The sequence below is a fragment of the Candidatus Pelagibacter sp. IMCC9063 genome (genome assembly GCF_000195085.1).
Taxonomy (GTDB): Bacteria; Pseudomonadota; Alphaproteobacteria; order Pelagibacterales; family Pelagibacteraceae; genus IMCC9063.
Window position 1 is genome coordinate 283,014 of the sequence record NC_015380.1, and the last position, 57,671, is coordinate 340,684.

Consider the following 57,671-nt stretch of genomic DNA (forward strand, 5'->3'; position numbering starts at 1 on the left):
CTAAGGACTGGACGTCAATTACTTTATCTGGATAAACTCCGAATTTTTCTTTGACCTCTTCTTTGCCAATGTACTTATCTTTCATTGTATCCATCATAAAAGTATTCTCATCAACCAACTGCATAAGATCTTTATCGGATGAAATAATTGTTACTTTTATATTCTTTTTTGATGCCTGTTCTTTATAGGTGGCTATCAAATCGTCTGCCTCATAATTTGCTAATTCAACTCCTAAAATGTTAAAGGCCTCTACGGCTTTTCTTATGTAGCTAAATTGTGGAATAAGATCTTCAGGTGTGTCTTGTCTATTGGCTTTATACTCTTTGTAAATATCGTTTCTAAAATTTTTTCTTGCAGTATCAAATATAACTGCAAAGTGTGTTGGTCGATCTACTTTATCTAAAGACCTAGATTCTTCTAAAAATTTATAAAGCATGTTACAAAAACCACTCACTGCACCAACTGGTAAGCCATCGCTTTTTCTTGTTAAAGGTGGAAGGGCATAATAAGCCCTAAAGATATAACCAGAGCCATCAATTAAATAAATATGTTTTTTGGAGTTATTGGCCATAAAAGTAATTTCTTTTATAGAAATTATTGAGTATTAATACAATTAATACTTCATGAATAATTCAATTGCCTTAGAAATAAAAAATGTAGGTAAGACTTACAAATTGCAAGATGGCAATTCCTTGAAAGCCTTAGATGACATTACGTTTAATGTTAAGCAGGGAGAAATCTTTGGATTACTGGGTCCTAACGGTGCTGGAAAATCCACCTTGATTAATATTCTAGGAGGAACAGTCATTAAGTCCAATGGCTTGGTTAATGTATGGGGTTTTGACTTGGACTTAAATCCTAGACAAGTAAGGGCTTCAATTGGAATAGTTCCTCAGGAGATTAACGTTGATCCATTTTTTACTCCTAAAAAATTATTAGATATTCAAGCGGGCATGTACGGCGTCGCTAAAAAAGACAGGATTACAGATAAAATATTAGAACTTACCAGCCTTACAGATAAAGCAGATTCATATATGAGGTCTCTATCCGGCGGAATGAAAAGGAGATTGTTGCTTGCAAAAGCAATGGTGCATCAGCCTCCAATCTTAATATTAGACGAGCCAACAGCTGGTGTTGATGTTGATTTAAGACAAAAACTTTTAGAAAATGTTAAAGAACTCAACAAGCAAGGAGTAACTATTATTTTGACCACTCACTACCTTCAAGAAGCAGAGGAGCTTTGTGATAGAATAGCTATTATTAATCATGGGAAGATTGTTGCATTGGACAAAACTGAAAATCTACTGGCAGAGATTCATTTAAAAAAAATAAAATTTAAAGTGAAAAACTTTAAAAACATTGGTGATAAATTAGATGATCATCTAAAAATAAAATACTTAAAAAATAACCAAATATCGGTAAAATACGATAAAACAATTAGTAATATTGAAAACATAATTTTTAAAATTAAAGAAAAAGGTCTTGAAATTGAAGACATAATGACTGAAGATGCTGATTTAGAGGATGTATTTATTAAACTAACAAAAAATTTATGATTACAAACAAATATACAAACTCCACAAAATCAATTCAAATTGTATCTTACTTTTTAATTTTGTTAATTGGATCTGCACTTCTTATTATATCTTCAAAAATAAAAGTCCCTTTTTATCCAGTTCCAATGACCATGCAAACTTTTATAATTATTTTTTTTGGATCTTTTTTTGGGTGGAAAAAAGCAAGCTTAATTGTTTTAACTTATTTAATGGAAGGCTTGTTTGGCTTTCCTGTTTTTGCAGGTACTCCTGAAAAAGGACTTGGGTTAAGCTATATGGTTGGCCCAACTGGTGGGTATTTGTTAGGATTCTTATTTACTGCTTTTTTGTCTGGATACTTTAATTTAAGAACTAATTTTATTTTACGTTTTTTCTATCTAGCTGTTTCGGTAGTTCCCATTTATCTTCTTGGATATTTGTGGCTAGGTTACCTTGTGGGATGGGGTAAGCCAATATTTGAAATTGGAGTACAACCTTTTATTCTTGCAGAATTTTTCAAAATATTATTACTTGCCCTAATAATTCCAAAAATTTTTAGTCTAAAAAAAAACTTAGAATGATTATCTAGGGGATCTTTTGGAGAGAATTCTCTGTAAGGTTCTACGATGCATTTTTAACCTTCTTGCTGTTTCAGAAACATTGCGATTGCAAAGTTCAAACACGCGCTGAATATGTTCCCATTTCACTCGATCGGCCGACATTGGATTCTCGGGTGGGGCTGCTTTTCTATCTGGGGCTGCTAATAAGGCTGCCTCAACAGCTTCCGCATCTGCAGGCTTTGAAATGTAATCTATAGCTCCGGCTTTAACAGCTGCAACTGCTGTTGGTAAATTTCCATATCCTGTAAGCATAACTATTCGGCTATCTTCTTTAATTCGGTGAATTTCGTCAACTACATCCAGTCCATTGCCGTCCAAAAGTCGAAGGTCGATAACAGCAAAAGCTGGGGGTTTTTTTTTAGCCATCAATTTTGCTTCTTCTACTCCCTTTGCAAGAGTTACTTCAAAGCCTTTGCTCGTCATGGCTCTTCCTAATCTTCCTCTAAACGGGTCGTCGTCATCCACTATAAGTAGCGTCTTATCTTCAAAATCATTTATTTTTAATGTGTTATTTGGAAATTTCATATTTACCTATATATGTCAAAGAAAGACAATCACAAGAGAAAACTGGGTATAAATATCATCAGAATAGATTGCTAAGCTAGTTCACATTCCAAAAAAATAATGAGTTTTTTTTCTTTACTTTAATACAGAAAAACCCTATTTGCGGAATTAAGATGGCTTTATATTTTAAATTTTATAAGTCGACTAGTAACTAACGAGAGGTTTTATGAGATGGCAAAATTTCAGTCTGTTGACGAGCTGGTCGAAGCTACAAGACCTGTAAATCCCGTTTACTGCATAAGAGAAGATAGTATAGAAACTTCTGCTGCTTGGTTTAAAAATAATTTTCCTGGAAACATATTGTATGCTGTTAAAGCAAATCCAAACGAAAAAGTTTTAAAAACTTTACTTAAAAATAATATTACAGATTTTGATACTGCCACTATTGAAGAAATTAGATTAATTAAAAAAATAGCACCGCAGGCTAAAACATACTTTATGCATACGATCAAAAGTAAAGAAAGCATCTCTGAAGCTTACTTTAAATACAATGTCAAAGATTTTTCATTAGATTCTAAAGATGAGCTAGACAAAATTCTTAAAGCTACTAATCAAGCAAAAGACTTAACTTTATATCTAAGAATACAGGCATCCAATGAACATGCAGAAATAGATCTTTCAAAAAAATTTGGAGCTACTGTTTACGAATCTTCTTCATTATTAAGACAGATAAAAGAAGTTGCGAATAAAATTGGAATTAGTTTTCACGTAGGGTCTCAATGCATGCACCCAATTTCTTATTCCAAGGCACTAAAGGATGTTAGCAGTCTAATTAAAAAAACAGGAATTGAACCTAATATTATAAATGTTGGAGGGGGATTTCCTACAACCTATCCTGATATGTATCCTCAACCACTAATTAACTATATCAATGAAATTAAAAAGAGTTTTGCTAAATTAAATTTAAAGTCAAAACCAGCGCTACTTTGTGAACCGGGACGGGCATTGGTTGCGGAGAGTGGTTCAACAGTAGTAAGAGTGGAACTTAGAAAAAAACAGAATTTATATATTAATGATGGAACTTACGGTTCATTGTTTGATGCTGGCACACCTCAATTTATTTTTCCTACTAAACCGATACAATTAAAAAAAACATTCACAAAAAGATTAGTTCCTTATAGTTTCTACGGTCCAACTTGCGATGGGATTGACTTTATGAAAGGTCCATTCATGCTACCCTCAAATATAAAACAAGGTGATTATATTGAGATTGGCCAATTAGGGGCATACGGTCTTAGCTTAAGAACAAAGTTTAATGGCTGTTACTCAGATGAGATTCACGATGTATGTGATAAACCATTAATGTCTATATATGATGCTGATGAAAACGAAAATATCAGACATTTATTCGGATAAAAAAATGAATTCTAAGAAGCCCTCTTTTTTATCAACTACTGTAGAACATATTGATATTACCTCTTTCGATGCAAGACCCATTATAGATTCAATGGGTAAGATGTCTTTTACATCTAGAGAAACAGGCAGCGCAGCTAAAATTTTTAACGAAATGATTAGTGACAAAGACTGTACAATTTTTTTAACACTGGCAGGTTCTACCTCTGCTGGAGGGTGTATGCAACTTTACTCCGATTTAATTAAATACAATATGGTTGATGCGATAGTAGCAACTGGTGCCTCTATCGTTGATATGGATTTTTTCGAAGCATTAGGATTCAAACATTACCAAGGATCCCAATTCCAAGATGACAATGTTTTAAGAGAAAATTATATTGATCGAATTTACGATACCTATATTGATGAAAATGAGTTGCAAGCCTGTGACAAGACTATATGTGAAATTGCAAACTCTTTAGATCCTAAACCGTACACTTCGAGAGAGTTTATTTGGGAGCTGGGAAAATATTTAAAGAAAAATTCCAAAAAAAAAGGTTCCCTAATTGAAACAGCTTATGACCATGGGGTTCCAATTTTTTGTCCTGCTTTTACCGACAGTTCTGCTGGCTTCGGTTTGGTCATCCATCAGGAGCAAAATCCGGATAAGCACATTACTATAGATTCTATTCGTGAATTTAGGGAGCTGACAGAAATAAAAATACAATCTAAAAATTCAGGACTGTTTATGGTCGGAGGAGGAGTTCCTAAAAATTTTATTCAAGATACTGTTATTTGTGCTGAGCTTTTAGGTGAAGAAGTTGAAATGCACAAATATGCAATTCAAATTACAGTTGCTGACTCTAGAGATGGAGCATGTAGCAGCTCTACTTTAAAAGAAGCTAGCTCATGGGGTAAAGTTGATACAACTAAAGAGCAGATGGTATTTGCTGAAGCTACTAGCGTAATTCCATTAATAGCGAGTGATGCTTACCATAGAATGAATTGGAAAGACCGACCAAGAAGAAGCTATTCAAATATTTTCAAAAAATGACATTTTTAAGTCCCGTGTCAGGTTTTTTAGGTCTTGCTAAAAAAAATAAATCCAAAAATTGTGTATGGGTAGTTCCTTTTGGACTGGAAAAGAGCGTTAGTTATGGGTCTGGCACTAAAAATGGTCCCAAGGCTATTCTCAAAGCATCTCATCAAGTGGAGTTATTTGACGAAGAGTTGTTGCAAGATTCATATAAGAACTTTCAAATAAAAACTTTAAAACCTTTTAAAATTAAAAAAAATTAACAGATGCTTTAAATCAGCTGACCATCATTACAAAAAATATTTTAAATAAAAAAGAATTTCCACTAATACTTGGTGGAGAGCATTCTATTACACCAGGTATTATTAAGGCATTTTCACAAAAATATAAAAAAATAACCATCTTACAAATAGATGCTCATGCAGATTTAAGGGATGGTTACGAAGGAGAAAAATTTTCCCATGCCTCTGCTATGAGAAGATGCTTAGATTACAAGAATATAGAAATTGTTTCTTTTGGAATAAGAAATTTATGTAGCGATGAATACAAATATTACAAATCTATACCCAAAAGAATGAAAATCTTTTGGGGAAAAGATATGGAAAACTGGAATCTTAGTATTCTTAAGAAAATGATTAAAAATAAAAATGTCTACATTACTTTCGACCTAGATGGATTTGACTCAAGCTTAATGTCGGCAACTGGTACTCCTGAACCGGGAGGTTTATTTTGGAATGATGCTATGAGAATATTGAAAATTACTTCTGAAAATTCAAATATAGTAGGTGCGGATATAAATGAGCTAGCCCCTAAGAAAAACCTACATGCATGTGACTTTATTGCGGCAAAATTAGCTTATAAAATACTATCTTACAAATTTAGAAAATAGTTTAAATATTTCTTAGATCAGATTCTTTCCATACAACACTCACAGAAGCTCCTCCCAATTCTGAGTTTTTTTTAAATAAAACTTTTGCATTCGTTCTTTCTAATAAAGTTTTAGATATAAAAACACCAAGGCCAAGTCCATTTTTATTTGTATTAACGAAGCTAGACCTTATGTAAGGGTCTCCTAATTTTTGTATCACATCCAGAGGAAAGCCAATACCATCATCATCGATATTCAAACAAATTGTTTTATTGTGGCTAAATACTTTGACAACTACTTTTTTTTTACAGAACTTAATAGCGTTATCGATAATGTTTTTTAAAGCATAAATAATTTCTATTTTTCTATTAACAAAAATATTACTTGTGAGTTTGCTATCCTCAATTTCAATATGTTTAGAAGGTAGTAGATCAAAAGAAAAAACAACTTCTTTAATTAAATTTTTAAACGATATATTTTCTATAAAACTGTCCTGTTTATTGGGATCCATAGACAAATCCTTTAAGATTGTTTTGCACCTTTCTATCTGTGAGCTCAAAAGATCAATATCACTTTTATATTTTTTGCTATTACCAAGTTCTTTTTGAAGGTCTTCTACTACCAGGTTGATTGTGCCTAATGGCGTACCCAACTCGTGTGCTGCAGCTGCAGCTAGGCCACCCAATGATTTAAGTTCTTTTTCTTTAGACAAGGACTTCTCTAATTTATTAAAAGCTGCGTTTCTTTTTTTAGCCTCTGCAGCAATAGAATAAGCGTAGTTGCCTAAAAAAATAACACAGACTGTTAAGGATGACCACAATCCAAATAAATAATAGTCTGGTATAATAATTCCTGGCCCTGGTAATGGCTTATGTTGAGTTGCAAGAATAGAGATTGATAAAATTGAAATTACTGCAAGAAAAATACTACTTCTTTTGGACAAAAATGTAACAGCAATAGTAGAGGGAACTACCACCAAAATAGAAAAAGGATTTGTTAGACCCCCCGTATAGTAGAGAAGAAGTGATAACTGCAATACATCATAAAGAACACTAAGAGTGACCCAAAAATTATTCAATCTTTGTGTATTTTTTAGAAAAAATCCTAAGTAAACATTTAACAAAATGGAAAATAGGATGACAGTGAAACATTCGAAGAATGCAAATGAAAATCTATAATAAAAATATATTAAACAAACAGCAAACAACTGTCCTATAATAGCTATCCACCTAATATTGATTAAAATTTCTAATTTAATATTTTCTTGGCTTAATCCAAAAATATTTCTTAGGTTCATTTTAAATGTCTAAATTATTTACATTGATTGCGTTGGTATTAATAAAATTTTTTCTTTTAGAAACGTCATCTCCCATGAGAATGTCAAATATTTCAATGTCTTCTGGAGAAGGAGATGTTTCTTCACTGCCCTCCATTGCCAATTTATCACAAGAGGAAGAATAATTTACTTTTAACAATGTGTTGTTTTTTGGATCTAAAGTAGTATTCCACAATTCTTCAGGGTTCATTTCTCCTAATCCCTTAAATCTCTGTAAAGTATATTTTGCTTTTTCCATTTCAAAACTATTTTTAAACTCTTCTGAGTTTTTTTTCATAGATTTTAAAACAGCAGAATTGGAAATAATAAAATCTTCTAAGGCCTCCTCATTTTTAATATAAGTAGATTTAGATCCTTTAGTCATTTTATAAAGTGGTGGTTGTGCAATAAAAATTCTCCCTGATCGAATCAATTGATTAAAGGGTTCATTGTTAAAAAAGGTTAACAGCAATGTTCTGATGTGGGAACCATCAACATCGGCATCGGTCATGATTACAATTTTTCCATATCTTAAGTTTTCGATTTGAAAAGGGTCAAATCCTGTTCCCAACGCATTAATTAAAGTAATGATTTCGTTGGAGGATAGCATTTTAGCAAAAACTTTTTTCTTTTCAGAAGAATCATTTTTTTGCTGAACATATGTATTTAAAATTTTACCTCTTAACGGAAGAACTGCTTGAAACTCTCTATTTCTAGCTTGTTTGGCGGATCCTCCTGCAGAATCTCCCTCAACTATAAAAAGCTCTGCCATTTCTTTATCATTTGTCTGACAATCGGCTAATTTTCCTGGCAAACTTGTAATATCTAAAGCGCTTTTTCTTCTAACGCTTTCTCTAGCCTTTCTTGCCACCTCTCTAGCAACTGCAGCCTGTATTATTTTTCCTATAATAATTTTTGTTTCTTTTTGGTGTTGATCAAACCACATTGATAGTTGTTCGCTTGCAATTGTTTCAACGACTGGACGCACTTCGGATGATACTAGTTTTTCTTTAGTTTGAGATGAAAATTTTGGATCAGGTACTTTTGCAGACAATACACAGATCAATCCTTCTCTAACATCATCTCCTGAAATCGCAACTTTCTCTTTTTTGGCTAAACCATTGTCCGTCACATACTTATTAATAAGTCTTGTGATGGCATTACGAAATCCAAGTAAATGTGTTCCACCATCTTTTTGAGGTATGTTATTTGTAAAGCACATAACTTGCTCGCTATAAGTAGCATTCCAAACCAAAGAACATTCCACTTCAATATTATTTTTAGTTCCAATAAAATATATAGGGTCATCCAATACCTGCTTACCTGTATCGTTTTTTATTTTTTCTTTATTTTTGTTCAGATCTATAACAAACTCTTTAATCCCACCTTCAAATTTAAATTGAAAAATTTGTGGTTTAGATTTTCTTTGATCAATTAAATTTATTTCCAAACCTTTGTTTAGATATGCTAATTCTTTTAACCTTTTTTCTAAAATACTTATTTGAAATTTTGTAGACGTAAAAATTTCTGTAGAAGGAGAAAATGTTAAAGTAGTTCCAGTTTCTTCCGAACTTCCTATCTCTACTAAAGGCTTAACAACAGCTCCATTTTCAAATTCAACAAAATATTTTTTCTTCTCTCTTGAAATAGTTAGTTTCAAATTTTTAGATAGAGCATTAACTACGGATACACCGACACCGTGCAATCCCCCTGAAACTTTGTAAGTGTTGTGGTCAAATTTACCTCCTGCATGAAGCTGAGTCATAATAACTTCTGCAGCAGAGATTCCTTCTGATTTGTGGATATCAACTGGTATGCCTCTACCATTGTCTGACACTGTTACTGTGTTGTCTGCATTTATAAAGACATCTATCTTTGAACAATGTCCTGCCAACGCCTCATCAATAGAGTTATCTACTACTTCAAAGATCATATGATGAAGACCAGTTCCATCATCCGTATCACCAATGTACATTCCTGGTCTTTTTCTGACTGCGTCTAATCCTTTTAAAACTCTGATAGAATCTGCACCGTAAGATTCAGGTTTTTCAATTTTTTTTAGATTTTTGCTCATTTTTTTGATTTTATAAGAAGATCTATTATAGCATTTTTATTGGTAAAAATGGAGGTCTCAATTAAGCTAAATCTATAAAAAAAGCTTTATTATCAATCACTTGAAAGATATTTTTCTTGGTTCCAGTGTACCATGCTTGGGTCTCAAATTTAGCAACTTCTGTAAAAAAATTCTCCATATTCTTTTCGTCTATATGTGAAGAAATTTCATCAAATAACAAAATAAACTGAATATTCCTTTGTTTATACATCCAGCCAAACGCCAAAATTATACTTAATAAAATTGATTTTTGTTCGCCTGTGGAACAAAGTTCCGAATTTAAATTTTTTGTACGGTTAAAAAAAGTTACCCTGTCTGTATTGGGACTGAAAGTATTTCTTTTAATTGAAGTATCTAAACTTCTATTGTTAAAGAAGATTTTTTCTATCTCAATAATACATTTTTTTTCATCAAATAGATATTTTTCTAATTCATTAGATATATTTATTTTAAACCTACTGAATAACTTTAATTTCTCTTCTGCCAATATATTTAAATCTTTAATTTTTTTTCTTCTCTCGATTAGAATTAAATAAAAAAGAATAGCCATTTTGCTTTCTACAATAGAGATCCATTTAATATCATGACTATTTGTTAAAAGGGCAATGCGTTCTTCTGATAGTTTTTTAAAATCTGATAAATACCTACTAAAGTCTTGGTTTAAATTTGAAATAATTTTATCGATAAATTTTTTTTTAATACTTCCTTCCTCATACATAATTTTGTCCATGTGAGGAGAAAGCCAAATAAAATTAACTAAATTAGCAATTTGCAAGTTAGAGCTTTTTTTACTATCAATAAAAAAGTTTTTGCTAATCTGATCAGCTTGTTTATAAATTTTATAGGATATGTTAGTAGAGTAATTGCTTTGCTTTAACTGGCACTCTGCTTGAGCAAATTCGCTTTGAATGTTATTTTGTTTTTGTAAAAAATTTTCCAGTTTATTGGCCCTCATTCCCTTGGAGTTAGAAAAGAAAGATAAGGATTCTAATAGATTAGTTTTTCCAATTCCATTATTCCCATGAATAACGATATTGTTGCTTGGAATATTTTTTTCGAAAAGAGTGTGTGACTTAAAATTTTGTAATTTAATTTTTTCAATAAAAGCCATTGAGCATTAGACAACTCTCATGGGCATAACAACGTATGTGCTATCAGGGTCTTTTTGGTCTTTGATAATAATGGGTGATGTTGCATCTTTTGGCTTTAAAGTAATATTTTCATCTTGTATGCAATTGGCAATGTCCATTAAGTATCCAGAGTTAAAACCTATTTCTAAGTTATCTCCTTCATACACAGCGCTGATTTCTTCTATTCCTTCTCCTGAAGAAGTATCATTTATAAAAAACCTAATCTTATGATTTTCAATATTAATTTTGATCACTCCTTTTCTGTCTGCTGATAAAGATTTTATTCGGTCAACAGCACTTATAAAGTCGGCTACATTAGCTAAAACTTCTTTCCTGGTATCGCTAGGTATTACCTTCTCATAGTCTGGAAATTTTCCGTCTATAACCTTGGAAATAAGGACAATATCTTTAATTATAAATTTAATTTTTGATCTGACAGACAAAATTTTTATTGGAGTATCCGGCTCGTCACTAATTATATTAATAATTTCAAATATAGTTTTTTTCGGAAGAATAACTGGATGAAATTTTTTATTTTCATCTACGGTAATTTGTGTTTTGCTCAAACGATGACCATCGGTAGCGACTGCAATTAATTTTGAGTTGTCCTCTTCTGGTTTGTGTAAATAAATTCCATTTAAATAATGCCTAGTCTCATCGTTAGAAATAGAGAATTTAGTTTTATTTAATAACTTTAACAAATATTTTGATTTAACTTCCAAGTAATCACTTTCAATTGAATCTTCTAGGATTGGAAATTCACTTGCAGGTAAGCATGTTAAATTAAAATCTGACTTTCCTGAAATTAACTTTAGTCTTTTATCGTTTTGCAAATTTAAATGAATGCCCGATCCAGCTGGAAGTTTTCTTATTAGATCATACAGTACTTGGGCCGTGGTGGTAGTTGATCCTTCCTTGATAACATCAGCATCAATTTTTTCTGTTATAATAATATCTAGATCGGTTGCAGAAATTTGTATTTTATTATCGAATGCTTCTATCAATACATTGGCAAGAATTGGAAGAGTATTTTTCTTCTCTACCACTCCCTGGATATGATTTAAACATTTTAAAATAATATCTCTATCTATTTTAATTTCCATTTAATTATTTTTTAAAATTTTATTACTAATATCCTGAACCTCATATTCAAATTTTTTATCAGCATTCATAAGTTCTTCAATTTTCTTAATCGCATGAATAACTGTTGTGTGGTCTCTTCCAGTAAACTTTCTTCCTATCTCAGGTAGTGACTTTGTGGTGAGTTTTTTTGCCAAATACATGGCAACTTGTCTGGGCCTGGCAATGTGTCTGGATCTTCTCGATGATAAGAAATCTGTCATTGGTAAATTATAGTAGTGCACGACTAATTTTTGAATGTCTTCCACTGTTACCACTGACTGCATATTACTTAGCAAGTCTTTTAATATAAGCCTAGCATCTTGAAGGGTTGGAACTTTGTTTTGGATTCTAGAAGATGCGATAATTCTATTTAGAACTCCCAACATATCTCTAATACTTGACTTGAATTCATTTGCTATAAAACTTAATATTTCATCACTAATTAGAACTTCTTTGCCAAAATAAGTTTCTTCAGTTTTGCATCTGTTTTTTAGAATTTGTAATCTCAGTGCTATATCAGGAGGCTGAATATCAACAACCAAGCCTCCGGAAAGTCTTGACTTAATTCTATCTTGAATCCTATCAAGATCATTTGGAGATCTGTCACACGAAACAATAACCTGTGACTGATTCTCCACTAAGCTATTAAAAGTATAGAAGAATTCTTCTTGGGTTACTTCTTTGCCACTAATAAATTGAATATCATCTAGGATCAAAACATCTGCATTTCTAAAAACATCTTTAAATTTCTGAGTATCTTTATTTTTAATAGACTTAACAAATTGATACATAAATCGCTCTGCTGACAAATAGATAATTTTTTTATCTGTTTTCTTAAGTTCATTGCCTATGGCATTCAGTATGTGTGTTTTGCCTAGTCCAACCGATCCATAGATGAACAGAGGGTTGTAATGGCCCAATGATTCAGAAACCCTTTTTGCAGCTGAAAAGACCAATTGATTACTTTCACCAACCACATAGTTGGAGAAGGTTAGTCTATGATCTATTCTATTGGATGCATAACTTGAATCTTTATTGTCTATTACTTGCGTTCCAGTTTCAAAATCTACTACATTTGTCGATATCTTTTTGTCCACATAAAAGCTTTCGTGAATTTCAAACTGAATTCTAGTAACAGAACTATCTAATTTTTGGAAAAAGTCTAAAATTTTGTCTGCATAATGAGAGACAATCCAATCTCTAATAAATCTTGTTTTAACTATTAGTGTAAGTGAATTGAGCTTTACTTCTTTTGCCTCAACATTCTGGATCCAACTTTTAAAAACATCCAAACCATAAATTTCTTTTAATTTATTTTGAACATCAGACCAGTTTTTTTTAAGGTCGTTGTTGTCTTGTAGTGCTGAGGTGTTTTCCATATTTTTTAAAGATCGTTGTTGTATATGAAGGTGATAATACTGCAAGAATTTTTTTAATTAAATAAAAAAAATAATTTTCTCTCATAAAGTGAAGTCCAAAAAACAATTTTTAAATCAACCAAGACTTGTTTAAAAAAAAATTAAAATAACTTTTGCTCGTTATAAGGGTGGTCTGTTTTTCTATTGAAAAAATACATAGGTCTGCTTTTTTTCTCAGCACAACTAGTAGATAAGGTAAAATTTTTAATACTACTTTTTAATCGTAGAAATTTTTTTAGATATTCTTGATATTTTTCTTGACGCAGTTTTTCTTTTTATAGATCCTTTTTTAGAAACCTTCATCAACTGAGATTGGAAGGTAGAAAAAAATTTATCAATTTTGGCTTTATCTCCGCTTTTAATTAGTTCTTCCATCTGAGTAATGGCACCTTTATATTTTCCAATACGCACTCTATTAATTGCGGTTTTTTTCTTAATTACTTTAGTTTTTTTTTTTGCAGATTTTGTATTAGCCATAAACGCCGCAAGGTATATAGCGCCCTTTATATATGGTCAACTACTATTCTACCTGACACTTTGTACAAAAAAAAGTTGCCCTACTGCTTATTACGGATCTTTGGATTATCCCCTTGCAACTACTCCTTGGACATCCCTGACCCTCCTTGCCATAAACCTTGAAAAAGTTTTGAAATTGTCCAGATTTCCCCTCCGAGTTGTGAAAATCTTTTATAGTAGAGCCTCCAAAAACAATAGATTTTTTTAGAATTTTTTTAATAGATTTAATTAATAAAATAATTTCATTGTCTTTTATTTTAAAAGACATTCTTCCAGGACTTATTTTGGATATGAAAAGCGCTTCATTTACATAAATATTTCCTAAACCACAAATAAAAGATTGATCCATTAGGGTATTCTTAATTGATTTTTTAAATCCCTTTATTCTTTCTTTGAAATAGCTAAAATTTAAACTTTTAGAAAGAGGCTCTACCCCTAAATGAATGAGGTGAGAAGATCTCAAAAGCTCCTGTTCTGTATAAAATTTAATAAAGCCAAACCTTCTTGTGTCATTATAAATCATGACATATTTTTTAAAAAAAAAGTATAAATGGTTATGTTTATTAATAGATGAGTTGGAGGAATAAAAACTAGTATCTAGCAGTGTGTTATTTTTACCTACTAGTATTCTTCCTGTCATTCCAAGATGAATAATGAAGAAAGTTTTATCCGAAAGATGAAAAATTAAATATTTAGACCGTCTTGTTATTTTTTTTATTTTCTTTTTAACAACGTTTTTTCTAAAATTTTTATTTATTTTGTATCTGAGACTATAATTTTTTATTTTTATATCTGTGATATACTGATCTTGTACATATTTCTGCAGTGTTTTTTTGGTAATTTCTACCTCTGGCAATTCAGGCATAAAGAATAAGCTACTATAAAATTATTAATGTTTTATATTTGTATATATTAAAATGAAAACTTCAAAATTAAAAAAGCAAATTGTAAAAAGTGTTTTTGATAAAGTTCATGATGAATATGATGTTATGAACGATGTGATGTCTCTTGGCTCTCACCGATTGTGGAAGAAAGAATTTGTTAAATTGATGAATGTTCAAAAAAATGAAACTATACTAGATATGGCTTCTGGAACTGGCGATATCGCGAAACTCATTGCCAAAAATTATAATTATACAAAAATAATTAGGGTAGATTCTAATTATTTAATGTTAAAGAAAGGCACTGAATCTTTTAAAGTTAATAAAAAAATAAGTGAAGTATGCTCTGCTGCAGAACAGGTTCCACTTAAAAGTGAAAGTATAGATATCTACGCCATCAGCTTTGGAATCAGGAACACGTTTGATGCAGAGAGGGCTACGCAAGAAGCATACCGATTATTAAAAAAAGGCGGCAAATTTATTTGCTTGGAATTCTACAAGGTAGAAAAGCCGATATTAAAGGAGCTATATAAGCTTTATTCTAAAATAATTCCCTCTGTTGGACAATTAATAGTTGGTGATAAGGGCCCATACGAATATCTTACTAGCAGTATTCAAAAATTTTATACTCAAGATCAATTTAAAGAAATGTTAAAACAATCTAAATTTAAGAATGTAAATTATATTAATTTGATGGGTGGAATTGTTTCTATTCACACTGCCTGGAAAATTTAAATGCTTCAAAAACTATACAGCTTATTTAAAATTGGAAGAACTTTAGCTAAAGCGGATGCTCTTGGCTATTTTGAAGAAATTTATGACCCCCCTCTATTAATTAAGATCTTGTTCAAAGTATTGGGATTTAGTTTAAATTCACGTAAACAAGATTTAAATATTCCCTCTAATGAGAAATTTGTTAATGCGCTAAAGGGCCTTGGTCCAACTTTCATAAAGCTTGGCCAATTTTTAGGAACACGTCCGGATATTGTTGGTGAAACTTTAGCTAAAGACTTGCAAAAATTGCAAGATCGAATGCCTGCATTTAGTCTTTCTATAGCCAAGGAAAGTTTAAGGACAGAACTGGGTGAAGAAACCTTTAAAAAGATCTCTAATATTTCAGAGCCTATTGCAGCCGCGTCAATAGCTCAAGTACATTTTGCATCTATTAACAATAGTGAAAAGCAAGTGGCTATAAAAATTTTACGTCCTAATATTGAAAATATTTTCAATAAAGAGTTAGAAGCTTTGATGCTGCTTGCTTATTTGGCAGAAAGTTTTTTGCCAAAAACTAGAAGACTAAAACTTGTTGAGGTCATTCATCTTTTAAAAGAAATAACTAGTATAGAAATGGATTTAAGATTTGAGGCAGCGGCAGCTAATGAGCTAAAAAATAATACAAGTAACGACCCTTTTTTCAAAGTTCCCTCCATATATTGGGATTTTACTAGCAAAAGAGTGCTAACTTTAGAAAAAGTTGAGGGAATACCCCTTCGAGAAATTGAAAAAATTAACTCCACAGAAATTAATAAAAAAGAATTAGCTAAATCTGTTATTCAAAATTTTTTAAGGCAAGCTGTCGGCGATGGTTTTTTTCATGGTGATATGCACCAAGGAAATCTTTTTGTTGATTTGGATGGTAATATTATTCCGGTAGATTTTGGTATTATGGGAAGACTGGATAAGAATAATAGAAAATATTTAGCAGATATTCTTTATGGCTTTATTGAAAGAAATTACGAAAAAGTTGCGGAAGTTCATTTTAAGGCGGGTTTAGTTCCTCAGAATGAATCAAAAGAATCTTTCTCTCAAGCTTTGCGCTCCATTGGTGAACCAATATTTGGCCAGTCTATAAAAAATATATCTGCTGGTAAGCTTTTGGCTCAATTATTTGAAATAACTGAAAAATTTAACATGACTACACAACCACAATTGTTACTCCTACAAAAAAATATGGTTGTTGTAGAAGGTGTTGCAAGATCCTTAGATGATGATGCTAATATATGGGATATATCCAAACCTATTTTGGAAGGTTGGCTCACAAGAGAAAAGGGTCCCAAGGCTATAATAGAACAAGCCATTCATACTACCGATGATATGGTAAGTAGGCTTCCTGAAATTCCTAAAATTATGGACCAGGCCACTAAGGCTTTGGAAGTTTTTATTTCACGTTCTGATGCTAGCTCTTCTGACCCTACTATCGCCAAGAATTTAGAAGTAGAAAAAACAAAACTCAAAAATGAGAAAAATTCATTTATTATTAAAATATTAGTTGCTGTAGTGGTTGCTCTATTAATATTTAAATAAAATCTATGGAAAGTTTAGACAAAAAAAAGATACTACTCATTATTTCTGGAGGAATTTCAGCCTATAAAACATTAGATTTAATTAGAAATTTAAAAAAGAGAGAGTGTGAAATTAAAACAATCTTAACAGAGTCAGCTAAAGAGTTTGTTACAAGCTTGTCTATTACATCTTTATCTCAGAATAAAGTTTACGAGAATCATTTTGACGTAAACAATGAACTAGAAATGGACCATATAACGCTTTCTAGATGGTCAGATATTATATTAATAGCGCCAACTACAGCCAACTTACTTTCTAGACTTGCAAACGGATCGGCTGATGATTTTATTTCGACAGTAGTATCTGCTTCCAATAAAGATATTTTTTTAGTTCCAGCTATGAATGTTGAAATGTGGAACAAGCCAGCCACAAAAGAAAATATAAAAAAATTACATAGCTATAATTACAAGTTTATTGGACCAGATAGTGGTGACCTTGCTTGTGGTGAGGTTGGTGAGGGCAAAATGTCGTCCATTAATGAAATTGAAAAAACTCTTGAACTTTATTTTATAAAAAAAAATAATAGCTTTAAAAACAAAAAAGTCCTTGTAACTGCCGGACCAACCAAAGAGTATATCGATCCTATAAGATATATTTCTAATGAATCTTCTGGTAAACAAGGCTACGAAATTGCAAAGAAGCTCCTTGATGCAGGATTTGACACTACGCTAGTAACTGGCCCGACTAATATAAATTATCCAAAAGAATTAAAGGTTATCAAAGTAATTGCTGCTGAAGAAATGCTACAGGCTTGCCAAAAACTATTGCCTGTAAACATTGCAATATGCACCGCTGCTGTTGTTGATTTTTCACCAGAATATAAAAAAGAAAAATTAAAAAAAATAACATTACTAATCATGATTTAAAATTGTCAGAAAATATAGATATTCTTAAATTTCTTTCTAATCAAAGTGAGCATAGACCAGGATTGGTTATTGGCTTTTCAGCAGAAACTGAAAATGTGTTGGAAAACTCTTTGAAGAAACTAGACAAAAAAAAATGTGATTGGATCATTGCTAACGATGTATCTGATAAATCTATAGGGTTTAATTCAGATAATAATGAGATAACTATAATTTATAAAAATAAAATGACAGAAAAAGTATCCAAAACATCAAAATCTGAGATAGCAAGTGAAGTGGTGACTCGAATTATAAAATCTTTAGGAGATTAGAATGCATGAAATTTTAATTAAAAAATTACACAGTGACGTCAATATTCCAAAATATGAGACGGAAGGGTCTTCAGGGCTTGACCTTGAGGCTTATATTGAAAAAGATCTGAGATTGTTATCAGGGGAAAGAAAATTAGTTCCTACAGGTGTTAGTGTGGCTATGCCTAATAATTTCGAAATTCAAATTCGTCCTAGATCGGGACTAGCTTATAAGAACGGAATATCAGTTGTAAATACCCCCGGAACTATAGATTCTGACTACCGTGGTGAAATAAAGGTGCTACTAATTAATCTGGGAACTGAGGCAGTTACTATTAAAAAATTTCAGAGAATAGCTCAAATGGTTATATGTCCTATCATTAAAGCCAATTTAAAAGAGGTACAGGAGCTTCCAGAAACAATAAGAGGTGCTGGTGGATTTGGCTCTACCGGTCAATAAAGTGAGAATTACAAACGATCAAATTAAAAGATACTCCGGACAAATCAATCTAAAAAAAATTAGCATTACGGGTCAAAAGAAAATAATTGATAGTAAAATTTTAATTATTGGACTAGGTGGATTAGGAACTCCAGCACTGACCTATCTTGCAAGAAGTGGTGTTGGGTGTTTTGGAATAGCTGACCCTGACAAAGTTTCTATTTCCAATTTACATAGACAGATACTTTATGATCAAAAAGATCTAAAGAAATCTAAAGCAGAGGTAAGTAAAAAAAAAATATTATTAACCAATCCCAAAATAAAAATAAAAATATTCAAAAGTAAAATTACAAAAAATAATATTGATAAAATAGCAAAAGATTATGATGTTATTTTGGATGGGACCGATAGCTTTATAAGCAAATTAACTATTAGCGATTATTGCAAGAAAAATAAGAAAATTTTAATCTGCTCAGCTATCAATAAATTTTTAGGGTATTTGTTTGTATTTAACTTTAAAGAAAAACAAAAGAAATCTCCTTGCTTAAAATGCTTTATGCCCAAAGCCCCAAGTAATGACAATAATGACTGTGAGTCCGAAGGAATCGTAGGCTCTATAGCGGGAATAATGGGCGTACTGATGTGTAATGAAACAATTAAAGAAATTTTAAATTTTAAAGAATCATTATGTGGAAAAATCCTGATTGTAGATTTAGAAAAAACAACTTTCAGAACTATCAACTTGCACAAAAATTGTCATAATCATCTGTAATGAGTGTTAAAAATTATTTGGCCTTTTTTTTATTTTTTTTTTACGCAACTGAGACTTTTTCCGATAGTGATTTAAAATACTTAAGCTTGAAAAATAACAAGGTGAATGTGAGAATTGCTCCCTCAAGAACTGCTCCGATTAAATGGATTTACGAAAAGAAAAGTTTTCCTGTCATAATTATTGACCAATATTACAATTGGCGAAAAATTAAAGATTTTGAAAATGATAGCGGGTGGGTGCACATTTCTCAACTATCTAGAAAAAGATCTGTTTTATTTGTTAAGGACGAAGTATTAATATTTAAAAAACCAACTACCTATTCCCGCCCTATATATAAAATTGGAAAATTAGAAGTTGCAGTAATAAAAGAGTGTTCTTTGAACTGGTGCAACGTGAAGAATAATCTTTTTTCAGGATGGGTAGAAAAAAATTCCTTATGGGGCTTAAATAAAAATGAGATTATGAACTAGTTTTATTTGCAAAAATTATTTATAAATAGCTATATAAAAAAATTATTAAAATATTTTCCAGCATGACCAAAAAAAACAATTATAATTATCAAGAGCTTCTTGACTGTGGCAATGGTAAAATGTTTGGTGAGGGTAATGCAAAACTGCCTGTTCCGCCCATGCTCATGTTTGACCGCATCACAACTATAAATAACAATGCAGGAGATTACAATAAAGGGTTAATAGAAGCAGAGTTAGATATCAAAAAAGACTTATGGTTTTTTGATTGTCATTTTATAAATGATCCTGTTATGCCTGGATGTTTAGGTTTAGATGCCATGTGGCAACTGGTTGGGTTTTTCTTGGGTTGGGATGGAAATCCTGGAAAAGGCAGGGCCTTAGGAGTGGCAGAAGTAAAATTCACTGGAGAGGTAACCCAAAAAATTACTTTGGCAAAATACATAATTCATATGAAAAAAATTATGAAAAAAGGTGAGACTTCTGTTGGTCTTGCAGATGGTGTGCTTTTGGCTGATAATAAGGAAATATATAAAGCTAAAAATTTAAAAGTAGGATTGTTTAAAGGAGGGCAGTAGTGAAAAGGGTAGTTATATCGGGACTAGGAATAGTTTCTTGCTTAGGAAATAATCAAGAAGAGGTTTACCAATCTCTTTTGAATGGAAAATCGGGCATTTCATTCTGCGAAGAGTACAAAGAGTACAATTTAAAAAGTCATATTCATGGGAAACCAAACATAAAGTTAGAAGATCATATAGATAGAAAGACAATTCGATTTATGGGTGCTGGTTCTGCATACAACTATATAGCCATGCAGGAAGCTATTAAAGATTCAGGCTTAGAAGACAAAGAAGTTAGTAATATTAACACAGGTATTATTATGGGTTCAGGCGGGCCCTCTATTGAAAATGTCGTTCTGTCAGTAGACAAAACTAGAGCCAAAACACCAAAATTAATGGGTCCATTTATTGTCCCAAGAACCATGGCAAGTACTGCATCAGCTACTTTAGCCGTTCCTTTTAAAATCAAGGGAACCAACTATACGATAAGTTCAGCCTGCGCTACTAGTGGTCATGCCATTGGAAACGCTATGGAATTAATTCAATATGGTAAACAAAAAATTATGTTTGCTGGTGGTAGCGAGGAATTACATTGGGCCATGACTGCTATGTTTGACGCAATGACTGCATTGTCTTCAAAATATAATGACACTCCTGACAAAGCATCAAGAGCATACGATAAAACAAGAGATGGTTTTGTGATTGCTGGGGGAGGTGGTGTATTAGTTTTAGAAGAATTAGAGCATGCCAAAGCAAGAGGAGCAAAAATTTACGCTGAATTAACAGGATATGGAGCGACCTCAGATGGGTATGATATGGTAGCTCCTTCTGGTGAAGGTGCTGTTCGATGTATGAACATGGCACTTAGTACTACTAAAAATAAAATAGATTATATCAATACGCATGGTACTTCTACTCCAGTTGGAGATGTTACAGAGTTAAGATCTGTTGCCGAAGTGTTTAAAGATAAAATTCCAAAAATTAGTTCAACGAAATCTTTATCTGGCCATCCTCTAGGAGCAGCCTCAGTTCATGAAGCCATTTATTGTTTAATTATGATGAAAAATAAATTTATTGCAGCCTCTGCCAATATTGGAGAGATGGATGATGAAACAAAAAAATTCCCTATCGTCACAGAAGTTCAAAAAAATGTAGAACTTAATGCTGTCATGTCTAACAGTTTTGGTTTTGGGGGAACTAACGCAGCACTAGTATTTGAAAAATTATCATCATGAAACTTTTAGAAAATAAAAAAGGCTTAATTATGGGAGTTGCAAACGAACGTTCTATTGCATGGGGAATAGCGCAAAAATTAGCTGAACATGGCGCAGAATTAGCTTTTACTTATGTTGGAGACGCACTTAAAAAAAGAGTTATTCCACTTGCAGAATCTTTAGGGTCTAAGTTTACTTTAGATTGCAATGTAGAAAACAAAGAACAAATTATTAAAACTTTTGCTGATATTAAAAAAGAATGGGGCAACATAGACTTTGTTATCCATGCTGTGGCTTTTTCAGATAAGTCAGAACTCAGCGGTGAATACTTAGATACTACCAGGGAAAATTTTTTAAAGAGTATGCTAATCTCATGTTTTTCTTTCACAGAAGTTGCTAAAGAAGCAGCTCCCATTATGAACGAAGGTGGAAGCATGCTGACGTTAACGTATGAGTCTACCAAAGTTATTCCTAACTATAATGTTATGGGAGTTTGCAAATCTGCATTAGAAACAAGCACTAAGTATTTAGCAAGAGACCTTGGTGGAAAAGGAGTTAGAGTGAACGCCATTAGCGCAGGTCCTATTAAAACATTAGCAGCTTCTGCAATTGGAGATGCTAAATTTTTATACAAATGGAATGCAGATCACTCTTTGTTGAAAAGAAACGTAGATATACATGATGTCGGAAATTCTGCGTTGTACCTAGTAAGCGATCTGTCAGGTGGTGTGACGGGTGAAATTCACTATGTAGATGCTGGATACAATAAAGTTGGTATGCCAGATCCTAAAAATATTACTTCCTAATTTGAAATTGTGAAAAATATTAGAAGATCTTTTTTAAAATTATTAGGATTTTCATATCTATCAACAATTTTACTACCTTATAATTTGGCACATTCTGCTGCTAAAAAAATTATTAATCCAAATCTTACCGAAGAACAAAAAAAAATTATGCTTGATCAGGCAACCGAAAAGCCATTTTCAAGTCCATTAAATTTTGAAAAAAGAAAAGGGTTCTTTCATTGTGCTAATTGTGATGCAAAGCTTTTTTCATCAGACGCTAAATTTGATAGTGGGACTGGTTGGCCGTCTTTTTCTGAATCTTTGCCTGGTGCTTTTAAAACTACCATTGATTATTCATTTGGAATGAAAAGAATTGAGTATTATTGCGCCAATTGCGGTGTGCATCACGGCCATGTATTTGATGATGGGCCAACTTCAACCCAAAAAAGATTTTGCAGTAATGGATTGTGTTTAATCTTTAAACCAGAAATTTAGTTTAAATTTATTAAATAATAAGGGGCGTTCTGTTGCCAGGTGCCCTAATCTGACTTTGTATCTTCTGTTACTTCTTTCATAGAAAGTTTAACTTTTCCTCGGTCAAACCCTACTACTTTCACAGAAACTTCATCACCTTCTTTAACGACATCAGAAACATTTTCTACTCTCTTGGCTGCAAGCTGAGATATATGAACTAGCCCATCTTGCTTTCCTAAGAAATTTACAAATGCACCAAATTCCATAATTTTTACTACTTTACCTTTATAGATTTTCCCCATTTCTGGTTTGGCAACAATATCTTTAACCATTTGCACTGCCTTCATTCTAGATTCTTCGTCAGCAGCTGCAATAGTAACCATACCATCATCGTTGATATCTAGTTTGGCACCTGAAAGTTCTACAATTTCTCTAATCGTAGCTCCACCTTTTCCAATCACTGCTGCGATATCTTTTTTATCTACTTGAATTCTTTCCATCTTAGGGGTGTTTTTAGAAAGCTCTTTTCTAGACTCTGTTAAAGCTTTTGCCATTTCACCTAAAATATGAATTCTTCCTTCTTTAGCTTGATCTAAAGCTTTCTCCATAATGTCAAATGTGATTCCTGTAATCTTGATATCCATTTGAAGAGAAGTAATTCCATCTTTAGTTCCCGCTACTTTAAAGTCCATATCTCCAAGATGATCTTCATCTCCCAAAATATCACTAAGGATTGAATAGTCATCACCCTCTTTAATAAGTCCCATTGCAATACCAGCAATTGGTGTTTTAATCGGTACACCCGCATCCATAAGTGCAAGCGATGCTCCACATACAGTTGCCATAGAAGACGAACCATTTGATTCTGTAATCTCAGACACAATTCTAAATGTGTAAGGAAATTCTTCTTTAGAAGGAAGTGAAGAATTAATTGCTCTCCATGCTAATTTACCATGACCAATTTCTCTTCTTCCAGTTCCAATACGTCCAACTTCTCCAACAGAATAAGGTGGGAAGTTATAATGAAGCATAAATCTTGATCGCTCAGCTCCATCTAAAGTTTCTAATCTTTGCTCATCATCTGAAGTTCCTAGAGTAGCCACAACTAAAGCTTGTGTTTCTCCTCTTGTAAACAATGAAGAACCATGCACTTTGGGTAAAACACCCACTTCACATTTAATATCTCGAACTTCGTTTAGTTTTCTTCTATCAATTCTTTTTGAATCTTTTAAAATTTGTGTTCGTACAATTTTTTTCTCAACACTTTTGAATTGGTCTCCGATTTCAACTTTAGAATAAGTCTCATCGCCTTCAAACATAGCTGTTACTTTATCTTTAGCAGCAGCAATTAAACCAGTTCTAATTTGTTTGTCAGATTCATCAAATGCTTTTTGTAAATCGTCAGCAACGGCTGAAGAAATTTTTTCTTTTAGCTCCGAATAATCTTTTTCTTCTATTTTCCATCTTTCTTTACCTGCCTCTTTTGCAAAATCTTTAATTAAATTAATGACTTCTTTAGCTTTGTCATGACCAAATTTAACCGCATCTAACATTTGTTTTTCTGATAGGCCTGAAGCTTCTGATTCAACCATCAATACAGCATCTTCCGTACCAGCAACAATTAATTCTAACTGCGAATCTTTAATTTGCTCTTTGGTTGGGTTTAAAACAAACTCTCCATCGATCATTCCTACTTTTGCAGCAGCTACAGGTCCCATAAAAGGAATTCCTGAAATAGCTAAAGCTGCAGAGCTTGCAATTAATGCTAATGCTTCTGGATCGTTTTCTTTGTCATATGATATTACTGTAGGCAGCACCTGAGTTTCATTTCTGAACGAACTCGGAAATAAAGGTCTAATTGGTCTGTCAATTAATCTTGATATTAATGTTTCAGCTTCTGTAGGTCTAGCTTCTCTTTTAAAGTAACCACCTGGAATTTTTCCAGCTGCATAATATTTTTCTTGGTAATTAACTGTTAAGGGGAAAAAATCCATATCTGGCTTTGCTTGTTTTGCTGCAACTGCAGTTGCCAAGATAACCGTCTCTCCACAAGTAAGCATAACCGCTCCGTCTGCTTGACGAGCTACTCTACCTGTTTCTAGTGTTAATTTTTTATCGCCCCAAGTAATTTCTTTTTTTGTGATGTTGAACATAAGTTTCTATTTACGCAAACCTAACTGCTCTAAGACTTTCTTATAAATAGATGGCTCTTTTTTGCTCAAATATTCTAGTAATTTTTTTCTTCGAGTAATTATTCTGCTTAATCCTGTGTTTGAGTGTTTATCTTTTTTGTTTTTAACAAAGTGCTCTGATAAGTATTTAACTCTCTCAGTTAAAATACCGATTTGAACTTCTGATGAACCGACGTCGGTTTTGTGTTTTTGCAATGATGCAATCACTTCTTTTTTTTCAATTTTTTTCTTTGGCATAATCCTTTATATATTTAAAATTCTTTTGGGATAAAAAAATCCAGACTTTAATTCTCCGAATGCGAGTACCTGGCTTTGATTTTGGGCAATTAAACTCTTAATATTTACTTCTCCAAACTCTTCCAACATGCTTACTTTCATTCCGTTTTTAATAAGCTTTATTCTTTCATCTTCTAATTTTATGGATGGTATATGTATTAAAACCTTTCGAATATCAAGCAAGTATTTATAAAAGTCCTCTTTTTCAACGTTTTTTATTAAAAAATCCATGGTCAGTGTATTTTTTTTTGAGAAATGACTATATCTGCTTCTTAAAATTTTAGACGCATAACCAAAAGTATTTAAAGCAAATGCCAAATCTCTAGCTAAGCTTCTCACATAAGTTCCAGATCCACAACTAACCAAGAACGATGTTTTGTTTTCATGATGAGAGACAACTCTCAAATTAAAAATAGTTACTTTTTGTGGCTTTAGCTCAAATTCCTCATTATTTCTTGCTAAGTCATAACATCTTTTGCCATTAATTTTTTTAGCTGAAAATTTTGGAGGGACTTGATCAATCTGTCCAATAAATAAATGAAGTACTTTATTAATTTCTTTTAGAGAAGGGATAATTTTAGATACATTGGTAGTCACTCCCTCAGAATCTAGTGTGTTTGTTTCTTCGCCCCAAAAAACTTCAAACAAATAATTTTTTTTTGCTTCCGCTAGATAAGGAATAGACTTCGTCGCCTCACCAATGGCTATTGGTAGAACTCCTTCTGCTAATGGATCCAGCGTTCCAGCGTGACCAATCTTTTTTAACTTAAATTTTGATTTGAGAACATTTAAACAATAAGTTGAAGTGTAGCCTTTAGGTTTGTAAATATTGATCCAACCATTCATTTTGGTTCTAGATTAGTAGAAATTAATTTTTCAATATTTTCAGCATAATCAAATGATTTATCAAGAACAAACCTTAAATCCGGTAAAAATTTTGCTGACCAGGAACTCTTTACTCTTTTTTTAACTTCGTATGAAAATTGGTTTAAAGTTTTAAAAGCAATCTCTGATTTATCTCCAGAAAGAGGAATAAAATAAACTATAGCGTGTCTTAAATCTGGACTAACCCTAACTTCTGTAATGGTAATATTTCTTGTTGAAATGTCGGGAAGAACTATTTGATCTTTAATGAAAATATTGGCTATAATTTTTTTTAGATTTTCGCCTGCTTTTAACTGTCTTTGAGTTAATGGTTTTGAAGTATTCTCATAATCCATTAAATTTCTCTTTCAATTGTGATTGTCTTAAAGAATTCGATCACATCTCCTTTTTTAATATCATTGAAATCTTTAATAGAAACACCGCATTCCAAGCCTGCTTTTACTTCTTTTGCTTCATTCTTTTCTCTAAAAAGACTGTTCACTTTACCTGTATAAACAACCGCACCATCTCGAAGCAGTCTTAACTCTGAATTATTTTTTATTTCACCCTCTGTAACTTTAACACCAGCAACTTTACCAGCTTTCGAAACGCTGAATACCTCTAATACTTCGCAAGTTCCTTGGCCTTGCTCTTCCGTCTCTGGAGCTAACAAGCCAGATATTTTTTTGGTTATATGATCTAGTGCTTCATAAATTATATTAAAGTAAAGTATTTCTAATTTATAACTTCTAGCTAAATCTTTTGCTTCCTTATTTGGTCTAATATTAAATCCTAATAAAATAGCATTCGAAGCTTTTGCTAAAGTGACATCTGTTTCTGTGATAGGCCCAACGGCTGATAAAATAATTTTTGTCTTAATGTTTTCAATTTTAATTTTTTCAATTGCATTAGCTAAGGCTTCTAGAGATCCGTTAACGTCTGTTTTTAAAATAATATTATATTCTTCTTCTGGATCAGACTCTCCAAAAATATCAGTTTTTTTGTTACCTGCTAGTTTTTTGTTTTTAATCTCTTGTTGTCTATACTCTACAATTTCTTCAACCTTAGAATCATTTTCTACAACAACAAAATCATCTCCTGCATTAGGGGCTCCCTGAAAACCTACAATCTCTACCGGCGTGGACGGACCTGCTTCATTAATTAAATCTCCTCTGTAATTGTAAATAGCTCTTACTTTTCCATTAGAAGCACCACTAACGAACAAATCTCCTTTTTTTAAAGTACCTTTCGCAATTAAAACTGTAGAAACTGGACCTCTTCCTTTATCTAGTCTTGATTCAACTACAACTCCTGCAGCTGCAATAGAAGGGTCTGCTTTCATATCTAAAATTTCTGATTGTAATAAAATTAACTCTTTTAATTTATCTAAATTAGTTTTTTTTAATGCGGATATTTCTACGCTCAAAACATCTCCTCCCATTTCTTCAACTATCAGTTCATGTTCTAAAAGTTGGTTTCTAACCTTTGTGGGATCTGCACCTTGTAAATCACATTTATTAATAGCAACAATAATAGGCACTTGTGCCGCTTTAGCATGTTGAATAGCCTCTATCGTTTGAGGTTTAATTCCATCATTGGCCGCAACTACTAAAATAACAATATCTGTAATCTTGGATCCTCTAGCTCTCATTTCTGTAAATGCAGCATGTCCAGGAGTATCTATAAATGTAATCAAACTTTTATCATTCACATTTACTTGGTAAGCTCCTATGTGCTGAGTAATACCCCCATGCTCCGAATTCACTACACTTGCATCTCTTAAAGAATCTAGGAGAGATGTTTTTCCATGATCAACGTGCCCCATTACAGTGACAACTGGTGGTCTTGAAACTGCATTTTCTAAGTCTTTATCCTTAGATAGAATATCTTTCAATAACTGATCTGGCTCTTCTTCTATAAGAATTTCGTGTCCAAATTCTTTTACAATAAATTCTGCTGTGTCTTGGTCAATCGTATGATTAATAGTAACTTTTACATTTTTAGTTAATAGATATTTAATAACTGTATTGGCTCTTTCTGCCATTCTATTAGCCAATTCTTGAATGGTAATAACTTTTGGAATTTTAACTTGTCTGATTACTTTTTGCCCGTCTGTATCTTGACCACTTTGTTTTTTAAAAAGTTTTTCTCTGGATCTTTTCACTGCTGCAAGACTTCTGACTTGAACCTCTTCTTCTTCTGATAGTGCTTTGGTGACTGTTAAACGATAATCTCTTTTTTTCCCAGCTGCTTTTTTATCGGCTTTTTTAGATAGCTCTTCTTGAATTTTTATTTTTGCCCACTCTTTAGCTGATTTAGGCTTTTCAGGGCTCTTTGCAGGTTTAGTTGTTGGTGAAGGTTTACTTTCAGGAGTAGTTGTACTATCCGATTTCTCGATTACAGGATTGGGAACTTTTGGTTCTTCTTTTTTTCCAAAAATAACAGATGTTTTTTGTGCTTGTTTCTTATTTACCGAACTGGGTGCATTACCAGTAAAATTTTTTAGAGTTAATTTTTTTTTTTTCTTTCGTGCTCATTTTTATTCACCTTGGTATTCATTAAATGTCGAAAACTTTTTTTCTAGCTCTCATAATCAAGTCATCAGCATCTTTTCTAGAAATATCAAACTCCTCAAGTATACCATCAAATTTTTCTCTTTTACCTTTGATTTCATCATACCCACCGATTAACTCATCCGTAGCCAATTCTGCAAAATCTTTTAGAGTTTTAATGTTATCCTCACCTAGAATTAAAAGCATTCCAAGACTAAGGCCTTTATGGGTAGCCAAATCATCTTCTATACCCAATTCTTTTACTTTTTTAGATACTTCCTCAGCTTCTTCTTGAATGTATTCTTTTGCTCTATTTTGAAGCTCTGTCGAAGTCTCTTCATCAAAACCTTCAATTTTTAAAAACTCAGGCAAACTTGCATTTGCGATTGCATTGATTGTCGGAAATCCTTCAGCCACAAGAAGTTGAGCCATAGTTGTATCTATTTCTAAACTCTTAACTAATTTTTCAGTGTTGTCTTTAAATTCAGTCTGTCTTTTTTCTGATTCTTCCTTATCTGTAAGTATATCAATCTCATAATCTAATAGCTTAGATGCCAGTCGAACATTTTGACCACGTCTTCCAATTGCTTTACTTAGATTGTCCTCATCAATAACTACTTCGATTCTTCTATCATCTTCCGCAATGATAACTTTCATAACTTCGGCAGGAGATAAAGCGCTCTTAACTAAAGAAGATGCGTCTTCCGTCCAATTTATAATGTCAATTTTTTCTCCTTGCAATTCGTTAACGATAGCTTGAACCCTACTACCTCTCATACCAACGCAGGCACCAACTGGATCTATCGAACTATCTTTTGATTGAACGCATATTTTGGCTCTACTACCTGGATCTCTAGCAACCGATTTAATTCCAATTGTACCTTCATAAATTTCTGGTACTTCTTGATGAAATAATTTTGCTAAAAATTGCGGATGCGCTCTAGATAAAAATATTTGTGGTCCTTTGCTCTCTCTTCTTACATCGTAGCAGTATGCTTTAATTCTATCTCCATTTTTTAAATTTTCTCTTGGAATAAGCTCTTCTCTTCTTATGATTGCTTCTGATTTTTGCAAATCTACAATTACATTGCCGTATTCGGATCTTTTAACTATGCCACTTAAAATCTCTCCTACCTTATCTTTAAATTCTTCAAACTGCCTATCTCTCTCAGCGTCTCTAATCTGATGTGATATAACTTGTTTTGCAGTTTGCGCAGCTATTCGTCCAAAATCTACTGGTGGTAATTCTTCATTAACTATATCGTCAATCTTAGCCTCACTATTTTTTTCAAGTGCTTCCCCTAACCCTATTTCAGAGTGGGTATTCATGACTTTTTCAACTACTTTTAATTTTCTTCCAAGCTCAATTTTTCCTGTAGCTCTATCTATTACAACGTAAATTTCGTTTTCATTTCCATATCTAGTTTTGGCAGCTTTTTCTATGGCACTTTCCATTGAAGTTAAAACCAAGTCTTTGCTTATAGATTTCTCATCAGCAACAGCATCGGCTATTCTAATTAATTCAGTACTATCAATTCGGTTATTTAGCATTTTGATTTTTAGTAAAAAAAAAGGGCCTAAGCCCGTTTTTTAATTTGTTAATTTTCCTGGAAATTACTCCAATATTTAAGATTTTACAATAACTAAAAAATTAACCTTATTTCCTAACTTTTTGGCTCTTAAAAAGTATTTTGTTTGGCCAAGGTGTTTTACGTCTATTTTTTTGTGAACAATTGGGATTTTTTTTAAAATCCTTACTTTCCAAACAGTCCTGAACAGATTCAAAATAATCCTGATTGTCTGTTGCAAAATATAGCTTCCCATTTTTATCTAGTCTTTTTACAATATTCTTTAAAAAAGGCAGCTGAACAAGTCTACGCTTGTGATGTTTTTTTTTATGCCAAGGATCGGGGAATAAAATAAAAATTTCTTTAAAGTAAATTTTTTTATACTTTTCTAAAAATTTTTCTACAGGATCGGGATAAACTAAAATGTTGTCTATGTTTTGTTTTACGCAGCTATAGATAACACTGACTACTCCATTGATAAAAGGCTCTATGCCAATAATTTGACTATTTAAATTATTTTTTGATAATTCAATCAAATTATGCCCCATGCCAAATCCTATTTCTAGGATATTGGGAGCGGTTTTTTTTATTTTTTTAAAATTAAATTGAAAATTTTTAAGATTTTCGTCTAGAATTTTTTTTTTTCTAACGAAATTTTACGAGACTGAATTCGTCCAAAGAATATTTTTTTTTTAATCACTACACTTCTTTTTTAAAAACATTTACCATATCTGTTTTTTCCCAGCTAAACGAACCATCTGCTTCTGGAACTCTTCCAAAGTGTCCGTACGCTGCTGTTTTTTTATAGATTGGTTTATTCAATTCTAATTTATTTCTTATTCCTCTTGGGCTTAAATCAAAATTATCTTGGATAACTTTTGTAATTTGATCTACTAATTTTTGATCTTCTTGAAAAATATCTAAATAAATAGAAAGTGGTTGAGAAACTCCAATTGCATACGACAATTGGATCACTGCTTTATCTACGATTCCTGATGCAACTATATTCTTTGCTAAATATCTAGCTGCGTACGCTGCAGATCGATCTACTTTGCTAGGATCTTTTCCTGAAAATGCTCCACCACCATGCAATGCTGCTCCACCATACGTATCAACTATAATTTTTCTACCTGTTAATCCCGTATCACCGTCCGGTCCACCAATGACAAACTTTCCTGTAGGGTTGACATAAAACTGATCTTCTGGACAAGACCAATCCTTTGGAAGAATTTTTTTTACATAAGGCCTGATCATTTCTTTTACTTCATTCTGACCAATCGATTCATCGTGTTGTGAAGAAATTACTACTGAGCTCACACCTATGGGCTTACTGTTTTCATAAACAACTGAAATTTGACTTTTTGAATCTGGACCCAATAATTTTAAATCTCCACTTTTTCTTGCGATAGCCATTTCTTTTAAAATTTTATGAGAATAGGTAATTGGTGCTGGCATTAATTCTTTCGTCTCATTACATGCGTATCCAAACATGATTCCCTGATCTCCAGCTCCCTCATCTTTTTCATTTCCGCTAGAATCTACACCTTGGGCAATATCTGCTGACTGCTCATGCAAATAATTAAAAAATTCAAAGTTTTTCCAATGAAAGTTTTTTTGCTCGTATCCTATATTTTTTATCTGCTCTCTTACAGCTTGCTCGATAACCTGAGGGTCAATTTTTGGACCTCTAATTTCTCCTGAAAGGATAATCTTATTAGTAGTTGCAAGCGTTTCACAGGCGACTCTACTTTCGTTAAACTCTGAGAGATATAGATCTAAAACAGTATCTGAAATAATGTCACATACTTTGTCTGGATGACCTTCTGAAACCGATTCACTTGTAAATATATAATTTTTATTCATTGGTTTTTTCTAAAAAGAAAAATGAATATACAACTAACAAAAGTAAGTAAATAAAAAATAGCATTTTCAAACTCACTAAACAGTGTTTTTTTATTTAACTTGTAGATATCCACAGCAATACTTGATTGATTCGAAAAATCAGTAGTTTTAGCTAATCTGCCATTGGGCATTATACTACTAGTTAGGCCTTGATTGGTTGATCTAACTACCTGTTTACCTTGCTCTATGGCTCTATACTTAGAGTGAACAAAGTGCTGAATAGTACCAATCGAACGATTGAACCAACCATCTTCCGAAATATTTAAAATAAAATCGTATTCCTTTTTTTCAATATTAATTGATCCAGAAAATATAATTTCATAACAAATTAAAGGTAAAAATTTAATATTATTAATATTTAATGTGACTGGGTTTCTTTTTTCTCCTTTGGAAAAAGAGCCATACCCAAATGTAATTTTTTTAAAATCTATTTTTTCAAGCAAGTTATAAAAGGGAACAACCTCGCCAAAAGGAACTAAATTTATTTTGTCATAGGTTGAAAGTATTTCAGCCTGATTATTAAGCAGTACAAGACTATTATAAAACCTATTTCCTTCGTAACGGATAGATCCTAGTACGATGTTATGATTGTTAGAAAAATTATCATAAAAAAGTTTTTTATAATTTTTAGAATTATCGAGATTAGACAAAACTCCCTCAGGCCAAACAAATAGCGTTTGGGTATCTTTATACATTTTTGGTTTACTAATATTAATTAACCGATTGACATACTGCTCTTCATTATTGGTTAAAGTTAAATCTATTATTTTTTGGTTTGGTTGAAGCAACACCACCTTAAAATTTGGAATTTTTTTTAAGTTGTTATTATTAATTATGCTTTGACCAAAAAAAAAGTTTACACAAAGTGTAAAAACTATAGACGAGACAATTATGAGCAGTTTTTTGTAATGAAAATGTTTTAGCGCAAGATATGGAAGACAAAAAATAAATATTGTAAATAAATTTAAAGAATAGGTTCCAACAAAACCTAATACTTGAAGACTCTCTAACGACCAACTCCAGGTGTATGCAAATAAATTCCAAGGAAAATCAAAAAAAAGATTGCCCCTCATAAAATCTAAAGCTGAAAGCGCAACTGAAAAAACAATAATAAAATAAAAATTATTTGAAATGATTTTCTTAATTAACATGCTTGCTAGCCCATAAAAAACAGCGACTACTGATGGCAAAACCACTAGCGTTAATGGTTTTAAAATAGCTAAGTTATCATCAAAGTTTAGGGAATATGTAATCCAGTATAGACTAAACAAAAAATAACCATAACCAAATAAAAATCCAATATAAAAAATTGATTTTCTCGTTTGATCTTTATTTACAAATAATAAATATAGTAATGTGGGAAAAATCAAAAACCCTAATGCAGTATAGCTGTAAGGAGGAAGGATTAACGAAAGAATACTACCTAAAGAAAGAGATACTAAATATTTATTTTTCTTAAAAAGAAAATTTTTCATTTTTAAGATTTTGTAATCTTAAGAACTTTAATTTTTCTAGGATCGGCATCTATAATTTCAAACATATAATTGGGAATATCTTTTATAATTTCTCCCTTTTGTGGAACTCTGTTTACAATAGAGAAAATATAACCACCAAGCGTTTCTATGTTTTCTATTCCAAATTTAATATTTGCCATTTTTTCAAATTCATCTAATTCCATTGTTGCATTGGCAATAAAAGTGCTTTCATTAATTTTTTTAAATTCTGTCACATCATCATGATCATGTTCATCTTGAATCTCTCCAACAATTTCTTCTACTAAGTCTTCGATCGTCAATAACCCATCTGTTCCACCATGCTCATCTATTACCAATGCCATATGTAGCTTTGTAGATTGCATTTTTAATAAAACATTCAAGATAGGCATTGAAGGTGGCACAAACAAAACATCTCTCATAATTTGCTGCAAATTAAAATCAGCTTGTGAACGTTGGTTGGTAAAATTGATGAGGTCTTTTACGTGTACCATTCCCATCACATCATCTAGATCTTTTCTAAAAATTGGAATTCTAGAATGAGATTCGGTGTTAATAATTTTAATTAGAGTATTAAAGTCAGAATCATAACTTGCACTAACAATTTCAGCTCTAGGTATCATTATGTCAGCTGCTTTTAACTTATTGATAGTTAGTATATTTTCAAGAATTGTTTTTTCTTTATTCGATAGACCAGAACTTCTATTTCCAGCTCCAGAATTCTCATCAATTGCATCTTGAATGCTTTCCCTTAAATTATTTTGTTCAGAAAAACCCAAGGTTTTTTTTAATTTTTTGATAAAACTATCTTGTTTAATTTGAGTCATACAATAGCTAAAAGTTTTCTTTCCAAAGAATGCATCTCTTTGTAATTTTTTAAATTATCATGTTCGTATCCAACTAGGTGCAAACATCCATGGATAAATATTTTATTAACGTACTCTACAAAGTTAGTTTTTTGTTTTTTTATGTAATCATATGAAAAAGCCAAATCTCCAAGATAAATGTTATTCACTGTAGGTAATTTTCTTTTTAAGAAAAAGTTTTTTTCATGGTGTGGAAAAGATAATACATCTGTATCTTTTAAGATTCTTCTGAAGTCTTTATTTAGTTTTTTCATTTTAGTCTTATTAGTTAATAGAACTGATATTTCTAAATTTTTTTTTGGCTTGTTCTATCAATAGAAGAATAAATTTTTTTAACATTTTTTTTTAACATTTTTTCAATTGTGGGTATTTCTTTTCTCCACTTAGAATCTTCTACAATAATGTTGACTTTAAACATCTAAAGAATTTTTTTTATAGGCTTCAATTATTTTTGAAACCAACGGATGCCTTTGCACATCTAATGCATCAAATGTAACAATTTTAATTTCATCGATATTGCTTAGAACGTTAGCAGAATTCATTAATCCAGATATTTTTGAATTCGGTAAATCAATTTGTGTAGGATCGCCATTAACAACCATGGTGGTATTTTTTCCTAGCCTTGTTAGAAACATTTTAATCTGAGTTTCTGTAGCATTTTGTGCTTCATCCAAAATAACATATGAATCTTTTAAGGTTCGTCCACGCATAAAAGCCAGTGGGGCGATTTCGATTGATCCATCTTCTATTTTTTTATTCATTTTATCATGTCCAAGAAGCTCACTTAAGGAATCGTACAAAGGAATTAAATAAGGATCAATTTTTTCTTTTAAATCTCCTGGTAAAAAACCCAAATTTTCTCCAGCTTCTACGGCTGGCCTTGATAAAATTATTTTATTTACCTCGCCTGAAATTAACTTGTGGACAGCCACTGCTACAGGTAAAAAAGTTTTTCCTGTACCAGCCGGTCCAATTGCATAGATAATATTGTTATTTTTTAAAATTTCTAAATATATTTTTTGTTTTTCGGTTCTTGCATAAACAGTTTTCTTTGGAGTCTTAACAGAATAGTTGCTGTCACTATTTTTTTCTTCAAGATCCATAACATCATTTTGAGAATCCTTACTTGTAAAATTATATAAAGACTTAACATCTTCATCATCGATATGATTTTTTTCTAATGATTTTTTTAGTAACTTATTGACCACACTAGTAATAATATTTGTATCTTTTTTCTTTCCTTTAATTGTAATCAAATTCCCCCTTAAACTAATCTTAGTGTTTGATATTTTTTCTAATAAAATAAAATTTTCATCATGAACCCCACTTATTTTGGTTAAAGAATGATTATTTTTAACCTGGATATTCACAGCATCATTGCCTGAATCTAAAATTTGCAAAAAATTATTTGATAAAACTGGCTTACCCATTAATTGCTATCAATAGTGCCCCATAAATTGTGTCTGTTACTAGATTTAACTTCAATAATTTCTATTTGTCCTGGAGTGCATTTGTTACCTTCTATAAATACAGGCTGCATATATTCATTTCTACCAAAAAACTGATTTCCTTTTTTTGTAATATTTTCTACTAACACTTTAGTTTTTGAATTAACCTTACTATCATTAAATTTTCTTTGTAAATCAAATAGTTTATTTTGTAATACTTCTAGTCTAGTGGCACTCTCTTCTTTTGGTATTTGATCAAAGTCCACTGCTGGAGTTCCCGGTCTTTGGCTGTAAACGAACGAGTAGGAATTAGAAAACTTTACCTTATCTACAAGATCCAAAGTATCCTCAAAATCTTTATCTGTTTCACCTGGATATCCTACGATAAAATCACTAGAAAATTCAATATCTTTTTTAATATCCCTAAATTTATCTATTAATTTTAAATAAAATTCCCTTGTATGTTTTCTATTCATGGATTCTAAAATTTTATTAGATCCAGACTGTACGGGCAAGTGTAACTGTGGCATAAGCTTATCTTGGTATTTAAATGCATTAATAAGATCTTCGTCAAAATCATTTGGGTGAGAAGTGGTAAATCTAATCCTTTCCAATTTTTTTATAGAAGCAACTTTGTCAATTAATCTAGAAAGATTAATGTCTTTATTTTTATAACCACTTACATTTTGACCTAATAAAATTATTTCTCTTGTTCCGGCATCAACTAAGCCTTGCACTTCATTATATATTTGGTCGGGACAACGAGAAAATTCTGGACCCCTTGTGTAAGGCACAACACAAAATTTACAAAATTTATCACATCCTTCTTGTATGGTGATAAAAGAAGAAACTTTAGATGAAATATTTTTATAATTTTCTAAAGAATCAAATTTATCTGAAACATCTAGATTTGTGTTGAAACTTTTAGTTTTGTTCTTTTGATAATTTTTTATTAACTCTGGAAGCTTGTGATAAGCTTGAGGTCCGACAACTATGTCCACAAAATCACTTTTTTCAAATACCATCGAAGATTCGGCCTGTGCAACACATCCAGCTAATACAAATAATGGTTTTGATTGTTTGCCTCTTAAAATTTTTTTTATTTTACCTATATCGGAATAAACTTTTTGGGTTGCCTTTTCTCTTATGTGGCATGTATTAAATATAAAGCAGTCTGCTTTCTCGACTTCTTCTATTCTTTTATAGTCAATTGTAGAAAGTAAATCTGCAATACGATTGGAATCGTATTCATTCATTTGACAACCGAAAGTTTTTATTACAAAATTTTTAGACAATTATTTTTTCTTTTTTTTACAGTATAGCTCTAATCTATGATCTACCAATTGATAACCAAGCCTATCAGCAATTTTTTTTTTTAGAATTTCAATCTCTTCGTCTACAAACTCCAAAATTTCCCCAGAAACAATATCAATCAAATGGTCATGATGATTTTCTGTAACTGCTTCATATCTCGATCTGCTTTCCTTAAATTCATGCTTGTCGATAATATTAGACTCTTCTAACAATTTGACAGTTCTATACACAGTCGCAATACTAATTTTTTTATCTACTATGATGGCTCGTTTATGAAGCTCATCTACATCTGGATGAAACTTTGTGTCCATAATTGTTTCCTCTAAAAGCTTTACAATTACTTTTCTTTGGTCTGTAAGTCTTAAACCTTTATCTATACATTTTTTTTCTAGATTTATGGCGAAGGGGGAGGTTTTGTTGATCATAGCGCTAATTTTTAGTAATTAGGAGTTATATTTTTTTCAATAATTAATTTTTGTTTAACTAATAATTCAATTTCTTTATGCGTATATTTAAAAGGAATTAAATTATTCTTAAAAATACCATTGTATTCATAATTAGAAACAATTTTTTTCTTTCTTAAAAGGCTTTCAAATTGCTTTTTTTCAAGCTGTTTGGTCTTTTTACTTATATCTAAAAACTTGCTATTTATATTTAAAATTATTTTACTCAATCCCTTATTTTTTTTTAATTATTTTGTACAGATGGTAATTTGAAATACCGACAAGTTTTATCTTTTTAATCATGGACAATACCTTCATACAGCTCAGTATATTTCTTAAACCGGCATAACTTCCTGGTCCTAAATTAACTATCAGTAATTTTGCCCTGTGGAGTTGAATTGCGTTTTTTTTCAAAATTAAATAAAAATCATTAGAAAAATTGTCACTTTTTAAATATTTTTTTATTATAATTTTTTTTTTAATACTAAAATTTGATGTAATTATTAAAGAATTGAGAGTAGAATCTACTGATATGAAATTAGGAACTATCACTAAAAAAATTACTTACCTTCTCATTGTGTTTATGGGATTTAATTTATCAAATGTTTTTGCAGAAAGCATTAAGGAAAAAGGCATTGTAACTTTAATGTACCATAGATTTGAAGAAAATAAATATCCATCTACAAATATAAAAGTACATGACTTTAAGGAACAGATTGAACTCATAAAAAATTCTCAAAATGAATTCATTAATTTTAACCAGCTAAAAAGTATTTTGATTGACAAGCAAACCTACACAGGGAAAAAAATCTTAATCACCATTGACGATTCATTCCAATCTTTTTACCAAAATGCCTGGCCTATATTAAAAAAGGAAAATGTCCCTTTCATACTTTTTGTAAATACTCGAGAAGTCAATGATAAACATGCTAACTACATGAGTTGGGACCAAATAAGAGAAGTACATCAATCAGAAATTGGTACGATAGGTGCCCATAGCTTCAGTCATGAATATCTAGTGAAGCTAAGCCAAAAAGATGTTGTTCAAGATATAGAACAATCTAATCAAGATTATTTAAGAGAATTGGGGTTTATCCCAGAAGTTTTTTCTTACCCTTTTGGAGAATATAGCAGTGAAATTAAAAAATTAATTAAAGACTCTAAATACAAATTGGCATTCGGACAACATTCTGGAGTAGTGCACCAAAAGGAAGATTTATTTGAACTTCCAAGATTTCCAATCAATGAAGCTTACGGAAAAATAGACAGATTTAATTTTATTATTAACACTGTCCCATTGCCACATAAGTTTTATAAACCAGAAAACAAACTTATCACTTCTAACAACCCTCCTGCTATTGAAATAGAGTTTACTAATAGTGCAAAAGGAATTAATTGCTTTTCGAATGAAGGTGGACAGTGGGGGCCTAGTGAGATTGCTTTTTTAGAAAAGAATTGGATAAAAATTATTTTAAAAAAACCATTTAAGACAAGAAGAGGAAAAATAAATTGCACACTGAAATTGAGTGATGGAACGTGGGGATGGTTTGGAAGACAATATGTTCTTAAAAATTAAACAATATTAGGCTTTTTCTTCTGGGATAGTACCGATTCATCAAAATCTGTAAGTGAGTTTTGTTCAATAATTTTTTTTAGCCTCTGAACATAAACACCTCCAATTTCTGAATATTTATTTAGATATTGGGATAGCTCTAAACCAAAAACTCTGTTTTTTTCTTTTCTCTGTATCGCTCTAGCTTTCCTAAATTCATTGTAACTTTGATGTGTATTTAGATTTTTTTTATAGGAAGATATTGATGCTCTGATAATCTTAAAACTCAAAACTTCAAATTTTTGCTCTTCCCCTCGGTCATTTGGTACTATTCCTTTGCCTTTTTTCCATGTTCTGGCTCCATACAAAGAATTTCCTTCCATCGCGAATCTAGAAGTTCCCCATCCAGTTTCATAGGCGGCCTGCGCAATTGCTAAAGAAGGGGGTATCACGTCCATTCTTTTTTTTAGCTCTTCAATTTCACTAGTGTTAACCTTATACTCCTTGAACTTTTTATCTAACCAGACTGTTTCTTGCTCACTAAGACTTTTTTCCCTTGATATCTGATTTAAGTAATTTCTATCTTCTAGAATTTTATTATTTTCATAAATAACTAAGGGCAGAATAACTTTTATAAAAAGTTTCTTTCTATCTCCTATGTTGTCTATATTGGCAATACCAGTAGGTAATTTTGATAAAAAAACTGGGTCTACTGCTTTTCCTTGTCTAATATCTTTTAAATTATAATTCTCCTCTTCAAAAAGGCTTATAATAGTTCTTGCACTGATATTATTTCCAAATCCCAAAATCTGCTTGTCTGAATATCCTGAAGAAAGTTGTTTTTTTTGTTTTGGGCTAAAAGGTTTTTTATTACTAACAGATAGATTTTTATCAATTACAAAAATGTCTTCTTGTGAATAGATGTTTTCAACTATTTTTTTATCGTTATCAGCATTTACAAAATTGGAGTTTTGAAAATTTGGTTTGTATAAAATAGCAAATATTAAAAAAGCGATTACACTTCCCTTGGCATAGCTATAATTGTAATGTTTTTTTAGTGGTCCAGTTAGACGCTGATTGGACTTTCCAAGAATATTATTATTAAATTTTTTGAAGATATCAATAAAGTCAATTGACTTTTCAAGGGTTCTTTTAAATTTTTTTTTAATTAATTTTTTTTCATAGGCAAGGTTGTCTTTAATTCTTAATAAACTTAAATTTATCTTCCTTTTCAATTTTGGCAAATATGAACGACTCATTTAAATCTACTCTATATTTACTGCAATTACTGAATTCACTTCAGGAACATAGTGCTTGATCATTCGTTCCACTCCTTGTTTTAAGGTAACGGTAGAGCTTGGGCATCCTGCACAGCTTCCTTTCAGCATTACTTCAACTATTCCATCTTTGTAAGACTTTAATTGAATGTCCCCCCCATCCATAGCAACCGCTGGGCGGATTTTGTCATTGAGCACTTCTTCAATTCTTTGGGAAATTTCATCTTTGAATTCAAAAGACTTCTCAAAAGACAAGGCCTCAAAATCAGCATTTACTTCTTCTGAAAGAATTTTTAGAATATTTTCTTTTATTTCATTCCAATCTTGTGAGGATTTCTTTTTTATAGTTACAAAATTAGAATCTATATAGATAAGTTCAGGCGAAACTTGATCAAATAATTTTTCTGCAAACTTAATTTCTTTACAATCCTCTATTGATTTAATCTCTTTAGATCCAGATTTGACAATATCAAAATCAAATACAAATTTTTTAGACTCGGGGTTTGGTGTGTCTGTTAATGTAATCATATAAATATTATAGAGTATTATTATCTTAACATAGATCTATCAGGACTCAAACTTCTGTTTATGCAATTAAATCTATCTCTTTTTCACTTAGAAAGCCCGGGATAATAACCATAGGTATAGACAGATCTTTTATTTTTTTTCCTGTCAAAGCTTTGATTAATGGTCCTGGTTCTTCGTTATTGGCTCTAGAGGCTAGAACAAGAAACCTAATATTTTTATCTTCTTCAACTAGTTTTAAAAGCTCTTCGCAACGATCTCCTATTTTAATAATCACCTCACTTTCAATCTCAAATCTAGATTTAATTTTTTGTGCCCACAATCGACATAATTTTTTGGCCTCACTAGTAGCCTCTTGTTCAATGAGATTTTCAATTCTAGACCACTGTGCATTAAGCGCTGGATCCACTATGTACAACAGAGACAGCTCTCCCTCTGTATGGATAGCTCGGTTTGCTGCAAAATAAATAGCCTTTTCTAGTTCTTCACTTTCATCTATAACGATCAAGAATTTTTTTTTCATTAGACCAATCCTACAATTTTTTTTATTTCCATTAAATTAGTATTCGCAACTTCTTGGGCTTTTTTACTTCCGTCTTTTAAAATTTGTTTTAAAAAAACTGGATCTGATTTCAATTTTATAATTTCTTTTCCAATCGGGCAAATTTTCTCTATAAGTAACAAACCAAGTTCTTTTTTAAATTCTGAAAAGGCCTTTCCATTCCAATTGGTAATTACATCTTGCATTTTTTTACCTGTCAACGCGGAAAAAATATTAATTAAATTTCTTGCTTCGGGTCTTGTATTGCTTTTGAGAATACTCTCACTTATTGCCTCACTATCTGTTTTTCCTTTTTGAATTTTCTTTAAAATTAAATCAGCATCATCTGTTAGGTTAATTCTTGATAGATCCGATTCTTCTGATTTGCTCATTTTTTTCGTTCCATCTCTTAGACTCATAACTCTTGAAATGTTCTCTGGGATAATGGGTTCGGGGGTTACAAAAAAATCATTGGCTTTAAAATCATTATTAAACTTTATTGCTATGTCTCTACAAAGTTCTAGATGTTGCTTTTGATCCTCTCCCACAGGCACATGTGTTGCTCTATAAAGCAAAATATCTGCTGCCATTAAGATTGGATAGGTAAGAAGTCCGACGCTGGCTTTCTCTTTGTTGCTTCCAGCTTTTTCTTTAAATTGGGTCATTCGATTAAGCCAACCAATTCTTGCAGTACAATTAAAAATCCAAGCAAGTTCTGCATGAGCTGAAACAGAAGATTGCACGAAGATTGTATTATTTTTAGGATCAATGCCAGAGGCCACCAGAGCAGCTGTAGTTTCTAAAATATTATCTTCTAAAATTTGAGGTTCATATTTCACTGTAATTGCGTGCATATTTGCTAACATAAAAAAACACTCATACTCTTTTTGTAACAATACAAAATTATTAATAGCACCAAAATAATTTCCTAAGTGAAGATTCCCTGTTGGCTGAATACCAGATAAGATTCTTTTATTTTGTGTCATAATTTTTCATTTTAAAGTCTTTAATACTAAAAGATTTAAACAATATTGAAAGTAGAAAATAAATTGATGCAGAAATACCAACGATTACTGTTAAGGAAAATATTTTATGAATAGACCCGTGTTCAAAGGCAAATTGAAACTTAAATAACAAGAAAGATAAAATTGAGCTCATTATAAATGAACAAACAAATATTTTTGAAACTCTTGTTGCAAAAATTTTATCAAATTTATGCATTCCGTTTGTTAAAAGAAAAAACTGATAAATTAGGATGGCACACCAGCAAGAAATAGTTGTTCCCAACGCAATGGATACAAAGCCTAGTCGATTAAATAAAATTATACTTATTAAAATATTTATAATAACTGTCAAAACTGATATGTAGAATGGAAACTTGGTATTTCCTCTTGCAAAATAAAAACTTGAGTAAATTTTCAACAAAGAAAATGCAGGTAGCCCAAAACCAAATACAAATAAAGCTTTTGATGTTTGCCGAACACTTTCTAGATCAAAAGAACCATAGCCAAAAAGTGTGGAAATAATGGGTTCTGTAGCCATAATAATTCCAACTGTGGCTGGGGCAGACAAGAATAAAGAAAGCTCTATAGACCTGTTTTGTAAAAAAAAATTATTTCCATCTTTATTTTGAAAAATTTCTTTTGATAGAGAAGGAAGTATAACTGTTCCAATTGCAATACCTGTAATTGCCAAGGGCAATTGGTAGATTCTATCAGCATAGTACAAATACGATACTGCACTAGTTTGAAATGAAGCTATAACCGTTCCTACTAAAATGTTTATTTGCATAACTCCAGAAGAAAAGATGCTTGGCAATAATCTTTTAAAGAAACGTTTTACTTCTGGTGAAATCTTAAAATTAAAACTTATTTTAGGTATGAAATATTTTTTTGCATAAGTAGCCAGCATAATCAACTGTAGTATTCCAGCTAACGTAACTGCCCAAGCCATAAAATAAACTAGCTCTTTGTCAAAAAATTTTGCATAAAAAATGGAGGCAATGAGTAATAGGTTAAGAATAATAGGAGCTGCCGCTGCTACAGCAAATCTTCCTTTTGTATTTAGAATAGCAGAATAAAAAGAAGACAAAGATACAAAAATCAAAAAGGGGAATGCTATTCTGCTTAATGTGACCGCAAGATTATACTTTTCGGCATTTTCAATAAAGCCTGGAGAGATTATATAAACAACCCCTCCCATAAAAACTTCTGCAACACACACCAAAACCAAAAGAAAAAAAATCAGTAGATTAAAAACAGAATTAGCAAACTCGTAGGCTTTTTTTTGAATATCTAACTTCGAATATTGCGGAACAAAAGCGGAATTAAAAGAACCTTCGGCAAACAATCTTCTAAAAGTATTGGGTAACCTAAAAGCTACAAAAAAAGCATCTGCTAGAAAACTAGTGCCAAGAAATATAGCTATCAAAATATCTCGAAAATAGCCAAGAACCCTACTAATTAGAGTAAGAAAACCAAAGGACCCCACTGAAGATAAAATATTCATTTTTTTAATATTTATATTGTTTTACATTATTAATGTTCTAAATTCCGTCCTACAAATAAAATTAGACATTATTAACGCAATCAATAAATTAATGACAACCAAGAACCCAATACAAAAGTATACAGATAAAGAAGCGTTAGATTTTCATATTGAAGGAAAACCTGGAAAAATAGAGATAATATCTTCAAAAAACCTTTCCACTCAAAGAGATTTGGCTCTTGCTTACTCTCCAGGAGTTGCTGTTCCTTGCGTTGAAATAGGAAAAGACCCTGAAACCGCTTATGATTATACAAGTAAAGGAAACCTAGTGGCCGTTATTAGCAATGGAACTGCTATCTTAGGACTTGGTGATTTAGGAGCTCTGGCATCAAAACCAGTAATGGAAGGTAAATCTGTTTTATTTAAAAGATTTGCAGATATCGATTCTATAGATATTGAGATTGATTCTAAAAACGCTGATGAAATTATTAATGTAATTTCTAAAATTGCAGTTACGTTCGGTGGAATTAATTTAGAAGATATAGCTGCCCCAGATTGTTTTATTATTGAACAAAAATTAAAAGAACTGGTTGATATTCCAATTTTTCATGATGACCAACATGGTACCGCCATTATTACCACTGCTGGCTTAATTAATGCATTAGACATTTCTGGAAAATCAATCAAAGATGTTAAGATTGTCGTAAATGGTGCTGGGGCTTCTGCCCAAGCGTGCACCGAGTTATTTAAAAATAGTGGTGTACCAAGTGAAAACATTACGATGATAGATCGTAAAGGGGTTATTTTTAGAGGAAGAACTGAAGGTATGGATCAGTGGAAATCAAAGCATGCAATCGACACCAAAAATAGAACTTTAGCAGAAGCTATCAGTGGTGCTGATGTTTTTTTAGGTTTGTCTGCTCCAAATGTTCTTACCAAAGAAATGGTTAAATCTATGGCAAAAAATCCAATTATTTTTGCTTGTGCCAATCCTGATCCCGAAATCAAACCAGAACTAGTGAAAGAAGTAAGAGACGATGCTATCATAGCAACAGGACGATCTGACTATCCTAATCAAGTGAATAATCTTATTGGATTCCCTTATATTTTTAGAGGAGCATTGGATGTTAGAGCTAAAGAAATAAATGAAGAAATGAAAGTGGCTGCTGCAAACGCTATTGCAAAGCTGGCTAGAGACAATGTTCCTGATGAAGTTGTTTCTGCTTATGGAGGAGAAAGGCCTGTATATGGAAGAGAGTATATTATTCCATCTACTTTTGATCCAAGATTAATAACTATAATACCCATGGCAGTTGCTAAAGCTGCAATGGATAGTGGCGTAGCAAGAAAGCCTATTGAGGATTTTGATAAATATGAAAATGAATTAGCTGCAAGACTAGATCAGTCGATGAATTTTATGAGAGCAATCAATTCTAAAATAAAAAATAAAAAGAAAAGAGTTGTGTTTGCAGAAGGAGAGGATTCTGAAACCTTAAAAGCAGCTGTTGCTTTTAAAAACAGTGGACTGGGAGAGCCAGTATTAATTGCTAATGAAGAAAAATTAAAAGATACTTTTAAAAGCATAGGCTTGGATGAAAATTATAAGATTGAAATTTCAAACTCCGCAGACAAAGAAAAGAGTGAAAAATATGTGAAATTTTTATATGAAAAACTTCAGAGAAAAGGCGTTTTAGAAGCTGATTGTAACAAGTTAGTAAAAACAGATCGAACTACCTGGGGATCTTGCATGGTTTCTTGTGGAGATGCAGATGCAATGGTGACTGGAAATACCAGGCACTATGCAGCTACTGTTGAAAAATTAATGCAATCTGTAGGGCCTAGAAAAGATGAGCTTGTTTTTGGCTTGTGCGTATTCATTGAGCAAGGAAAGACTATTATTGTAGCGGACACAAATGTGATTGAATATCCCACATCTGAACAACTAGCTGAAATGGCAATTTCAGCTGCTCGGGTTGCTAAATTATTAGGTTTAGATCCTAAGGTTGCTTTTTTATCTCACTCAACTTTTGGTCAGCCAGAGACAGATCGAACTAAAAGAGTCTCTAAGGCTGTTGAAATCTTAAAAGAAAAGAAAGTTGAATTTGTATTTGATGGAGAAATGCAGCCAGATGTGGCTCTTAATAAAAAATATCAGTCCGCCTATTCTTTTTCTGAAGTCGTAGGTAATGCAAATATCCTGTTGATGCCCTCAATACACGCAGCTGCTATTTCAATTAAGTTGCTGAAAGAATTGAGCAAAGGTAAGGTAATTGGACCTCTTTTGACAGGTTTAGCACAACCAATTGAAGTTGCTCCTTTACGGTCTACTAGTCATGAAATTTTAAATCTAGCTTCAATTGCTGCCTACTCTTCTGAAACAATTAAATATTAAATTATTTTTTGTTTTTAGACAGCTCACTAACTAAAAAAATACTTGCATCAATATTTTTCACGTCCTGAATAGTTTTTGCTTCATTAATCACCTCTCTTTTCTCAGATTCACTTTTAGCAATACCAAAAATAAAAATGATTTGATTAACAGTATTAATTTGATAGTTGGCCATACTTACTTGTTTGTTAGAAAGTAAGGCGACTTTTAATTGTGAGGTAATTAACAAGTCTTTTGCGGAATTTTTTAATGAAAACTTATCTTTCACTTTAATATTATTTTTAACCGATCTTGCTCCTTCTGTTTTCCAGGCAATCTTGGTTAATAAAATTTTTTCATCTACAGAACCAACTGTTCCGGTTAAATAAATATGACCATCAACCACTTTAGAGGAAACTGACAAAACATATTTTTTATCTATTTGACTAACTCTAATTAAGAAAGATTTTTGCATTATAGAATCGTCTATTTGAGTCCCTAATGTTCTTGGATCAAGAAAAATATTAACACCCGTTCCCAAAACTCCCTGAGAGCTAACTCCTACGCATCCACTAAGAGTCAAAAGAATAAAAAGGATAGAAACTATTTTTTTCATTTTTCTAGATCTAATATATTTTGATAAATTATTTTTTTACTTATTTTTAACTTTTTAGCAAGATACTCGGCCATATCTTTGGATGACATTTTATTAATTAAAAGATTAATTTCATATTCAAGATTAATATCCTCTGCTTTTTCAAGATCTACTGATTTGTCACTAATCACAACTGTTATCTCACCCTTATGGTCGTTTGCTCCTATATTTTCCAATAATTCTTCGGCTGTTCCTGATAAATATGTTTCGTGCAATTTAGTAATCTCTCTTGCTATAAATATCATTCGATTCTCAAAATAAATTTTAAAATCCTCTAGTGATTTCTTAAGATCTCTAGCTGGCAAATACAAAACAATGGAGCTAGCTACCTTACAAAGAGATTCTAACTCTTTCGTTCTTTCTTTTGTTTTTTTAGATAGAAATCCAAAGAAAAAAAATTTTGAGCTAAAGCCTGCTACAGAAATTGCAGCTGTGACAGCCGATGGTCCTGGTATAGGAAGTACTTTAATTTTTTTTTCTCTAGCTAATTTTACTAAAAACTCGCCAGGATCAGAGATCAAAGGCGTTCCAGCATCTGATATTAGGGATATAATTTTCCCCCCTTCTATATCATCAAAAATTTCTTTACATTTTTTTGTTTCATTAAATTTATGAAACGAAACAAGTTTTTTTTTAATTTTGTAAAAATTTAATAGTTTCAAAGAATGTCTGGTATCTTCACATAGAACGTAATCAGACTGCTTTAAAACATCAAGTGCCCGCAATGTTATATCTGACAAATTGCCAATCGGGGTGGAAACAACATAAAGTCCAGGATCAAGATGATTGTTTTTTTTGTTTTCCGACATATACTCACTTATATCACTAACATATTTTTATGAAAAAAATTTTTTTTAAATTTTTTTTACTTTTTTCTACGCTACTAAGCTTGGGATTTGCGGCAGAAAGTAAAAATCAAGAATTGAGAATAGGTACCATTTTACCTCTTACTGGTGATTACCAAGAAATAGGTAATAGCGTATTAAAAACTTTTGAACTCACTTTATTTGAACTTCCAAATGTTAATGTAACTCTCATTCCATTTGATAACCAAAGCAGTAAAGGTGGGACAAAGTTTGCCTTTCAAGAGCTACAATCTCAAAAAATTGACATTATTTTAGGCCCTATATTTGAAGAAAATTTACAATCTATAATTAATGTAGATAATTTTTCTAAATATACATTCGTTTCATTAAGTAATAATATCTCAAATTTACCAGAAAATGTAATATCATTTGGAATTAATGTTAATAGCCAAATTCTTGCTTTTAAAAAAAAACTAAGTGAGAAAAAAAAAGATACCATTTTTTTTGGAGATGAAACAAGTTTTACCCAAATGGTTTTAAAAAAGATGGAACTACAACAAATAAAGTTTGGAAAAAAATATCGTTACCAATCCTTTAAAGAAATAAGTCCAAAAGTAAGGGATGCCACTTCTTATGATTGGAGACATAAAAAATTATTAGATCAAATTAAAATTCTAAAAAACTCAGAGGATCTCAAAGATATTAAGAAGTTAAAAATACTTGAACAGCTAGATACTCTGGATGGAGTCAGCTACGAGCAAGTATTTATACCAGCTTTTGACAATGAGCTAATTAGTGTAGTTTCTTTTTTTGATTACTATGATGTCAATTATAACAATGTTGAATTTGTAACTTTAAATCAATGGTTTAATAAAACAATTTTAATAGAACCTTCTTTGCAAAATATTATTTTTCCTTCTATTAGTTATAAAAATTTTCAAGAGTTGAATGCAAAATTTAGAGATAATTATAACAAAGAAATTTCTAATATTGAAATTATAGCCTATGACACCATCCCTCTCTTAGTCTCTATTTGGAATGAGAAAAAAGATAAAATTTTTACAATACAAGATTTTAGAAACAAAGAATTCAAGGGAAAGGTTGGTATTTTTAAAATTAATCAATACAACTTTGCTGAACACAAGTTAGATTTATACCAAGTTAAAAAAGGTGCATTTAAGAAAATTAATTAAATTTAAAGTATTTTTTTACACCTTTGAAGGCTTGGTAACGGTGAGAAATGCTATTTTTGTACTTCGCAGGCAATTGACCAAATGTTTTTAATTCTTTGTTAGCAACAAAAATAGGGTCGTATCCAAACCCTCTCTTACCTTTTGGGGGGAAGGTTACTTTTCCAAATACTTTTCCCAGAAATTCATAGCTTTTACCATTAGGAAACCCTACGGAAATACAGCAAGTAAAGTTAGCTTTAGATTCTGATAATTTATTTTTTAAAAGAAGTTTTCTGATTTTTTCAATAGCTAAAGAAAAGTTTTTTAGTTTTCCTGCCCATCGAGCTGAGTATATACCTGGCTGACCATTAAGGTCTTCAACCTCTAGTCCAGAATCATCTGAAATAGAAATTAATCCTGATTTTTTCGCACAATATAAAGATTTTATTCTAGCATTGCCTTTAAAATCTTTTGCAGTTTCTTTTGGCTCTTTTAATTTAAAATCCTGTGGCCTAAAATATTTTATATGTTTTGGCAATAACTCCTTTAACTCTTTGAATTTTCCAGGATTGTTGGTGGCAATGAGAATAGAACTTATTTTTTTTAATTCTTTTAATTTATTCACTTAAAGCTTTTTTTTGCAGTGTAATAATTTCAGCTATGGATGATTTGGAATGTCGAAGCATTTTCATGAACTCTTCCTCAGAGCAGGTTGTTTGCTCACCAGTCAATTGCAGTTCGATGATATCGCCTTTATCGTTCATGACATAGTTTGAATCTACATCGGCTTGACTGTCTTCTTCATAATCCAAGTCCATTAAAAACTCTCCATTTACTATTCCACAACTAATTGCTGCAACATAACTTTTGATAGGATTGTGATTAATTTGCTTTCTTTTGATCATTAAGTCTATGCATTTTTTTAATGCAACAAACCCACCTGTAATTGAAGCAGTTCTAGTTCCGCCGTCTGCTTGCAAAACATCGCAATCGATTGTGATAAGGTATTCTCCTAACAGCTTAAGATTCATAGATGCTCTTAAAGATCTTCCAATTAGTCTTTGAATTTCAGATGTTCTTCCGCCCACTTTGCCTACTGACGATTCTCTTCTCATTCTTTCGTGTGTAGATCTTGGTAACATTCCGTATTCAGCTGTAACCCACCCTTTTCCTGATCCTTTAAGCCATCTTGGAACTTTTTCTTCAATGGATGCTGTACAAACTACATGGGTATCTCCTGACTTAATTAAACAAGAAGCATCAGCATTTTTTATAAAATCAGTAGTTATTTCTATTTTTCTTAATTCTAAATTTTTTCTATCATTTCTCATTTTTGACCTTGGAATTTATTATTTAGTTACTATATATCCTCCATTATAAATTATAAAAAAAATGAATACAGAAGAAAAAAAAGAAAATTTAGAATCTCTTCAAGAAGAAGATAATACCGTAGAGACAAATTCTACCCCAGAAGAGGAAAGTAACCTCGAAGAGAATGGTGGTGAGACTAAAGAAGATTTAGCCGATTCTCAAGAAAAAAAAATAGCAGAGCTCAATGATAAAGTTTTGAGACTATTGGCAGAAAATCAAAATGTAAGAAAAAACCAAGAAAAAGAAAAAGAGGATATTTTAAAGTACGGATCTTTTAACTTTGCCTCTCAAATTCTAAATCTTACAGATAATTTAGATAGAGCTTTTTCAATATTTAAAAATAATGAAAAATTTAAAGATAAAGAATTTATTGAAATAACAAATGGTATAGAATTAATTGAAAAGGAATTATTAAGCACTTTGGAAAAGAATAGCATTACATACATTGATTGTTTGAATAAAAAATTTGACCCAAATTTTCATCAAGCACTTAGTGAGATTGATAGTGAAAAAGAACCCGGTACTGTTGTTGAAGAAGTTCAAAAAGGATACATGCTACATGATCGTCTTTTGAGACCTTCGTTAGTAAATGTAGCAAAATCAAGTAAAAAAGAAGAAAAAAAATAGTTTCTTAAGATCTTGTAATCTCAAAAACACCCCCCATATCCATTACACAACCAGAAACAAGAATACAGAAGGATTAAAGATTATGTCAAAAATTATAGGAATTGATTTAGGAACAACAAATTCATGTGTTGCCGTTATGGACGGATCAACACCAAAAGTATTAGAAAATTTAGAAGGTGCAAGGACGACACCGTCAGTGGTAGCCTTTACTGATAGCGAAGAAAAATTAGTTGGTACATCTGCTAAACGACAGGGTGTTACTAACGCTGAAAATACTTTTTTTGCAGTTAAAAGATTAATTGGAAGAAAATTTGATGGAGATGCTGTCAAAAAAGATATTCAAGGACTTCCTTACAAAATTATTAAAGCAGACAATGGAGACGCTTGGGTAGAATCTAGAGGGAAAAAATATTCTCCAAGTCAAATTTCAGCTTTTGTTTTACAAAAAATGAAAGAGACTGCTGAAAAGTATTTAGGATCAGAAGTTAAAGAAGCTGTAATTACAGTTCCTGCTTACTTTAATGACTCGCAAAGACAGGCAACTAAAGATGCAGGTAAAATTGCAGGACTAGAAGTAAAAAGAATTATTAACGAGCCGACTGCTGCTGCGCTAGCTTATGGCTTAGATAAAAAAAATGCGAAGACGGTTGCTGTATATGATTTAGGTGGTGGAACATTTGATGTATCAATCCTAGAATTAGGAGATGGTGTATTTGAAGTTAAATCAACTAATGGAGATACGACACTTGGTGGTGAAGACTTTGATGCTCATATCGTAGACTACCTTGCAGATGAATTTAAAAAAGACAATGCTATTGATTTAAAACAAGATAAATTAGCATTACAAAGGCTGAGAGAAGCTGCAGAAAAAGCTAAAATAGAATTGTCTTCTGCAACACAAACAGAAATTAATCTACCTTTTATTACTGCAGACAAAAGCGGTCCAAAACATTTAAATCTTAAATTAACAAGATCTAAATTAGAATCTATCGTTTCAGAATTAATTAAAAAAACTATTGCTCCTTGCAAGACTGCATTAAAAGATGCTGGGTTAAGCGCAGGAGAAATTGGAGAAATAATTCTTGTTGGTGGAATGACAAGAATGCCAAAAGTTGCTGAAACTGTTAAAAACTTTTTTGGAAAAGAGCCTAATAAAAGCGTGAACCCTGATGAAGTAGTAGCTATGGGTGCTGCTATTCAAGCTGGAGTTCTTCAAGGAGATGTTAAGGACGTTTTGTTATTAGATGTAACTCCTCTATCATTAGGAATTGAGACTTTGGGTGGTGTATCTACAAAATTGATTGAAAAAAATACAACAATACCAACTAAAAAAAGTCAGGTATTCTCAACTGCAGAAAATAACCAACCCGCTGTTTCTATTAGAGTGGTTCAGGGTGAAAGAGAGATGGCTGCGGATAATAAGTCTCTTGGTAATTTTGAATTAACAGGAATAGCGCCTGCACCTAGAGGCATACCTCAAATCGAAGTTACTTTTGATATTGATGCTAACGGTATTGTCAACGTATCTGCAAAAGATAAAGGAACTGGAAAAGAACAAAAAATCCAAATCCAAGCTTCCGGTGGTCTAAGTGATGAAGAAATTGAAAAAATGGTTAAAGACGCCGAAGTAAATAAAGAAGAAGATAAAAAGAAGCGAGAAGAAATTGACGCTAAAAACAGCGCTGATAGCTTGGTAGCTTCGACCGAACAAAGCTTAAAAGAGCATGGAGACAAAGTATCTGCTGAAGATAAAAAGACAATCGAGACAGATCTTCAATCTTTAAAGGATGCAATTAAGTCTGAGAATGTTGAAGATATAAAAACAAAAACGCAGACTTTAATGCAATCTTCCATGAAAATGGGTGAAGCAATTTATAAAGCTCAGCAAGCAAAACCTGAAGGTGGAGCTGAAGGAGCAAAAGCATCTGATGGTGAAAAAAAAGAAGATGTAGTCGATGCAGAATTTGAAGAAGTAAAAGATTCAAAGGAAGAAGAAAAAGAAGACAAAAAAGATAGTGCTTAATTTTTTATTAAGTATTAAATAGAAGCATGGCCAAAGCTGACTATTACGACACATTAGGAGTATCTAAAAATGCTTCTAAAGAAGAGATAAAGTCTGCTTATCGAAAGCAAGCAATGAAGTTTCACCCGGATAAAAATCCAGGTAACGAATCCGCTGAATCAAAATTTAAAGAAGCATCTGAAGCTTATCAAGTGCTTTCAGATTCTCAAAAAAAATCTAACTATGATCAGTTCGGTCATGCTGCTTTTGAAAATGGTGGGGGAGGTGGTGGTGCAGGATTTGGAGATTTTGGTGGTTTTGACTCAGGTTCCTTTTCGAATATTTTTGATGATTTTTTTGGTGATTTTACTGGTGGTGGGAGAAGAAGGGGCTCAAGATCTAAAAGAGGATCAGATTTAAAAATTAACATTGAAGTCACCTTAGAAGAGGCTTACCAAGGGAAAAAGCAAACTTTCGAAGTTCCAACGTCTGAAAAATGTTCAGATTGTTCTGGAAGCGGTGCTGCGTCAGGATCAAAACCCATTACATGTTCTACTTGCGATGGTCATGGTCAAGTACGAGCTCAACAAGGATTTTTTACATTACAACAAACTTGTCCCGACTGTTCAGGGGAAGGGAAAACTATCTCTAATCCTTGTAAGGGGTGTCGAGGGAGTGGAGCTAAAAAAATTAATAAAACACTTTCTATTCAAATTCCTAAAGGGGTAGATGATGGGACACAAATGCGACTTGCTGGAAAAGGAGAGGCTGGTCCACGCGGTGGAACTCAGGGAGATTTGTATGTTTATATATCATTAAAAAATCATCCTATTTTTAAAAGGTCTGAGGAAAATTTATATTTTGAACTTCCCATTTCTGTAGCGGACGCGTCCCTTGGTACTACAATTGAAGTTCCCACTATTGATGGTTCTCGATCTAAAGTTAAAATTCCCTCAGGAACACAGTCTGGTAAACAGCTGAGGCTTAAAGATAAAGGAATGCCACAACTGAGAGGTAGTGGTTTTGGAGATCTGTATTTACAAATTAAAGTTGAGGTGCCAGTAAATCTTAATAAAGAACAAAAAATATTACTTGAAAAGTTTAAAGAACTAGAAGATTCTAAAAATAACCCTGAAAATGAATCTTTCTTTAAAAAGGCAAAAAGTTTTTGGAGCAATTTAAGTTAATGAAAAAAATAAATAAAATTGTTTTAGCCTATTCGGGAGGTCTCGATACTTCCGTAATACTTAGATGGCTACAAGAAAAGTATGAATGCGAAGTTATTTGCTACACTGCTGATTTGGGACAAGACATAGATAGAAAAAAAATTATACAAAATGCAAAAAGACTGGGTGTAAAAAAAATCATTATCGAAGATCTTCAAGAGATATTTGTAAAAGACTACGTGTTTCCTATGATCAGAGCGAATGCTTTATATGAAGGTTTTTATTTGCTGGGTACCTCCATTGCAAGGCCCCTGATTGCGAAAAGACAAATTGAAATTGCAAAAAAATATAATGCACAAGCTGTATCACATGGATCTACTGGCAAAGGAAATGACCAAGTTAGATTTGAGTTGGGTTACTACTATTTTGGTCCTAATATTAAAGTAATTGCGCCATGGAGAGACTGGAACTTGGCTTCAAGAACCGATCTTATTCGTTATGCAAAAAAAAATAACATCCCGGTTCCTCAAGATAAAAAAGGAGCGCCTCCTTTTTCTGTAGATGACAATCTTTACCATACTTCAACGGAAGGCAAAGTGTTGGAAGATCCTAAAAAAGCAGCTCCAGAATTTATTTTTCAAAGAACGGTGTCTCCACAAAAAGCTCCTAACAAAACTTCCTTCATAACTATTGGTTATAAGAATGGTGATCCTATCTCTTTAAATAATAAAAAGCTTTCTCCTTCAAATATTCTAAAAAAGCTAAATGATATAGCTGGCAAGAATGGTATTGGACGTGTTGATCTGGTCGAAAATAGATTTATTGGGATAAAATCAAGAGGTGTTTACGAAACACCAGGTGGAACTATTTTAACTTTTGCTCATCGGGCGATAGAATCTATTACTTTGGACAAAGAAACCATGCATAAAAAAGATGAATTAATGCCAAGATATGCAGAACTGATTTATAATGGTTACTGGTTTTCGAAAGAGAGAGAGAAGTTACAAAAAATCATTGACCGAAAAAGAAATAAGATAAACGGGACTATTAAAATAGCATTGTACAAAGGGAACCTGACCCTTGTCTCAAGAGTGACTAGGAGCAAAGCCTACTCCATGAAAAAAGTTTCTTTTGAAGAAAATAAAACTTTTAATAAAAAGAATGTTGAAAATTTTATTAAGAAGCATAGCAGAATGTTAAGACAATAATCGTTCTGACTATTAAATAGAATTAATTTTTTTATAAGCTTTAATCGTATTATTTAATAAACAGCTAATAGTCATTGGACCCACCCCCCCAGGCACAGGGGTAATTGCTTTGACTAAGTCTTTAACATTTTCAAAATCTACATCCCCCACAATTCTTTTAGTTCCATTGTCTTCCAAGCGATTAATACCAACATCAATAATAACACAGTCTTTTTTCACCCAATCTGCTTTAACCATTTGAGGATTTCCTACAGAAGCAACTAAAATATCTGCTGTTAGACAAAGGTCTTTTAAATTTTTTGTTTTGGAATGAGTAATCGTTACAGTACAATTTTCTTTAAGCAGCAATTGGGCCATTGGTTTTCCATTAATATTTGATCTTCCAATAATCACCGCATTTAAACCACTTAAATTAGGTATAACTTTTTTCAAAAGTAGATAACATCCATACGGAGTACAGGGTACCAAGGCATCATTGCCGGACGAGAGATTTCCTACATTGTTAGGATGAAAACCATCTACATCTTTAGCAGGATTGATCTCACTAATTATTTTTCCGGAATCGATGTGGCTTGGCAAGGGTAATTGAACTAAAATACCATGCACTGTAGAGTCGTCATTTAATTTGTGAATTTCTTGGATTAAGTCTTGCTCAGTGATTGTTTCTTCAAACTTTAATAGTTTAGAGTTAATACCAACCTCTTTTGCAAATTTTTCTTTATTCCTTACGTATATCTGGCTTGCTGGATGATCTCCAATTAAGATGACTGTTAGACCTGGTTTGCTAAGGTTTGTGGGCAGTTGATCAATTTCTTTTTTTAACTTGAAACGAAGCTCTTCCGCTATCTTTTTTCCATCAATAATCATTAAAATAAATAAGGTGCAAATAGTTCAAAAATTAAATTTCTTATAAAAATTAAACCAAGGACCAAAACAACGGGAGAGAAATCAATGCTTACGATAATCGGCAATACCATTCTAATTTTTCTTAAAACAGGCTCGGTTAATCTGTATGAAAATTCAATTAAACTATAAATAAATCTATTTGAAGTATTAATGATATTAAAGGTGACTAACCAACCTAGTATTGCATTAATAATTACGATCCATAAATACAATTGAAAAAGACTATCTATCAAAATAAATACGGACTTCATCTTTCTAGTTTTTCCACATAAATAGATTGGGAAGGAAAAGCAAAAGAAGCACCATTTTTTTCGACTATTGCTTTGATCGTAATGATTAAACGATCTTTTACATTTATCCATTCGAGATATTGATTGGTTTTAGTAAAACATCGAACCCGAATATCAATGGAACTTGCTGAAAACTGATTTAATTTAACAATTAATTGAGTGTCCTTGGAAACCAAAAAATCCTCACTGGAAAGAATGTGTTTTTCTATCTCATCCCTACACTTGGTAAGTTGATCTGCAGTACTTTTGTACTCAAGGCCAATAATCCAATCAATTCTACGGTTTGTCGTTTCTGTAATATTTATCACCGCTTTTTCCGCAAATTGAAAATTAGGTATAGTTGCTAATGATTTATCAAATTTACGAATGACCGTAGACCTAAAGCCAATTCGTTCTACAACTCCTTCGATAATACCCTCGACATAAATCCAATCTCCAACTTTAAATCTTTTTTCTACTAAAACTAAAATTCCTGAAATTAAATTTTTGAATAAATCTTGTGCACCTAGTGCAACAGCCACTCCAAAGAGACCCAAACCAGCAATTACAGGCCCAATCTTAATCCCCCAAATATCTAGAACTGCAGCTGCTCCTAAAATAAAAATAATAATTTTAAATGCTTTTAAAATCCAACTTAATAAGTCTTTAGATAATAAATTTTCTACCTGTTTAATAAGAAAGGAAACTGGTTCAATAATTTGGTGAATAGACCAAAAAATCAAAACTGTAATCAAAGAACGATTTAGATTTTCAATAAAATAAGAAGCTTTTCCATCAATTTGTAAATAATTAGTAGCAATAAAAAAGCCTATGACTAGTGGGAAGAATTTAACTGGGCCCTCTAAAGAAGTAACTAGCTGGTTGTCAAAACGATTGGTGCTTAAAGAAACAAATTTTTCTAATCTTTTAATAATAATTTTGGAAAAAAAACCTCTTAAAAATAAGAATAATAAAAAAATTAATACCGCAAGAAAAACTTCAGAGAAATTTATACCGCCAACCCCTTTGGACCAAACGTCTGAAAACAAATTTGTAAAATTACTGATAATATTCATGCTTTTAGGTATTGAATTATACTCCTAAATTGATCTAATCAAGGCTAAATTGCTCATTTCCAGCGCTAAACATTTTTACATTCTTCCA

The 57,671-nt window shown here is 31.8% G+C and carries 60 protein-coding genes and 1 pseudogene (2 of these 61 cut by a window edge); 23 read left to right on the top strand and 38 right to left on the bottom strand.

The features are described 5' to 3' along the window. On the bottom strand, positions 1-571 hold the beginning of the coding sequence (gene polA / locus SAR11G3_RS01425) for a DNA polymerase I (protein ID WP_013694950.1). The gene continues 2,249 nt to the left of window position 1, outside the view; only the first 571 of its 2,820 coding nucleotides appear in the window; the start codon lies at positions 569-571; its stop codon lies off the left edge, out of view. 52 nt (positions 572-623) lie between these two features. Between polA and SAR11G3_RS01430 the strand changes: the two genes are divergently transcribed. Both SAR11G3_RS01430 and SAR11G3_RS01435 read left to right on the top strand, forming a co-directional pair. Further along, on the top strand, positions 624-1,556 hold the full coding sequence (locus tag SAR11G3_RS01430) for an ABC transporter ATP-binding protein (RefSeq protein WP_013694951.1): 933 nt from the start codon (positions 624-626) through the stop codon (positions 1,554-1,556). Beyond that, a complete protein-coding gene (locus SAR11G3_RS01435; RefSeq protein ID WP_013694952.1) occupies positions 1,553-2,116 on the top strand; it encodes a biotin transporter BioY in 564 nt (187 codons plus the stop codon). The genes SAR11G3_RS01430 and SAR11G3_RS01435 overlap by 4 nt, the downstream gene beginning before the upstream one ends. Here SAR11G3_RS01435 and SAR11G3_RS01440 read toward each other — a convergent pair whose 3' ends face one another. Beyond that, positions 2,117-2,680 carry an ActR/PrrA/RegA family redox response regulator transcription factor gene (locus SAR11G3_RS01440; RefSeq protein ID WP_013694953.1) on the bottom strand — a complete coding sequence of 188 codons (564 nt, stop codon included), beginning with the start codon at positions 2,678-2,680 and terminating at the stop codon, positions 2,117-2,119. It abuts the gene before it with no gap. 210 nt (positions 2,681-2,890) lie between these two features. Here SAR11G3_RS01440 and SAR11G3_RS01445 point away from each other — a divergent pair, with 210 nt between their 5' ends. Genes SAR11G3_RS01445 through SAR11G3_RS07780 form a run of 4 tightly spaced genes read left to right on the top strand, consistent with a single transcriptional unit; the run spans position 2,891 to position 5,976 of the window. After that, the gene (locus SAR11G3_RS01445) at positions 2,891-4,075 is read left to right on the top strand and encodes a type III PLP-dependent enzyme (RefSeq protein WP_013694954.1); all 1,185 of its coding nucleotides are present in this window, start codon (positions 2,891-2,893) and stop codon (positions 4,073-4,075) included. A gap of 4 nt (positions 4,076-4,079) precedes the next feature. Then, positions 4,080-5,105 carry a 1,9-bis(guanidino)-5-aza-nonane synthase gene (locus SAR11G3_RS01450; RefSeq protein WP_013694955.1) on the top strand — a complete coding sequence of 342 codons (1,026 nt, stop codon included), beginning with the start codon at positions 4,080-4,082 and terminating at the stop codon, positions 5,103-5,105. Next, positions 5,102-5,350: an arginase family protein gene (locus tag SAR11G3_RS07775; protein ID WP_013694956.1), complete on the top strand. Its 249-nt coding sequence runs from the start codon at positions 5,102-5,104 to the stop codon at positions 5,348-5,350. The genes SAR11G3_RS01450 and SAR11G3_RS07775 overlap by 4 nt, the downstream gene beginning before the upstream one ends. 38 nt (positions 5,351-5,388) lie before the next feature. Continuing rightward, positions 5,389-5,976: an agmatinase family protein gene (locus SAR11G3_RS07780; protein WP_315861710.1), complete on the top strand. Its 588-nt coding sequence runs from the start codon at positions 5,389-5,391 to the stop codon at positions 5,974-5,976. 1 nt (position 5,977) lies between these two features. Here SAR11G3_RS07780 and SAR11G3_RS01460 read toward each other — a convergent pair whose 3' ends face one another. The 7 genes from SAR11G3_RS01460 to mutM all read right to left on the bottom strand — a co-directional run bounded on the left by SAR11G3_RS01460 (position 5,978) and on the right by mutM (position 14,434). Continuing rightward, positions 5,978-7,252, bottom strand: a complete 1,275-nt coding sequence (locus SAR11G3_RS01460) for an ActS/PrrB/RegB family redox-sensitive histidine kinase (RefSeq protein WP_013694958.1) — start codon at positions 7,250-7,252, stop codon at positions 5,978-5,980. A 1-nt stretch (position 7,253) separates the two neighbouring features. Beyond that, positions 7,254-9,344, bottom strand: coding sequence for a DNA gyrase subunit B (locus SAR11G3_RS01465; protein ID WP_013694959.1), 2,091 nt, complete (start codon positions 9,342-9,344; stop codon positions 7,254-7,256). A 61-nt stretch (positions 9,345-9,405) separates the two neighbouring features. Then, a complete protein-coding gene (locus tag SAR11G3_RS01470; RefSeq protein ID WP_013694960.1) occupies positions 9,406-10,494 on the bottom strand; it encodes a DNA replication/repair protein RecF in 1,089 nt (362 codons plus the stop codon). Between the two features lie 6 nt (positions 10,495-10,500). Further along, on the bottom strand, positions 10,501-11,616 hold the full coding sequence (gene dnaN / locus SAR11G3_RS01475; RefSeq protein WP_013694961.1) for a DNA polymerase III subunit beta: 1,116 nt from the start codon (positions 11,614-11,616) through the stop codon (positions 10,501-10,503). Further along, a complete protein-coding gene (gene dnaA, locus SAR11G3_RS01480; RefSeq protein ID WP_013694962.1) occupies positions 11,617-13,014 on the bottom strand; it encodes a chromosomal replication initiator protein DnaA in 1,398 nt (465 codons plus the stop codon). 249 nt (positions 13,015-13,263) lie between these two features. After that, complete coding sequence (gene rpsT, locus SAR11G3_RS01485) at positions 13,264-13,530, bottom strand: 30S ribosomal protein S20 (protein WP_013694964.1); 267 nt, start codon at positions 13,528-13,530, stop codon at positions 13,264-13,266. 43 nt (positions 13,531-13,573) lie between these two features. Next, entirely contained in the window at positions 13,574-14,434 is an 861-nt protein-coding gene (gene mutM, locus SAR11G3_RS01490; RefSeq protein ID WP_013694965.1) for a bifunctional DNA-formamidopyrimidine glycosylase/DNA-(apurinic or apyrimidinic site) lyase, read from the bottom strand. Positions 14,435-14,486: 52 nt separating this feature from the next. Between mutM and SAR11G3_RS01495 the strand changes: the two genes are divergently transcribed. From SAR11G3_RS01495 to msrB, 10 genes and pseudogenes are all read left to right on the top strand, one after another. Then, entirely contained in the window at positions 14,487-15,185 is a 699-nt protein-coding gene (locus SAR11G3_RS01495; RefSeq protein WP_013694966.1) for a ubiquinone/menaquinone biosynthesis methyltransferase, read from the top strand. Then, complete coding sequence (gene ubiB, locus SAR11G3_RS01500) at positions 15,186-16,754, top strand: 2-polyprenylphenol 6-hydroxylase (protein ID WP_013694967.1); 1,569 nt, start codon at positions 15,186-15,188, stop codon at positions 16,752-16,754. A gap of 5 nt (positions 16,755-16,759) precedes the next feature. Continuing rightward, positions 16,760-17,967 (top strand): annotated as a pseudogene (coaBC, locus tag SAR11G3_RS01505) (bifunctional phosphopantothenoylcysteine decarboxylase/phosphopantothenate--cysteine ligase CoaBC). Position 17,968: 1 nt separating this feature from the next. Then, positions 17,969-18,406, top strand: coding sequence for a dUTP diphosphatase (dut, locus tag SAR11G3_RS01510; RefSeq protein ID WP_013694970.1), 438 nt, complete (start codon positions 17,969-17,971; stop codon positions 18,404-18,406). Next, a complete protein-coding gene (locus SAR11G3_RS01515; protein WP_013694971.1) occupies positions 18,387-19,157 on the top strand; it encodes a HesA/MoeB/ThiF family protein in 771 nt (256 codons plus the stop codon). The genes dut and SAR11G3_RS01515 overlap by 20 nt, the downstream gene beginning before the upstream one ends. Further along, positions 19,157-19,627 carry an SH3 domain-containing protein gene (locus tag SAR11G3_RS01520; RefSeq protein WP_013694972.1) on the top strand — a complete coding sequence of 157 codons (471 nt, stop codon included), beginning with the start codon at positions 19,157-19,159 and terminating at the stop codon, positions 19,625-19,627. Before SAR11G3_RS01515 ends, SAR11G3_RS01520 begins: the two co-directional genes overlap by 1 nt. Positions 19,628-19,689: 62 nt before the next feature. Continuing rightward, a complete protein-coding gene (fabA, locus tag SAR11G3_RS01525) occupies positions 19,690-20,202 on the top strand; it encodes a bifunctional 3-hydroxydecanoyl-ACP dehydratase/trans-2-decenoyl-ACP isomerase (protein WP_013694973.1) in 513 nt (170 codons plus the stop codon). Continuing rightward, positions 20,202-21,419 carry a beta-ketoacyl-ACP synthase I gene (gene fabB, locus SAR11G3_RS01530; protein WP_013694974.1) on the top strand — a complete coding sequence of 406 codons (1,218 nt, stop codon included), beginning with the start codon at positions 20,202-20,204 and terminating at the stop codon, positions 21,417-21,419. Before fabA ends, fabB begins: the two co-directional genes overlap by 1 nt. Continuing rightward, complete coding sequence (locus SAR11G3_RS01535) at positions 21,416-22,204, top strand: enoyl-ACP reductase FabI (RefSeq protein ID WP_013694975.1); 789 nt, start codon at positions 21,416-21,418, stop codon at positions 22,202-22,204. Before fabB ends, SAR11G3_RS01535 begins: the two co-directional genes overlap by 4 nt. Before the next feature lie 9 nt (positions 22,205-22,213). Next, positions 22,214-22,678 (top strand): peptide-methionine (R)-S-oxide reductase MsrB, encoded by a 465-nt coding sequence (msrB, locus tag SAR11G3_RS01540; RefSeq protein WP_013694976.1) that lies wholly within the window; start codon positions 22,214-22,216, stop codon positions 22,676-22,678. A 44-nt stretch (positions 22,679-22,722) separates the two neighbouring features. On the opposite strand, the gene pnp is transcribed toward msrB, so the two are convergent. The 16 genes from pnp to SAR11G3_RS01615 all read right to left on the bottom strand — a co-directional run bounded on the left by pnp (position 22,723) and on the right by SAR11G3_RS01615 (position 37,805). Next, positions 22,723-24,810: a polyribonucleotide nucleotidyltransferase gene (gene pnp, locus SAR11G3_RS01545; RefSeq protein ID WP_013694977.1), complete on the bottom strand. Its 2,088-nt coding sequence runs from the start codon at positions 24,808-24,810 to the stop codon at positions 22,723-22,725. 6 nt (positions 24,811-24,816) lie between these two features. Further along, entirely contained in the window at positions 24,817-25,086 is a 270-nt protein-coding gene (gene rpsO / locus SAR11G3_RS01550) for a 30S ribosomal protein S15 (RefSeq protein WP_013694978.1), read from the bottom strand. A 6-nt stretch (positions 25,087-25,092) separates the two neighbouring features. Then, on the bottom strand, positions 25,093-25,971 hold the full coding sequence (gene truB, locus SAR11G3_RS01555) for a tRNA pseudouridine(55) synthase TruB (protein ID WP_013694979.1): 879 nt from the start codon (positions 25,969-25,971) through the stop codon (positions 25,093-25,095). After that, positions 25,968-26,345, bottom strand: coding sequence for a ribosome-binding factor A (locus SAR11G3_RS01560; protein ID WP_013694980.1), 378 nt, complete (start codon positions 26,343-26,345; stop codon positions 25,968-25,970). Before SAR11G3_RS01560 ends, truB begins: the two co-directional genes overlap by 4 nt. After that, positions 26,345-28,153 (bottom strand): translation initiation factor IF-2, encoded by a 1,809-nt coding sequence (infB, locus tag SAR11G3_RS01565; protein ID WP_013694981.1) that lies wholly within the window; start codon positions 28,151-28,153, stop codon positions 26,345-26,347. Before infB ends, SAR11G3_RS01560 begins: the two co-directional genes overlap by 1 nt. 394 nt (positions 28,154-28,547) lie before the next feature. Further along, the gene (nusA, locus tag SAR11G3_RS01570; protein ID WP_013694982.1) at positions 28,548-30,092 is read right to left on the bottom strand and encodes a transcription termination factor NusA; all 1,545 of its coding nucleotides are present in this window, start codon (positions 30,090-30,092) and stop codon (positions 28,548-28,550) included. A 106-nt stretch (positions 30,093-30,198) separates the two neighbouring features. Continuing rightward, positions 30,199-30,657 carry a tRNA (guanine(46)-N(7))-methyltransferase TrmB gene (gene trmB, locus SAR11G3_RS01575; protein WP_013694983.1) on the bottom strand — a complete coding sequence of 153 codons (459 nt, stop codon included), beginning with the start codon at positions 30,655-30,657 and terminating at the stop codon, positions 30,199-30,201. A gap of 151 nt (positions 30,658-30,808) precedes the next feature. After that, positions 30,809-31,972: a methionine adenosyltransferase gene (gene metK / locus SAR11G3_RS01580; RefSeq protein WP_013694984.1), complete on the bottom strand. Its 1,164-nt coding sequence runs from the start codon at positions 31,970-31,972 to the stop codon at positions 30,809-30,811. Next, positions 31,969-33,486, bottom strand: a complete 1,518-nt coding sequence (gene lnt, locus SAR11G3_RS01585; RefSeq protein ID WP_013694985.1) for an apolipoprotein N-acyltransferase — start codon at positions 33,484-33,486, stop codon at positions 31,969-31,971. Before lnt ends, metK begins: the two co-directional genes overlap by 4 nt. Before the next feature lie 2 nt (positions 33,487-33,488). After that, positions 33,489-34,331, bottom strand: a complete 843-nt coding sequence (locus tag SAR11G3_RS01590) for a hemolysin family protein (protein ID WP_013694986.1) — start codon at positions 34,329-34,331, stop codon at positions 33,489-33,491. Continuing rightward, the gene (ybeY, locus tag SAR11G3_RS07230; protein WP_013694987.1) at positions 34,328-34,624 is read right to left on the bottom strand and encodes an rRNA maturation RNase YbeY; all 297 of its coding nucleotides are present in this window, start codon (positions 34,622-34,624) and stop codon (positions 34,328-34,330) included. The genes SAR11G3_RS01590 and ybeY overlap by 4 nt, the downstream gene beginning before the upstream one ends. A gap of 32 nt (positions 34,625-34,656) precedes the next feature. Beyond that, positions 34,657-34,788 (bottom strand): hypothetical protein, encoded by a 132-nt coding sequence (locus SAR11G3_RS07640; protein WP_013694988.1) that lies wholly within the window; start codon positions 34,786-34,788, stop codon positions 34,657-34,659. After that, positions 34,781-35,800: a PhoH family protein gene (locus SAR11G3_RS01600; protein WP_013694989.1), complete on the bottom strand. Its 1,020-nt coding sequence runs from the start codon at positions 35,798-35,800 to the stop codon at positions 34,781-34,783. The genes SAR11G3_RS07640 and SAR11G3_RS01600 overlap by 8 nt, the downstream gene beginning before the upstream one ends. Beyond that, positions 35,800-37,074: a tRNA (N6-isopentenyl adenosine(37)-C2)-methylthiotransferase MiaB gene (gene miaB, locus SAR11G3_RS01605; RefSeq protein WP_237697294.1), complete on the bottom strand. Its 1,275-nt coding sequence runs from the start codon at positions 37,072-37,074 to the stop codon at positions 35,800-35,802. The genes SAR11G3_RS01600 and miaB overlap by 1 nt, the downstream gene beginning before the upstream one ends. A gap of 39 nt (positions 37,075-37,113) precedes the next feature. Beyond that, the gene (locus SAR11G3_RS01610) at positions 37,114-37,557 is read right to left on the bottom strand and encodes a Fur family transcriptional regulator (RefSeq protein WP_013694991.1); all 444 of its coding nucleotides are present in this window, start codon (positions 37,555-37,557) and stop codon (positions 37,114-37,116) included. Between the two features lie 11 nt (positions 37,558-37,568). Then, positions 37,569-37,805 (bottom strand): hypothetical protein, encoded by a 237-nt coding sequence (locus SAR11G3_RS01615; RefSeq protein ID WP_013694992.1) that lies wholly within the window; start codon positions 37,803-37,805, stop codon positions 37,569-37,571. Positions 37,806-38,014: 209 nt separating this feature from the next. Between SAR11G3_RS01615 and SAR11G3_RS01625 the strand changes: the two genes are divergently transcribed. Then, entirely contained in the window at positions 38,015-39,151 is a 1,137-nt protein-coding gene (locus tag SAR11G3_RS01625; RefSeq protein ID WP_237697295.1) for a polysaccharide deacetylase family protein, read from the top strand. Here SAR11G3_RS01625 and SAR11G3_RS01630 read toward each other — a convergent pair. Genes SAR11G3_RS01630 through murJ form a run of 5 tightly spaced genes read right to left on the bottom strand, consistent with a single transcriptional unit; the run spans position 39,148 to position 43,978 of the window. Beyond that, entirely contained in the window at positions 39,148-40,386 is a 1,239-nt protein-coding gene (locus SAR11G3_RS01630; protein ID WP_013694995.1) for a glucosaminidase domain-containing protein, read from the bottom strand. The genes SAR11G3_RS01625 and SAR11G3_RS01630 overlap by 4 nt on opposite strands. Positions 40,387-40,392: 6 nt before the next feature. Further along, positions 40,393-40,932 (bottom strand): NifU family protein, encoded by a 540-nt coding sequence (locus SAR11G3_RS01635; RefSeq protein WP_013694996.1) that lies wholly within the window; start codon positions 40,930-40,932, stop codon positions 40,393-40,395. A gap of 58 nt (positions 40,933-40,990) precedes the next feature. Next, positions 40,991-41,452, bottom strand: coding sequence for a universal stress protein (locus SAR11G3_RS01640; RefSeq protein ID WP_013694997.1), 462 nt, complete (start codon positions 41,450-41,452; stop codon positions 40,991-40,993). Further along, the gene (gene trpS, locus SAR11G3_RS01645; protein WP_013694998.1) at positions 41,452-42,456 is read right to left on the bottom strand and encodes a tryptophan--tRNA ligase; all 1,005 of its coding nucleotides are present in this window, start codon (positions 42,454-42,456) and stop codon (positions 41,452-41,454) included. The genes SAR11G3_RS01640 and trpS overlap by 1 nt, the downstream gene beginning before the upstream one ends. Beyond that, entirely contained in the window at positions 42,443-43,978 is a 1,536-nt protein-coding gene (murJ, locus tag SAR11G3_RS01650; protein WP_013694999.1) for a murein biosynthesis integral membrane protein MurJ, read from the bottom strand. Before murJ ends, trpS begins: the two co-directional genes overlap by 14 nt. A gap of 91 nt (positions 43,979-44,069) precedes the next feature. On the opposite strand from murJ, the gene SAR11G3_RS07785 reads away from it, so the two are divergent. After that, entirely contained in the window at positions 44,070-46,349 is a 2,280-nt protein-coding gene (locus SAR11G3_RS07785) for an NADP-dependent malic enzyme (protein WP_013695000.1), read from the top strand. A gap of 1 nt (position 46,350) precedes the next feature. Here the strand turns inward: SAR11G3_RS07785 and SAR11G3_RS01660 are convergent, their stop codons facing one another. Further along, the gene (locus tag SAR11G3_RS01660; RefSeq protein WP_013695001.1) at positions 46,351-46,941 is read right to left on the bottom strand and encodes a BON domain-containing protein; all 591 of its coding nucleotides are present in this window, start codon (positions 46,939-46,941) and stop codon (positions 46,351-46,353) included. Beyond that, positions 46,938-47,789, bottom strand: a complete 852-nt coding sequence (gene rsmI / locus SAR11G3_RS01665) for a 16S rRNA (cytidine(1402)-2'-O)-methyltransferase (protein ID WP_013695002.1) — start codon at positions 47,787-47,789, stop codon at positions 46,938-46,940. Before rsmI ends, SAR11G3_RS01660 begins: the two co-directional genes overlap by 4 nt. Before the next feature lie 29 nt (positions 47,790-47,818). On the opposite strand from rsmI, the gene SAR11G3_RS01670 reads away from it, so the two are divergent. Further along, positions 47,819-48,979: a receptor gene (locus SAR11G3_RS01670; RefSeq protein WP_013695003.1), complete on the top strand. Its 1,161-nt coding sequence runs from the start codon at positions 47,819-47,821 to the stop codon at positions 48,977-48,979. Here the strand turns inward: SAR11G3_RS01670 and rdgB are convergent. Both rdgB and rph read right to left on the bottom strand, forming a co-directional pair. Continuing rightward, positions 48,972-49,583, bottom strand: coding sequence for an RdgB/HAM1 family non-canonical purine NTP pyrophosphatase (gene rdgB, locus SAR11G3_RS01675; protein ID WP_013695004.1), 612 nt, complete (start codon positions 49,581-49,583; stop codon positions 48,972-48,974). The two genes, SAR11G3_RS01670 and rdgB, sit on opposite strands and share 8 nt — an antisense overlap. After that, the gene (rph, locus tag SAR11G3_RS01680) at positions 49,576-50,289 is read right to left on the bottom strand and encodes a ribonuclease PH (protein ID WP_013695005.1); all 714 of its coding nucleotides are present in this window, start codon (positions 50,287-50,289) and stop codon (positions 49,576-49,578) included. Before rph ends, rdgB begins: the two co-directional genes overlap by 8 nt. Positions 50,290-50,350: 61 nt before the next feature. On the opposite strand from rph, the gene grpE reads away from it, so the two are divergent. The 4 genes from grpE to SAR11G3_RS01700 all read left to right on the top strand — a co-directional run bounded on the left by grpE (position 50,351) and on the right by SAR11G3_RS01700 (position 55,332). After that, positions 50,351-50,956, top strand: coding sequence for a nucleotide exchange factor GrpE (gene grpE / locus SAR11G3_RS01685; protein ID WP_013695006.1), 606 nt, complete (start codon positions 50,351-50,353; stop codon positions 50,954-50,956). 82 nt (positions 50,957-51,038) lie between these two features. Continuing rightward, the gene (gene dnaK, locus SAR11G3_RS01690; protein WP_013695007.1) at positions 51,039-52,979 is read left to right on the top strand and encodes a molecular chaperone DnaK; all 1,941 of its coding nucleotides are present in this window, start codon (positions 51,039-51,041) and stop codon (positions 52,977-52,979) included. Between the two features lie 26 nt (positions 52,980-53,005). Continuing rightward, a complete protein-coding gene (gene dnaJ / locus SAR11G3_RS01695; protein ID WP_013695008.1) occupies positions 53,006-54,145 on the top strand; it encodes a molecular chaperone DnaJ in 1,140 nt (379 codons plus the stop codon). Then, positions 54,145-55,332, top strand: coding sequence for an argininosuccinate synthase (locus tag SAR11G3_RS01700; RefSeq protein ID WP_013695009.1), 1,188 nt, complete (start codon positions 54,145-54,147; stop codon positions 55,330-55,332). The genes dnaJ and SAR11G3_RS01700 overlap by 1 nt, the downstream gene beginning before the upstream one ends. A 12-nt stretch (positions 55,333-55,344) precedes the next feature. Here the strand turns inward: SAR11G3_RS01700 and folD are convergent, their stop codons facing one another. The 4 genes in view from folD to SAR11G3_RS01720 are tightly spaced (at most 34 nt apart) and all read right to left on the bottom strand, a layout consistent with a single transcriptional unit that may run on beyond the window. Then, positions 55,345-56,199, bottom strand: coding sequence for a bifunctional methylenetetrahydrofolate dehydrogenase/methenyltetrahydrofolate cyclohydrolase FolD (folD, locus tag SAR11G3_RS01705; RefSeq protein WP_013695010.1), 855 nt, complete (start codon positions 56,197-56,199; stop codon positions 55,345-55,347). Next, positions 56,199-56,489 (bottom strand): YggT family protein, encoded by a 291-nt coding sequence (locus SAR11G3_RS01710; RefSeq protein WP_041862304.1) that lies wholly within the window; start codon positions 56,487-56,489, stop codon positions 56,199-56,201. The genes folD and SAR11G3_RS01710 overlap by 1 nt, the downstream gene beginning before the upstream one ends. Beyond that, entirely contained in the window at positions 56,486-57,583 is a 1,098-nt protein-coding gene (locus tag SAR11G3_RS01715; protein WP_013695011.1) for a mechanosensitive ion channel family protein, read from the bottom strand. The genes SAR11G3_RS01710 and SAR11G3_RS01715 overlap by 4 nt, the downstream gene beginning before the upstream one ends. 34 nt (positions 57,584-57,617) lie before the next feature. After that, positions 57,618-57,671: the 3' portion of a uroporphyrinogen-III synthase gene (locus SAR11G3_RS01720; RefSeq protein WP_013695012.1), read on the bottom strand. It continues 636 nt past the right edge of the window; 54 of the gene's 690 nt are visible here — the last part of the coding sequence; its start codon lies off the right edge, out of view; it ends in the stop codon at positions 57,618-57,620.

Excerpts from the sequence above, each read along its gene's own strand:
- SAR11G3_RS01430 (WP_013694951.1), top strand. The coding sequence starts at position 624 with ATGAATAATTCAATTGCCTTAGAAATAAAAAATGTAGGTAAGACTTAC.
- SAR11G3_RS01435 (WP_013694952.1), top strand. The coding sequence starts at position 1,553 with ATGATTACAAACAAATATACAAACTCCACAAAATCAATTCAAATTGTA.
- SAR11G3_RS01440 (WP_013694953.1), bottom strand. The coding sequence starts at position 2,680 with ATGAAATTTCCAAATAACACATTAAAAATAAATGATTTTGAAGATAAG.
- SAR11G3_RS01445 (WP_013694954.1), top strand. The coding sequence starts at position 2,891 with ATGGCAAAATTTCAGTCTGTTGACGAGCTGGTCGAAGCTACAAGACCT.
- SAR11G3_RS01450 (WP_013694955.1), top strand. The coding sequence starts at position 4,080 with ATGAATTCTAAGAAGCCCTCTTTTTTATCAACTACTGTAGAACATATT.
- SAR11G3_RS07775 (WP_013694956.1), top strand. The coding sequence starts at position 5,102 with ATGACATTTTTAAGTCCCGTGTCAGGTTTTTTAGGTCTTGCTAAAAAA.
- SAR11G3_RS01460 (WP_013694958.1), bottom strand. The coding sequence starts at position 7,252 with ATGAACCTAAGAAATATTTTTGGATTAAGCCAAGAAAATATTAAATTA.
- SAR11G3_RS01465 (WP_013694959.1), bottom strand. The coding sequence starts at position 9,344 with ATGAGCAAAAATCTAAAAAAAATTGAAAAACCTGAATCTTACGGTGCA.
- SAR11G3_RS01470 (WP_013694960.1), bottom strand. The coding sequence starts at position 10,494 with ATGGCTTTTATTGAAAAAATTAAATTACAAAATTTTAAGTCACACACT.
- dnaN (WP_013694961.1), bottom strand. The coding sequence starts at position 11,616 with ATGGAAATTAAAATAGATAGAGATATTATTTTAAAATGTTTAAATCAT.
- dnaA (WP_013694962.1), bottom strand. The coding sequence starts at position 13,014 with ATGGAAAACACCTCAGCACTACAAGACAACAACGACCTTAAAAAAAAC.
- rpsT (WP_013694964.1), bottom strand. The coding sequence starts at position 13,530 with ATGGCTAATACAAAATCTGCAAAAAAAAAAACTAAAGTAATTAAGAAA.
- mutM (WP_013694965.1), bottom strand. The coding sequence starts at position 14,434 with ATGCCTGAATTGCCAGAGGTAGAAATTACCAAAAAAACACTGCAGAAA.
- SAR11G3_RS01495 (WP_013694966.1), top strand. The coding sequence starts at position 14,487 with ATGAAAACTTCAAAATTAAAAAAGCAAATTGTAAAAAGTGTTTTTGAT.
- ubiB (WP_013694967.1), top strand. The coding sequence starts at position 15,186 with ATGCTTCAAAAACTATACAGCTTATTTAAAATTGGAAGAACTTTAGCT.
- dut (WP_013694970.1), top strand. The coding sequence starts at position 17,969 with ATGCATGAAATTTTAATTAAAAAATTACACAGTGACGTCAATATTCCA.
- SAR11G3_RS01520 (WP_013694972.1), top strand. The coding sequence starts at position 19,157 with ATGAGTGTTAAAAATTATTTGGCCTTTTTTTTATTTTTTTTTTACGCA.
- fabA (WP_013694973.1), top strand. The coding sequence starts at position 19,690 with ATGACCAAAAAAAACAATTATAATTATCAAGAGCTTCTTGACTGTGGC.
- SAR11G3_RS01535 (WP_013694975.1), top strand. The coding sequence starts at position 21,416 with ATGAAACTTTTAGAAAATAAAAAAGGCTTAATTATGGGAGTTGCAAAC.
- pnp (WP_013694977.1), bottom strand. The coding sequence starts at position 24,810 with ATGTTCAACATCACAAAAAAAGAAATTACTTGGGGCGATAAAAAATTA.
- rpsO (WP_013694978.1), bottom strand. The coding sequence starts at position 25,086 with ATGCCAAAGAAAAAAATTGAAAAAAAAGAAGTGATTGCATCATTGCAA.
- truB (WP_013694979.1), bottom strand. The coding sequence starts at position 25,971 with ATGAATGGTTGGATCAATATTTACAAACCTAAAGGCTACACTTCAACT.
- SAR11G3_RS01560 (WP_013694980.1), bottom strand. The coding sequence starts at position 26,345 with ATGGATTATGAGAATACTTCAAAACCATTAACTCAAAGACAGTTAAAA.
- nusA (WP_013694982.1), bottom strand. The coding sequence starts at position 30,092 with ATGCTAAATAACCGAATTGATAGTACTGAATTAATTAGAATAGCCGAT.
- trmB (WP_013694983.1), bottom strand. The coding sequence starts at position 30,657 with ATGGGGCATAATTTGATTGAATTATCAAAAAATAATTTAAATAGTCAA.
- metK (WP_013694984.1), bottom strand. The coding sequence starts at position 31,972 with ATGAATAAAAATTATATATTTACAAGTGAATCGGTTTCAGAAGGTCAT.
- lnt (WP_013694985.1), bottom strand. The coding sequence starts at position 33,486 with ATGAAAAATTTTCTTTTTAAGAAAAATAAATATTTAGTATCTCTTTCT.
- SAR11G3_RS01590 (WP_013694986.1), bottom strand. The coding sequence starts at position 34,331 with ATGACTCAAATTAAACAAGATAGTTTTATCAAAAAATTAAAAAAAACC.
- ybeY (WP_013694987.1), bottom strand. The coding sequence starts at position 34,624 with ATGAAAAAACTAAATAAAGACTTCAGAAGAATCTTAAAAGATACAGAT.
- SAR11G3_RS07640 (WP_013694988.1), bottom strand. The coding sequence starts at position 34,788 with ATGTTTAAAGTCAACATTATTGTAGAAGATTCTAAGTGGAGAAAAGAA.
- SAR11G3_RS01600 (WP_013694989.1), bottom strand. The coding sequence starts at position 35,800 with ATGGGTAAGCCAGTTTTATCAAATAATTTTTTGCAAATTTTAGATTCA.
- miaB (WP_237697294.1), bottom strand. The coding sequence starts at position 37,074 with ATGAATGAATACGATTCCAATCGTATTGCAGATTTACTTTCTACAATT.
- SAR11G3_RS01610 (WP_013694991.1), bottom strand. The coding sequence starts at position 37,557 with ATGATCAACAAAACCTCCCCCTTCGCCATAAATCTAGAAAAAAAATGT.
- SAR11G3_RS01630 (WP_013694995.1), bottom strand. The coding sequence starts at position 40,386 with ATGAGTCGTTCATATTTGCCAAAATTGAAAAGGAAGATAAATTTAAGT.
- SAR11G3_RS01635 (WP_013694996.1), bottom strand. The coding sequence starts at position 40,932 with ATGATTACATTAACAGACACACCAAACCCCGAGTCTAAAAAATTTGTA.
- SAR11G3_RS01640 (WP_013694997.1), bottom strand. The coding sequence starts at position 41,452 with ATGAAAAAAAAATTCTTGATCGTTATAGATGAAAGTGAAGAACTAGAA.
- trpS (WP_013694998.1), bottom strand. The coding sequence starts at position 42,456 with ATGACACAAAATAAAAGAATCTTATCTGGTATTCAGCCAACAGGGAAT.
- murJ (WP_013694999.1), bottom strand. The coding sequence starts at position 43,978 with ATGAATATTTTATCTTCAGTGGGGTCCTTTGGTTTTCTTACTCTAATT.
- SAR11G3_RS07785 (WP_013695000.1), top strand. The coding sequence starts at position 44,070 with ATGACAACCAAGAACCCAATACAAAAGTATACAGATAAAGAAGCGTTA.
- SAR11G3_RS01660 (WP_013695001.1), bottom strand. The coding sequence starts at position 46,941 with ATGAAAAAAATAGTTTCTATCCTTTTTATTCTTTTGACTCTTAGTGGA.
- rsmI (WP_013695002.1), bottom strand. The coding sequence starts at position 47,789 with ATGTCGGAAAACAAAAAAAACAATCATCTTGATCCTGGACTTTATGTT.
- SAR11G3_RS01670 (WP_013695003.1), top strand. The coding sequence starts at position 47,819 with ATGAAAAAAATTTTTTTTAAATTTTTTTTACTTTTTTCTACGCTACTA.
- rph (WP_013695005.1), bottom strand. The coding sequence starts at position 50,289 with ATGAGAAATGATAGAAAAAATTTAGAATTAAGAAAAATAGAAATAACT.
- grpE (WP_013695006.1), top strand. The coding sequence starts at position 50,351 with ATGAATACAGAAGAAAAAAAAGAAAATTTAGAATCTCTTCAAGAAGAA.
- dnaK (WP_013695007.1), top strand. The coding sequence starts at position 51,039 with ATGTCAAAAATTATAGGAATTGATTTAGGAACAACAAATTCATGTGTT.
- dnaJ (WP_013695008.1), top strand. The coding sequence starts at position 53,006 with ATGGCCAAAGCTGACTATTACGACACATTAGGAGTATCTAAAAATGCT.
- SAR11G3_RS01700 (WP_013695009.1), top strand. The coding sequence starts at position 54,145 with ATGAAAAAAATAAATAAAATTGTTTTAGCCTATTCGGGAGGTCTCGAT.
- folD (WP_013695010.1), bottom strand. The coding sequence starts at position 56,199 with ATGATTATTGATGGAAAAAAGATAGCGGAAGAGCTTCGTTTCAAGTTA.
- SAR11G3_RS01710 (WP_041862304.1), bottom strand. The coding sequence starts at position 56,489 with ATGAAGTCCGTATTTATTTTGATAGATAGTCTTTTTCAATTGTATTTA.
- SAR11G3_RS01715 (WP_013695011.1), bottom strand. The coding sequence starts at position 57,583 with ATGAATATTATCAGTAATTTTACAAATTTGTTTTCAGACGTTTGGTCC.